The organism is Nitrospiraceae bacterium (genome assembly GCA_019637075.1).
Classification (GTDB): domain Bacteria; phylum Nitrospirota; class Nitrospiria; order Nitrospirales; family Nitrospiraceae; genus JAHBWI01.
This window is the reverse complement of record JAHBWI010000002.1, coordinates 173,015-230,685: the sequence shown is the minus strand read 5'-3', so window position 1 is coordinate 230,685 and position 57,671 is coordinate 173,015. Positions and strand designations below refer to the sequence as shown.

Annotated in this window: 52 protein-coding genes and 1 tRNA gene (2 of these 53 running past the window's edge); 23 read left to right on the top strand and 30 right to left on the bottom strand. The window is 59.7% G+C overall.

Annotation, left to right across the window (positions count from 1 at the left end; all coding sequences use genetic code 11):
* The 3 genes in view from KF814_05300 to KF814_05290 are tightly spaced (at most 58 nt apart) and all read left to right on the top strand, a layout consistent with a single transcriptional unit that may run on beyond the window.
* Positions 1–148, top strand: the 3' end of a protein-coding gene (locus KF814_05300; protein MBX3235547.1) for an ATP/GTP-binding protein. The gene continues 833 nt to the left of window position 1, outside the view; 148 of the gene's 981 nt are visible here — the last part of the coding sequence; the start codon falls outside the window, past its left edge; the stop codon is at positions 146–148.
* Positions 149–206: 58 nt separating this feature from the next.
* Positions 207–884, top strand: coding sequence for a response regulator (locus KF814_05295; protein ID MBX3235546.1), 678 nt, complete (start codon positions 207–209; stop codon positions 882–884).
* A gap of 35 nt (positions 885–919) precedes the next feature.
* Entirely contained in the window at positions 920–1,309 is a 390-nt protein-coding gene (locus tag KF814_05290; protein MBX3235545.1) for a roadblock/LC7 domain-containing protein, read from the top strand.
* 129 nt (positions 1,310–1,438) lie between these two features.
* On the opposite strand, the gene KF814_05285 is transcribed toward KF814_05290, so the two are convergent.
* From KF814_05285 to KF814_05275, 3 genes are read right to left on the bottom strand one after another with little or no spacing between them, the layout of a single operon-like run.
* Positions 1,439–3,628 (bottom strand): caspase family protein, encoded by a 2,190-nt coding sequence (locus tag KF814_05285; GenBank protein MBX3235544.1) that lies wholly within the window; start codon positions 3,626–3,628, stop codon positions 1,439–1,441.
* A gap of 49 nt (positions 3,629–3,677) precedes the next feature.
* Positions 3,678–4,355 carry a zf-HC2 domain-containing protein gene (locus KF814_05280; protein MBX3235543.1) on the bottom strand — a complete coding sequence of 226 codons (678 nt, stop codon included), beginning with the start codon at positions 4,353–4,355 and terminating at the stop codon, positions 3,678–3,680.
* Positions 4,352–4,894 carry a sigma-70 family RNA polymerase sigma factor gene (locus KF814_05275; protein ID MBX3235542.1) on the bottom strand — a complete coding sequence of 181 codons (543 nt, stop codon included), beginning with the start codon at positions 4,892–4,894 and terminating at the stop codon, positions 4,352–4,354. The genes KF814_05280 and KF814_05275 overlap by 4 nt, the downstream gene beginning before the upstream one ends.
* Positions 4,895–5,109: 215 nt before the next feature.
* Here KF814_05275 and KF814_05270 point away from each other — a divergent pair, with 215 nt between their 5' ends.
* Together KF814_05270 and KF814_05265 are read left to right on the top strand one after the other, a co-directional pair.
* Positions 5,110–6,738, top strand: coding sequence for a DUF4384 domain-containing protein (locus KF814_05270; protein ID MBX3235541.1), 1,629 nt, complete (start codon positions 5,110–5,112; stop codon positions 6,736–6,738).
* A 469-nt stretch (positions 6,739–7,207) separates the two neighbouring features.
* Entirely contained in the window at positions 7,208–7,948 is a 741-nt protein-coding gene (locus KF814_05265) for a hypothetical protein (GenBank protein ID MBX3235540.1), read from the top strand.
* A 146-nt stretch (positions 7,949–8,094) separates the two neighbouring features.
* Here KF814_05265 and KF814_05260 read toward each other — a convergent pair whose 3' ends face one another.
* From KF814_05260 to KF814_05220, 9 genes are all read right to left on the bottom strand, one after another.
* Positions 8,095–8,331 (bottom strand): hypothetical protein, encoded by a 237-nt coding sequence (locus tag KF814_05260; protein MBX3235539.1) that lies wholly within the window; start codon positions 8,329–8,331, stop codon positions 8,095–8,097.
* A gap of 89 nt (positions 8,332–8,420) precedes the next feature.
* A complete protein-coding gene (locus tag KF814_05255) occupies positions 8,421–9,653 on the bottom strand; it encodes a hypothetical protein (GenBank protein MBX3235538.1) in 1,233 nt (410 codons plus the stop codon).
* 332 nt (positions 9,654–9,985) lie between these two features.
* On the bottom strand, positions 9,986–10,486 hold the full coding sequence (locus KF814_05250) for a hypothetical protein (GenBank protein ID MBX3235537.1): 501 nt from the start codon (positions 10,484–10,486) through the stop codon (positions 9,986–9,988).
* Between the two features lie 94 nt (positions 10,487–10,580).
* Positions 10,581–11,090 (bottom strand): hypothetical protein, encoded by a 510-nt coding sequence (locus tag KF814_05245; GenBank protein MBX3235536.1) that lies wholly within the window; start codon positions 11,088–11,090, stop codon positions 10,581–10,583.
* A gap of 71 nt (positions 11,091–11,161) precedes the next feature.
* Positions 11,162–11,662: a hypothetical protein gene (locus tag KF814_05240; protein ID MBX3235535.1), complete on the bottom strand. Its 501-nt coding sequence runs from the start codon at positions 11,660–11,662 to the stop codon at positions 11,162–11,164.
* Between the two features lie 48 nt (positions 11,663–11,710).
* Positions 11,711–12,238, bottom strand: a complete 528-nt coding sequence (locus KF814_05235; protein ID MBX3235534.1) for a hypothetical protein — start codon at positions 12,236–12,238, stop codon at positions 11,711–11,713.
* 215 nt (positions 12,239–12,453) lie between these two features.
* Positions 12,454–13,557: a hypothetical protein gene (locus KF814_05230; GenBank protein MBX3235533.1), complete on the bottom strand. Its 1,104-nt coding sequence runs from the start codon at positions 13,555–13,557 to the stop codon at positions 12,454–12,456.
* 17 nt (positions 13,558–13,574) lie between these two features.
* On the bottom strand, positions 13,575–14,006 hold the full coding sequence (locus KF814_05225; protein MBX3235532.1) for a hypothetical protein: 432 nt from the start codon (positions 14,004–14,006) through the stop codon (positions 13,575–13,577).
* 46 nt (positions 14,007–14,052) lie between these two features.
* Positions 14,053–14,544, bottom strand: a complete 492-nt coding sequence (locus KF814_05220; protein MBX3235531.1) for a hypothetical protein — start codon at positions 14,542–14,544, stop codon at positions 14,053–14,055.
* A gap of 83 nt (positions 14,545–14,627) precedes the next feature.
* Between KF814_05220 and KF814_05215 the strand changes: the two genes are divergently transcribed.
* The gene (locus KF814_05215) at positions 14,628–14,870 is read left to right on the top strand and encodes a hypothetical protein (GenBank protein ID MBX3235530.1); all 243 of its coding nucleotides are present in this window, start codon (positions 14,628–14,630) and stop codon (positions 14,868–14,870) included.
* Between the two features lie 804 nt (positions 14,871–15,674).
* Here KF814_05215 and KF814_05210 read toward each other — a convergent pair.
* The 12 genes from KF814_05210 to KF814_05155 form a co-directional block, all read right to left on the bottom strand.
* On the bottom strand, positions 15,675–16,007 hold the full coding sequence (locus KF814_05210; protein MBX3235529.1) for a hypothetical protein: 333 nt from the start codon (positions 16,005–16,007) through the stop codon (positions 15,675–15,677).
* Positions 16,008–16,069: 62 nt separating this feature from the next.
* The gene (locus KF814_05205) at positions 16,070–16,462 is read right to left on the bottom strand and encodes a hypothetical protein (GenBank protein MBX3235528.1); all 393 of its coding nucleotides are present in this window, start codon (positions 16,460–16,462) and stop codon (positions 16,070–16,072) included.
* Between the two features lie 78 nt (positions 16,463–16,540).
* A complete protein-coding gene (locus tag KF814_05200) occupies positions 16,541–17,539 on the bottom strand; it encodes a hypothetical protein (GenBank protein ID MBX3235527.1) in 999 nt (332 codons plus the stop codon).
* 45 nt (positions 17,540–17,584) lie between these two features.
* A complete protein-coding gene (locus KF814_05195) occupies positions 17,585–18,340 on the bottom strand; it encodes a DsbA family protein (GenBank protein ID MBX3235526.1) in 756 nt (251 codons plus the stop codon).
* 577 nt (positions 18,341–18,917) lie between these two features.
* Positions 18,918–19,082, bottom strand: coding sequence for a hypothetical protein (locus tag KF814_05190; GenBank protein MBX3235525.1), 165 nt, complete (start codon positions 19,080–19,082; stop codon positions 18,918–18,920).
* A 24-nt stretch (positions 19,083–19,106) separates the two neighbouring features.
* Positions 19,107–19,808 (bottom strand): hypothetical protein, encoded by a 702-nt coding sequence (locus KF814_05185; protein MBX3235524.1) that lies wholly within the window; start codon positions 19,806–19,808, stop codon positions 19,107–19,109.
* A 122-nt stretch (positions 19,809–19,930) separates the two neighbouring features.
* Positions 19,931–21,121 carry a hypothetical protein gene (locus KF814_05180; GenBank protein ID MBX3235523.1) on the bottom strand — a complete coding sequence of 397 codons (1,191 nt, stop codon included), beginning with the start codon at positions 21,119–21,121 and terminating at the stop codon, positions 19,931–19,933.
* Positions 21,122–21,218: 97 nt separating this feature from the next.
* The gene (locus KF814_05175) at positions 21,219–22,211 is read right to left on the bottom strand and encodes a hypothetical protein (GenBank protein ID MBX3235522.1); all 993 of its coding nucleotides are present in this window, start codon (positions 22,209–22,211) and stop codon (positions 21,219–21,221) included.
* A 61-nt stretch (positions 22,212–22,272) separates the two neighbouring features.
* Positions 22,273–23,910 (bottom strand): apolipoprotein N-acyltransferase, encoded by a 1,638-nt coding sequence (gene lnt / locus KF814_05170; GenBank protein ID MBX3235521.1) that lies wholly within the window; start codon positions 23,908–23,910, stop codon positions 22,273–22,275.
* Between the two features lie 75 nt (positions 23,911–23,985).
* Complete coding sequence (locus KF814_05165; protein MBX3235520.1) at positions 23,986–24,627, bottom strand: FecR domain-containing protein; 642 nt, start codon at positions 24,625–24,627, stop codon at positions 23,986–23,988.
* Between the two features lie 91 nt (positions 24,628–24,718).
* Entirely contained in the window at positions 24,719–25,714 is a 996-nt protein-coding gene (locus KF814_05160) for a beta-propeller fold lactonase family protein (protein MBX3235519.1), read from the bottom strand.
* Positions 25,715–25,783: 69 nt separating this feature from the next.
* Positions 25,784–28,879 carry a caspase family protein gene (locus KF814_05155; GenBank protein MBX3235518.1) on the bottom strand — a complete coding sequence of 1,032 codons (3,096 nt, stop codon included), beginning with the start codon at positions 28,877–28,879 and terminating at the stop codon, positions 25,784–25,786.
* 243 nt (positions 28,880–29,122) lie between these two features.
* Here KF814_05155 and KF814_05150 point away from each other — a divergent pair, with 243 nt between their 5' ends.
* The 3 genes from KF814_05150 to KF814_05140 all read left to right on the top strand — a co-directional run bounded on the left by KF814_05150 (position 29,123) and on the right by KF814_05140 (position 32,027).
* Complete coding sequence (locus tag KF814_05150; GenBank protein MBX3235517.1) at positions 29,123–30,748, top strand: caspase family protein; 1,626 nt, start codon at positions 29,123–29,125, stop codon at positions 30,746–30,748.
* Between the two features lie 33 nt (positions 30,749–30,781).
* Positions 30,782–31,627 (top strand): hypothetical protein, encoded by an 846-nt coding sequence (locus KF814_05145; GenBank protein ID MBX3235516.1) that lies wholly within the window; start codon positions 30,782–30,784, stop codon positions 31,625–31,627.
* Between the two features lie 61 nt (positions 31,628–31,688).
* The gene (locus tag KF814_05140; protein ID MBX3235515.1) at positions 31,689–32,027 is read left to right on the top strand and encodes a hypothetical protein; all 339 of its coding nucleotides are present in this window, start codon (positions 31,689–31,691) and stop codon (positions 32,025–32,027) included.
* A 37-nt stretch (positions 32,028–32,064) separates the two neighbouring features.
* Here KF814_05140 and KF814_05135 read toward each other — a convergent pair whose 3' ends face one another.
* A complete protein-coding gene (locus KF814_05135; GenBank protein MBX3235514.1) occupies positions 32,065–34,395 on the bottom strand; it encodes a caspase family protein in 2,331 nt (776 codons plus the stop codon).
* Between the two features lie 207 nt (positions 34,396–34,602).
* On the opposite strand from KF814_05135, the gene KF814_05130 reads away from it, so the two are divergent.
* From KF814_05130 to KF814_05105, 6 genes are all read left to right on the top strand, one after another.
* Positions 34,603–36,201 (top strand): CHASE2 domain-containing protein, encoded by a 1,599-nt coding sequence (locus KF814_05130; GenBank protein ID MBX3235513.1) that lies wholly within the window; start codon positions 34,603–34,605, stop codon positions 36,199–36,201.
* A 103-nt stretch (positions 36,202–36,304) separates the two neighbouring features.
* Positions 36,305–37,126: a hypothetical protein gene (locus KF814_05125; protein MBX3235512.1), complete on the top strand. Its 822-nt coding sequence runs from the start codon at positions 36,305–36,307 to the stop codon at positions 37,124–37,126.
* Positions 37,127–37,239: 113 nt separating this feature from the next.
* Positions 37,240–38,424 (top strand): efflux RND transporter periplasmic adaptor subunit, encoded by a 1,185-nt coding sequence (locus KF814_05120; protein ID MBX3235511.1) that lies wholly within the window; start codon positions 37,240–37,242, stop codon positions 38,422–38,424.
* On the top strand, positions 38,424–41,579 hold the full coding sequence (locus tag KF814_05115) for a multidrug efflux RND transporter permease subunit (protein MBX3235510.1): 3,156 nt from the start codon (positions 38,424–38,426) through the stop codon (positions 41,577–41,579). Before KF814_05120 ends, KF814_05115 begins: the two co-directional genes overlap by 1 nt.
* 1 nt (position 41,580) lies before the next feature.
* Positions 41,581–43,014, top strand: coding sequence for an efflux transporter outer membrane subunit (locus KF814_05110; protein MBX3235509.1), 1,434 nt, complete (start codon positions 41,581–41,583; stop codon positions 43,012–43,014).
* Positions 43,015–43,113: 99 nt separating this feature from the next.
* Positions 43,114–44,889, top strand: a complete 1,776-nt coding sequence (locus KF814_05105; GenBank protein MBX3235508.1) for a TIGR03790 family protein — start codon at positions 43,114–43,116, stop codon at positions 44,887–44,889.
* Positions 44,890–44,946: 57 nt separating this feature from the next.
* Here KF814_05105 and KF814_05100 read toward each other — a convergent pair whose 3' ends face one another.
* The 5 genes from KF814_05100 to KF814_05080 form a co-directional block, all read right to left on the bottom strand.
* Positions 44,947–45,330 (bottom strand): hypothetical protein, encoded by a 384-nt coding sequence (locus KF814_05100; GenBank protein ID MBX3235507.1) that lies wholly within the window; start codon positions 45,328–45,330, stop codon positions 44,947–44,949.
* Between the two features lie 390 nt (positions 45,331–45,720).
* On the bottom strand, positions 45,721–45,900 hold the full coding sequence (locus KF814_05095) for a hypothetical protein (protein ID MBX3235506.1): 180 nt from the start codon (positions 45,898–45,900) through the stop codon (positions 45,721–45,723).
* A gap of 95 nt (positions 45,901–45,995) precedes the next feature.
* Positions 45,996–46,241 (bottom strand): hypothetical protein, encoded by a 246-nt coding sequence (locus KF814_05090; GenBank protein MBX3235505.1) that lies wholly within the window; start codon positions 46,239–46,241, stop codon positions 45,996–45,998.
* Positions 46,242–46,763: 522 nt separating this feature from the next.
* Entirely contained in the window at positions 46,764–47,132 is a 369-nt protein-coding gene (locus KF814_05085) for a PilZ domain-containing protein (protein MBX3235504.1), read from the bottom strand.
* 353 nt (positions 47,133–47,485) lie between these two features.
* Positions 47,486–47,563 (bottom strand) — tRNA-Glu (locus KF814_05080).
* 179 nt (positions 47,564–47,742) lie between these two features.
* Between KF814_05080 and glgB the strand changes: the two genes are divergently transcribed.
* The 8 genes from glgB to KF814_05040 all read left to right on the top strand — a co-directional run.
* Entirely contained in the window at positions 47,743–49,665 is a 1,923-nt protein-coding gene (gene glgB / locus KF814_05075; protein MBX3235503.1) for a 1,4-alpha-glucan branching protein GlgB, read from the top strand.
* A 97-nt stretch (positions 49,666–49,762) separates the two neighbouring features.
* The gene (locus tag KF814_05070; GenBank protein MBX3235502.1) at positions 49,763–50,248 is read left to right on the top strand and encodes a hypothetical protein; all 486 of its coding nucleotides are present in this window, start codon (positions 49,763–49,765) and stop codon (positions 50,246–50,248) included.
* A 97-nt stretch (positions 50,249–50,345) separates the two neighbouring features.
* Entirely contained in the window at positions 50,346–50,855 is a 510-nt protein-coding gene (locus tag KF814_05065; protein ID MBX3235501.1) for a hypothetical protein, read from the top strand.
* A gap of 386 nt (positions 50,856–51,241) precedes the next feature.
* The gene (locus tag KF814_05060) at positions 51,242–52,447 is read left to right on the top strand and encodes a DUF2235 domain-containing protein (protein MBX3235500.1); all 1,206 of its coding nucleotides are present in this window, start codon (positions 51,242–51,244) and stop codon (positions 52,445–52,447) included.
* 454 nt (positions 52,448–52,901) lie between these two features.
* On the top strand, positions 52,902–53,255 hold the full coding sequence (locus KF814_05055) for a hypothetical protein (GenBank protein MBX3235499.1): 354 nt from the start codon (positions 52,902–52,904) through the stop codon (positions 53,253–53,255).
* Positions 53,256–53,267: 12 nt separating this feature from the next.
* Positions 53,268–55,415, top strand: coding sequence for a type I secretion system permease/ATPase (locus KF814_05050; GenBank protein MBX3235498.1), 2,148 nt, complete (start codon positions 53,268–53,270; stop codon positions 55,413–55,415).
* Positions 55,416–55,582: 167 nt separating this feature from the next.
* A complete protein-coding gene (locus KF814_05045; GenBank protein ID MBX3235497.1) occupies positions 55,583–56,809 on the top strand; it encodes an HlyD family type I secretion periplasmic adaptor subunit in 1,227 nt (408 codons plus the stop codon).
* Positions 56,810–56,860: 51 nt separating this feature from the next.
* Positions 56,861–57,671, top strand: the 5' portion of a protein-coding gene (locus KF814_05040) for a hypothetical protein (protein MBX3235496.1). 158 nt of this gene lie beyond the right edge of the window; only the first 811 of its 969 coding nucleotides appear in the window; its start codon is at positions 56,861–56,863; its stop codon lies beyond the right edge, outside the window.

The following is a 57,671-nucleotide window of genomic DNA, read 5'->3' as shown; positions in this document are numbered from 1 at the left end:
GCAGAAGTATGAGGACTATTTCCGTGTTCGGCAGCAGCCATGGCCGGTGTTTCCCGTCGACCCACGAAAGCGGTCCGATGTGGTGACGCTGGTCAGCGCCTTGGTGTCGATGCTGGAGCAGACGCGAAAACCGATGGTCCGCCGCTGACGACGGCTCCGCGAAGCTACACGAGTCGGCGGTTTGCTTGAATGATGAGGAGCATGCCATGAGTATCTTGATTGTCGACGATGCGCCTGAACAACTGTTGATACTCGAGCGGGTCTTGCGCGCAGCCGGGTATGAGAAGACGCACGCCGTCAGTTCTGCCGCCGCGGCCTTTGATCTGCTGGGTATCGGCGTCGCGGGCGCGACCCCGATGCCCGTGGATCTGATTCTTATGGATTTGATGATGCCGGACGTCGACGGGCTGCAGGCCTGTCGCAAGATCAAGGCGGTACCCCAATTGTCCCATATCCCGATCATCGTCGTGACCGCCAAGACGGATGCTGAAAGTCTCCAACGGGCCTTCATCGCAGGGGCAACGGACTATATTCGCAAGCCGGTCATTCCCGTGGAACTCATCGGACGGACCTGCTCCGTGCTCAGCCAGAAATTAGAAATGGATCTGCGCAAAAAGCGGGAGCGTGAACTCGAGGAGGCCTTGAGGGAATTGAAGGTCCTGAGAGGGTATGCTCCGATTTGCTGCGGCTGCAAGAAGATTAGAAACGCGGACGGACAGTGGCAGCCTGTCGATGAGTTTCTGTCGCAGCATTCCGACCTCAAGGTCAACGACACGCTCTGCTCCTCCTGCGCGGAGCAGTGGCGACAGGGTGATGCGGGAGGGGACCTGCGGGCCGGCGTTCAGCGGGCAGCCGAGGGTTCCGACGAGCAGGCCGGGTTGTAACGTTCAGTGGAGGCCTGTAGCAAGGAGCGCACGACATGATCTCTGAGACACTCAAAGCCCATTTCGGCAATCATCTCGCGGCGCTCTGTGCAAGCTGTGACGCAGCCGACATGGTTATGGTGGCCACGCTCGACGGCCGGTTGGTCGCCGAACAGCAGCGTAAGAACCATCACGGCGAACGGGCTGCCGTCATGAGCAGCTCCCTGATGGCGTTGGGAGATGCCATCGCCAAGGAGCTTTCACTCGGTACCTGTCAGATTATCATCTCCGAAAACGACAAGGGGATCGTGTTGTTCAAGCACATCGCTCAGGACTTCGTGTTGGTCTGCCTGACAGAGTCGAGCGGAGGGCTCGGGGCGTTGCTCAGTTGGACCAAGCGGAGTGCGGAAGACATGGCGAGCAGCGTCCCTGCCGCCGCAGCCTAGCCGGGATCAACTCCTTCGATCCTCTCCGTTCGAATTCACGCCAGCTGCCTTTCCTCATGACCGGCTCGCTAAGACCACTCCGCCTCGGTCCAGAGTCAGGTCGATCTTCCCGTTCCATCAAAGCCCAGCTCAGGGCGCAACTTGGATTGTGAGTGACGTTGCGGTCCAATCGGCCGGAGGTCCGTTCGCGATCGGCTGCGCGGCAGGGGGATCGGCTTGAGGGACGGGATTCGTCATCGGGCTTGGCGTCGGGGCCGCTGGTGCAGGTATCGAAGGAGCTGCCGGCTGCCCGGTCAAGGCAGCGGGAGTCGGATCGTAGACCGAGGAGAGTCCACGCGTGGCGATTCGACTCAAGTCCTGGCGGAGATTCGTGACGCTCGATGCGACCACCGATCGCGTGGTCACCATTGTCGTAGCCTGAGACGCCGGCGCGGAAGTACTCCTCACTCTCCGGCGGATGGCTTGCGCGGTCTCCAGATCCGTCGATGCAAACACCCGCACCGTGTCGGTACCGGTCGGAGGCGCATAGTCCCAATGAAAACCCGCATGATTTCCCGACTGCAACGAATCCGGAATCGTCACCACGTCACCGGCCCGCACCCAACCTTCGGGATAGAAGGACGCTTGTTGATGTTCAGTCGGAAACAGAAGATTAAGGTGCCCTTCGGAATCCACATCCACAATGGTCAGGTAGCTATCCGCCGTTGCCTGGATTTCCAACTGCAGGCTGTTACCGGCTGTGCGGGGGTCGCCTTCGCGCCGGATGCGGTACTGTGCCGGTTCCGTGTCAGCGACCACGGCGATCCCGCGGCTTTGGCGGCGAGGCGCTCCGGCGATTCTCACGTCGACTTTGATCTGCGCCGAAGGATTATCCAGGGTCAGGAGTTCGGAGGCGTTGGCGGAACGGGACAACACCAGCGCCAGCCCGGCGCCCCACTGCGAGTCTTCCATCGCGAACGAGCTGACGAGCTGCAGCCCATCCGCGGAATACAGCTGTAGCTGATTCTCCTTCACATCCACCAGAAATTGAGCCGACTGCCCAGGCTCGACAATTTGCACCTCACGTCCCTGTTCGTGCAGGACCTGCTCGATCTTTGCGCGACGTTCCTTCGGGACATCCAACAGGCGAATGGGCACTCGTTCCGGCGAAGCCGCCGGCAGAAATGCCACGGCACGCGAGCCGGCTGCGACCGAAAGCTCCTTGCCCTGCGGTTTGGCGAGGGCATCTTTTGCTCGTGTCTGCGTAACCGTCAGCAGGCCGAGCGACTTGCCGGGTGCGAATCCCACTTCGTTCGGAGGATACACCGCCCACGTCGATCCCGGCGTGGCGCCGAGCAACTGGCCGTTGACGAGGAGAAAGTCTCCCCCGTTCTGCGCTTTGACCTCGACCCAAGGCAAACGGGCAGTCCCGGTCGCATTCGCTCCATTGCCCGGCTCGGAGGGCGCGGGCAGGAGCGGGGCGTCCATCAGCGCGGGAGGGGCTTCCAGTTGTGGCTCCGGCATCGAGATGCGGCCGAAGTGGGCCTGGATGCGTTTCATCTCCCTCTCGACTCCCGAAAAAATCTCCCGCGGCGAGGCGGAGGGGCTGGCCGAGCCCATGCTGCGAGACAGTGAGTAGGAAAAAAACCCGTGATAGCGTCCCCCGACCGGTCCGTCGAGGGCTTCTTGGTTGGCGGCGGCGCCGGTCATGAGGACGTAGCGTGTGCTGGTGACCGGGACGACCTGACGCGTTTGCACACCGGACGATCGGTACAGCTCAGTCCTCGTATCTTGCGGGACCGAACGGGTCCGGATGTCCAAAGAACGCGTTGCGGTTCCTGAATGGCAGGAGTCGAGGACGATCAAGACGCTGCGGGCCTTCAGCCTGGCGACGATGGCCTCCAATTCGTCGTCGGTGATGTCGGGAATGTTGGGAGTTCGTCCGTCATGCGGCACCAGCGTTTCGTCCAGGTGATCGTCGACTTCGTCACCGCTGACGTCCTCGACTTGGGAGCCGTGTCCCGAGTAATGCACGTAGACCATGTCCGATGGGCCGGTCTCTTGGACCAATCGTTCAAAAGCCGCAAAGATGCCGGCTCGGGTGGCAGCCTGGTCGGTGAGCATCGCGATGTGTTGCGGCTGAAACCCCCAGCGTGTGGTGAGTACTTGCCGCATGGTTTCGATATCGTTGAGAGACCCGTTGAGAGTGGGAAGTACTTGGTAACGATTGATGCCGATCAGCAAGGCCCGTTTTGTCCCGGCCTTGCCTGCTTCCGCAGCCTGAGCCGTGGGAAAAGCGATCAGGGTGCAGAGAAGCAGGGTCGCGATACGCTGCATCATGGGGATTCCTCGCCTCATGGTCGGTCTGTCGTGTCGCTCGGCAAAAGGTTCAAGGCGACAGCCGCTCCGCCCGCCGAATGATTTTGGACTGCTGTCGCAGGCTCTGGATTCTTGCATCGACCTGATCTGCCACTGCCGGTCCCACTTCCACGGTATAGCGTCCATCGGCACCAGGCCCATCCACGATACGGCCTTGCAAGCCCTGTACGATCCGTCGAATCTGTGCCTCGGTGACCGATTCCTGAAACAGGATCTGAACCTTGGTGGACACGGGGGCAACAGCCCTTGTGGAGATGGTGCTCGGAGGCAGCGGGCTCTGCTGCCCCGCCGACCACAGCAGCAAGAGCAGTTGGCCGACCAGGAGCGTGGCTGCCAGCGTCGGCATCCAGCGCGGTGCAAACAGGTTCCGGAACCACTGTTCAAGGGTTTCGCCCACTGGGAGTGCGGCCGGCTGGGAATTGGAAGCGGGACGATCTTCCCGGGCGCTCTGGATCTTGGCCATCACCGCGGTTTTGAGCCGTGGGGCGGGGGCCGGTGTTGCGGCAAAGGCATCCCGCATCGGGAGCCGCAAGGCTTTGAGTTCCTCCATCTCGCGCCGACAGGCATCGCAGTCGGCGAGGTGGTGTTCCACCGCCAGGCGTTCTTGGTCCTTCAGGGTGCCGCTCACATACCAGGGGAGGAGCAGGGCAGTGGGATGTGCGGCTTGGGTCTCGTGCGGTGCGCTCATAGCACGGACTCTCCTGCCGTCACGCGGTCCATGTGACGTTTCAGCTGCTGCTTTGCGTAGAAGACGCGCGTCTTGACGGTGCTTTCATGAATCTCGAGCAAGGTTGCGATCTCGTCGTAGGGCAGCTCCTCATAGAAGACCAGCCGAAGGATCTCCTGATGTTCGGGGGACAACTTGGCCACGGCTTGTCTGGTGATCCACCCCAATTGTTCGCGATGGATCTGCTCGACCGGTGAGTCCTCCCGATCGGGAATGTCCGGTGCGTCGTCGAGCGGAAGCGCCTGTTGCTGGTGGCGGCCATGGCGGCGAAGCGCGTCAAAGGCCTTATGTCGTGCGATCCCGAAAATCCATGTGGAGACCCGCGACTGATGGGCGAAACGACGCGCCCCCTGCCACACGGCCAGCATGACGTCGCCGACGACCTCTTCCGCCAGGTTGGGATCCCGCACCAATGTACAGATATAATGGTAGACGCGCTGTTCGTAGAGCCCGTACAGCTTCTCAAAGGCCTGGGGATCTTCCGTTGCCACCTCCGTCACGAGCCTAACCTCCGCTGCATTCTGGTCGTGAGTCGGATCCATGGGCCTACATGTTCAAGGATAATACGGGGAAGCGCTGCCCGGGCGCCTCAGCTCTAGCACAGATACCGCCGCGCCCTCAATAGCGGCCCGTTGACCCTTCGATAAACGAGAGACTACAATCGTGAACCTTTCCAGGGATGGCGCGACAGACGGGTACAAGGTGAGGTGATCTCATGAATGCACGCCGACAGTCGCTCCGGCGCCCTGCCAGCACCCACGCGGGGCTACTGGTTTTTGTGCCCTTTCTGCTTTTGGCGTCCTGTGCCGCCGCGCCGTTTTTGATTCCGGCCGGTATTGAATTCGCCCGCAATCTCCTCGTCACCAGCAACAAAAATTACGGCGGCAAGTATTCCGAAGACATGAATCGGCTGATGGTGCGTCTCAGCACGCCCTATGTGGCGATGGGGTTGCCCATGGGCACCTCGCCTGCGGCGTTGGTCCCGCCGACCATGCTGATGCAGCAGCAACAGGCGATGATGAACGCCCAAGCATCCGGCCAGCAAGGTGTGGGGATGGGCATGGGTATGGGATACCCAGATCCGTACAATCCCGCGGGCGGCATGGCGGGTGGCTATGGAATGCAGGGATACGGCGGGATGGGCGGATACGGCGGCATGAGCGGGTATGGTGGAATGGGTGGGTACGGAACGTCGCAATACGGTTATCAAGGGCAGGTCGGAGGGTATTATGATCCCAGTAATCCCTATGCCTCTGTGCCCGGCATGAATGTGCAGGCTCCTGCCTATGGCATGACACAGCCCTACGGCGGGCAGTATGGCCAGTACGGGACCCAACCCTATGGAGGGCAGATGGGTGGATACCCGCCCCAGCCCGGCTATCCAGCCCAACAGGGATTACCGCCGCAACCGGGCTATCCGTCCGCCGCGCCGGGCATGGCCGCGCAGGCTCCCGCTCCCGGCTATCCTCCACAAGGGATGCAGGGCTATGGTCAGCCGCCGATGCAACCGGGGACGTACCAACAGCAGATGGATCCCTATCAACAACAAGCCATGCAGGGCGGCTATCAGCAACAACCGATGCAACCAGGGGCGATGGGTGGTTACCAGCAGCAAGGGATGCAGGGATATCAGCAGCCGATGCAAGGCTACGCCCAGCAGCCGGTGCAGGGCTATGCCCAGCCTGGGATGCCGCAGCCTTATGGGCAGGCCCCTAACGTCGGCGTGTCGTACCCGGGCGGCGTCTATCCGCGAGGCATCCCAGGACCGGTTGAACCGGTGGCATTGGACGTGGCGCTCATCCGCCAGGTCAATGGACCGAACGGAAAGCAAGTGACGCTCGTGCAGGACGGTGAAACCTTGAAGGGCGGGCAGGACGGAGATCGCTTCAAGCTGGTGGTGCGAACCAACTGTGAATGTTTCGTGTACGTGATCTCCATCGATGGTTCGGGGTGGGCGCAGCCGGTCTTCCCTACGGCCAACGGCACGGTCGGCAATCCGCTCAAGCCGGAGGTGGAGCAGGCCTTCCCGGACGGGCCCTATTGGTTCACGCTCGATCAGTTCAAGGGGGTGGAGACCTTCTTTCTCGTCGCCTCTCCCGCGCGGCGGACCGATGTGGAGGAAAGTCTCGCGCAACTGGCCGGCCAACAACGACCGGCGGGGCAGGTTGCCGCGCAGGTCGAGGAACCGGCCGTGATTCCGAACGGATTCGGCAAGACTCAGGCTGGTCATGCCACTCAGGTGCGTGACGAAGCGCAACAGGCCGTCCAGGTCACCCCGCTCTCTTATGTGGCGGCGAAGGTGGGAGATGATGTGCGGGTCACGCGCTGGTTTCGCCACCAGTAGCAGGATGTTGAAATGATCGCCAACTGCGTTCTCGCATCGCTCAGCGGCTCAACGGCCGAGGCGAAGTACGCGTCGCCGCTTCGTTCGCTGCGGCCTTGCCGTCGATCAGTTTGGACATCCTGCGAATTCACTCTTCTGGTGACGAGTTTATTGTGAAGCGTAGCTCGTGAGTAATGGATCCCATGGCGACTCGTGAGCAACACAGGATGGAAGGCTCTCCTCGGAACGAATGATCACCTTGCTGTCCCTCGGGCTTCAAACGTCGTTGGTGCTACTCGGATTATTGACATCGCTGTACGGGCCTATTCCCCTGGCGGACGCGCAAGTCTTTCCCCCTCGTTCCAATACCCCATCCGTGCCGGTGCAGCCGGTTCCTCCTCCAATGGGGCAACAGATGCCAGGGCCCAATCAGATGCCGCCGATCCCGGGGCAACGGCAGCAAGGCATACCTGGAGCAGGGATGCAGCCGATGATGCAACCGCCACAGGCTCCGGCGCCTTTGGTCAAGACGATTCCACTGGCGCTCCTGCTCGGCGGGGATCTGTCGAAATCGTTCGTGCAGCTGACGAACCTGCGTGGGCAAGTCGACTCGAACTTTACGATCGGGCGGAGTCTGGCCGGACGCTTCACCGTCCCGCCGTATGTGCATGAGGCGTCAAACGGCAGCCGCGTGTTCGTGCATGCAAACGGTCTGTCCAACCCACCGGTGGTGAAGTCCGAAGGCAATGAGCTGCATCTGGAGTTTCATTTCCCGAGCCTGCAATTCAAGACCTACTACCGAGACTATTCCCCCGAAGGTGATCAGGCGGTGGGTGATACGGTGGGCGAGAATGCGATTGTCGATATCTTCATTCTACCCACGACGAACCAGCAGGGATTTCCCACGTACCAGGCGGTACGGGCGGGGTTTCGGGGAACACTCAAGCCGCAGGACAAATGCACGTACTGGTTCGACGTCATTTTCCCGATCAATATCTGCGAGGTGTCGAAGAAATACCTGGATACGCTCGGCAACGCGATTGAAACCGGCGTGCGTGAAGCCTTGAGCCATCCGCAGACCCGCACCCAGTTCGATCAGATCGTTTGGCAGACACTCCGTGCCGATCTACTCATGCAGGCCGGCATCAATCCGATGAGCCCGGCCCAGATCCAGGTCCTTGAAGCCTCGTTCCACGGCACCGACTACGTGGTCAAGTATCTCCCCAGGTAAGTCGCCCGATCGATCCCGCGCGGCGCCGGCGCGTCTTGTATCCTTTGCATACGCCTGTGTCGGCGCAGGCAGGTAATCGGTATCATCCTCCCTGCGCGACACAGGCTCTGCGTCGCGTTGCCGATGCGGAGACTCGCTCGAAAGCCTTATTTCGAAGTGGGCTTTTTCACCAAATCTTTTACGAGCTCCGGGGTGAGCGTTGAAGGAACCGGAGTATCCTCATCGGATGCCGTTGCCGTTCCCGCCGTGCCGCGTCGTTGAACCCCGGCCATCCCGGCGGCGCCGATATTGTTGCCCTGCAGGCCAGGCATGATGTGACTGCCGGCCGGCTTCCGGCAATTGATCACCTGATTGGTATTGTTGTCGACGGTGCAACAGAGCATGGTGTCGCCGCCGCAAAATAGGACGTGGGTGTTGGGCCGGCGCTGCTGTGTACTTGACTGGCAAGTCTTCAACTCACCTGTTACCGTGCCTACTGAATGATAGGCGGTGACGCCAGGCCGAACACGACTAGTTGGAATTTCTCGTTCGGTGTCGACGCGCCGTCCCGTCTTGTCGTGAACAAGGTCACGCCGGAGCCATCTTTAAAAATGCCGGCAAAGAATCCGCTCGTGGTTTGAATCGCGTACGTGCAGTTGCCCTGGTCGATGAGGCGGAATTTTTCCCAGGCCTGCACCTGCGTCGCGTCAATGTGGAAGATGGGGGAGGATCCCCCGACGCAGGGCCCGCCGAAGAGGCCTCCGCAATCAGGTGTCCAATATTTCCTGTCGTATTTCTCGACTTGCCCGCCGCCTCCCAGCGCAGTGACGTATCGTCCATTCACGGTTTGGAGTGCGAAAGTGCCATCGCCTTGTCGAATCACCTTGAGTCTCATCTCCGGCTCACTCGGGTGGCCGTTCAGGCCGAACCAGGTCTTGCCCTGATAGGTGGAGGAGGCGAGAAATTCGCCGTCGGCCGCCATGATGCCGTACTCATACCCGGAGCCAGGATCACCACATTTGACGATGCGGAACTGCTCCCAGGCTTGGACTTGTCTGGCATCGCTGTGGACGGCGTCCTGGTAGCGCCCTCCGGCCCCCACGGCCGTGAGGAAGTTACCTTTGCTTGTCCCGATCCCGTAATAGGGCGGGGGGTATCCGCCCATATAGACCAGCCGGAACCGTTCCCAATCCTTCGGCTGTGTCGCGTCGGTGTGCAACACATTCGCGGTCATGCCGCCGCCGTTGACCGCCGTCAGGTAGTTTCCTGTCGCGGTTTGAATGAGTTTGTCATAGGAGGAGGGCGGCGAGGCGATACCGAGCTTGAATTTTTCCCAGGGGCCCGCCGAAGTCGCGCTCGTGATGACGGTTGGGTCTCCGGTCCGGCCGCCGCCGTTGATGGCCGTGAGGTAATAGCCTGTCTGCGTTCTAAAGGCGAACTCCCCGGGATAGGCGCTGGTGAAATTGGTCGATAGGGCTCCCACGACCGCTGTCCCGGCGGTCGCACCCGGAAGCACCCGCGAAACCCCACGCTCCTGCACCTCTCCCGCCGTGTCCGGCGCCGCCGTTGCCTGCCCGGAAGGCGTCTCGTCGGGAATCACGGGAACTTCCATTGCCGGGGTGTCTTTCGCGACGCGGTCCTTACCAGGGTCCTTTGCCGCGCAGCCGGCAAGCCCCATGCATAATGCTGCTGTTGCTACGAATGTGAGGACTGCTCTATGTCGCATCTGGTGCCTCCTGGTCCGAAGGTGATGGTCCGCTATGGCGACTGTCCCTTGGTTGCCTGAGTATTCGGAAATGAGTCGAAAGGATTGTCCGGCAGGTTCACTCGAAGATCAACAATGAATCCCGCGGGATCAGAAGAAATGCACGTCCGATGTTGGGATTAGGCTGTTTCATGGCACAGCCGCCGTTGAACGGATGTCCCTGGTCGCGGCGCAACTGAATGCATTGAATATGTATTGGGCAGTACGTGTTCACACACGCACTACGCACCGCCATGGGATTCGGAGCGCGATCGGCGAAGTTCGCCCTGACGTTCAAGGCGAGTTCCTTCAGATCATTGCATCATCATGTTGCCACCTGATCGTTGGGCCCCGAGGATCATGAGGCAGCTGACCTTGCACCCATTCGTTGATGACGGGATGCAGAGGGCCAGCCCGCCGTCAACCGAAACGCTACAACCGCCGGTTTTGGGGCAACGACAGCTTGCTTCGACGCCGTTGCCGCCACTGTTAGGTCTGAGCATCACCTTTCCGCCTGGGAGCGGCTGCAAAGTATAGCCTGGATTGGCTCGGAGCCGATTGCCCTCGAGCACACCGCCCTCAAGGCGTGTGATTGGTGGGGTGACACCACCGGGTCCCATGCGAGGAACGGCGCGTTCTTGAATAGCCCCGGAAGCTGGTTCTTCCGGCGATCCTGCCTGCGCAATCACCAGCACCGCGTTCTCCTCGCAGGAGCTCTCTTCCGAGACCATGTCGTCCTTGTCGGCCGCGAGGATGTTTGAGCTTGTCAGAAAGAGAAGCCCGCATAGGACGGACAATATTTTGCATTGCGACATTGGAGAGCCTCCTTTGCGAATGAGTCTGCGGTCCCTCATGGATAGGGATGATCAGCGTCGCATATCGTGAGATCACACCATCCCGATCCGATGTCTATTGTATGGCCTTCATCCCGCCCATTGCGGGGTTATCAATCGTAATGCTGCAGGAGGTGCATTGACCTTTGGACAAGCAGGTAATCTTCTTGTTGCTGTCTCGGTACGCGTAGCAGGAACCGGTACCGGTGCTGCTGCAGACGCAGCGGCCGGTGGCGCCGAGCCCGCCACCTCCTACCGGCATAAGCATGATGACCCCGTCCTGGCGAACACCGACTTCATATCCGGGATTAGCTGTTAGCTTATTGCCTTCAATGGTGGCACCCTTGAACACAGGCAGGGCGGGGCGGCCTGGCTGCATTCTGGGGACGGCACGTTCTTCCACTGCGCCTTCATTCGGCTTGTCCTGTGTTGCCTCTGCCGCCGCGATCACGATAGTTGTATCTAGTTCACATTCCTTCATCCCTTCCTGAGCAGCGGCATGACCGGTGATAACCAACATCAGCATACCGAGTAGACCAATGCCCCAGCCGGTAGCTTGCATCTTGTGCCGTAACCGTATGCTCATGGGGTCCTCCCGATAGGTATAGTGAGTGCGTGTGTCTAATCCTCGAATTGGCCGGCTCGCCAATTCAGGAGCTACTGCATCCTCATTCCCGGCGATACGATGCCGGTCGTGACTCGCATCTGGCAGTCGCCTTTACAACCATCCGGACTGCACCAGGCGGAATGGGAATCAGCTTGCATGAAACAGCCTCCGGTTTTTGTGCATCGGCAGGACATGTTGAAGCCATTTCCCCCTCCTGAGGGTCTCAGGAGGGCCGTGCCATCCGGCTTCCGTTCGAGTGTGAAGCCGGGCTTTATTCGCAGACGATTGCCTTCCAACACACCGCCTTCGAATTGCGGCACGGGCATGCCGGGAGCACCCATCCGTGGAACCGCCCGTTCTTGCACATCATCGGGCGGATTGGTGCCTTCGCTCGGCCCCGCTGAGGCATCCGCGACGAGCACCAGTTCCGTGTTTTTACAAGAGGCTTCATCGCTGGTCGGTTGAGCGGCAATGGCGGCCTGCGAAAGCGGCAGAAGCATCGTGACAATGCACAGCTTCAAGAATCGACGAAATCCATATGAGTCTCTCATTGATGTGAGCCTCCTTCCCACCCCGCATGGTGGCGTGCTTGACCATGCTCATTGCATGATCATGCCGCCGTCTGAAAATTTAGAAATCTTCATGTCACAGGTGTTGCTGCAGGGATTGTCCGCGGTCTTGCTGCACCAGGCGCTACCGCCCTGCACAACCATCTTGCAGCCCCCTCTTCCCAACGCACAAAAGCAGGAAAAGCTGCTGCCTCCGCTTCCGCCCCCGGGTTTCCTGGCCATCACGGAGCCATCGGCTTGTGGCTGGAGCACGTATCCAGGCTGCACGAGCACCCGGCCTTTCTCCAGGATAGCGCCCTCTACTGCGCCCGGTTTCACTCCCCGCGCCATTCCGCCAGGGCCCATTCTCGGAACCGCTCGTTCCTGCACATCGCCTGATGGGGCGGTTTCGCCTGTGGACGACAGGGCGTCCTCCGCAGCAGCCAGCTGGATCAACGGCTCTTCAGCGCAACGTTGACCTTCAAGCTCGGCGGCGGAGGATGCAAGGGAGCACGCGAGGGACGCAAAAAGCCCGAAGGCTGCCAGCCATGCGCGTCTTATCTGCTGTGTCTGTGACATAGTGCCTCCTGTTAGTGTCATCGCATAACGTGCAGTGCGAGGAAGTCCCTCTTTCTTGTCGGGTCAGTCGGATGAAGCCGCTTCCTGGTTCACTTCTTCTTGGACTCCGATGGCAACTCCCGTGCCGGTAACCGGCAATGGCCGTCGACACATTGCAGGATCAGCTTGCAGCCGCGACGCTCCCTCTCCACGCGCGTAAGGGGCGATATTGCCTATCATCGATGGTCGCGCACGGTTGGACTATCGAGATAGGGATACCATCGGAGCGTCTTAGTCATGGAGTATTCATAATAGGCCTGACAATTGTCGTTCACCGCTTTCAGATTGCCTTTGACGATGGCGGTCGTGCCTGTAAGGAGGTGCTGCGAGGAAGGACCGGCGGCCACGGTAAATCCACATCCGGCCGGGAGGCAGTTCCATAACATTTCCGTCGCCGCGTTGTCCTCGTCATAAAACGTTTCGCTCGGACGCGAGACCTTGTGCGACCAGCTCACTTCCTGGCGGGCCCAGGCAAACGGGCTGATGGTGGTGCGAGCTCCGGCGCGGGTGCTGAATCTCACCTTGTGGTACTGCTGATCCGGCGCGTACCAGGTGAAAAGGATTTCGCTTTTGCCGACGGCATCGCATTTGCTGATCAGGTCGAAGGCGAATGGCCCGATACTGACGTCGTAGAGCGGATCGAGCGGGGCTTGCCAGTTCACGGCAAACGTTTCGAACCCTCCCGAAGCTTTGGGCTCACGCAGAGAAATCGATATCGTCACGGTGCGAGGCTTCCCGTCGCCTTCCTTGTCGTTATGCAGAAAGCGGTTGCCGGAGGCACGCACGTACGACTGGGTGATGCGCTCATTGCCGGCTGAGGAATAGTAGCCGATACTGATTTCCACCGGTTGAGTCACCGGAAGGTTTGGGGCGACAGTGACGAGGGTGCTCAAGCTTTTGTAGGCGAGTCGCAATGCGTTCGCCACCAAGGTCAAGTTGGCGGTGGGGGCTTGGTATTGGGCTTGAACAAACGTATTCGCCGTTGCTCCTTGGAACTTGTCCGCGATGCCTCGTTCTTGAATCTCGCCGGTCACGGGAGGCGGCGTCATCAGCGTGGACGGACTTTCTGGCTGCACCTGATGGTCGCGTATCACGGCCTGTTCCTGGATCTCGGCTGCCCCTTCAGGCGTGGCGTTCACAGTCGAGCTTGCCTGTTCTTCCTGCGCGGCGGTCGACGAGGCCAAGGATTGTTGAGCGGCCTGTGCCGGGAGTTCAATCAGGATGCCGCAAGCCATCCCGAGAATCAGACATGCAGCAGATGGGAAACGGACGACGGTCATGCGAGTACTCCTTGTTCTCACTTGCTCTCTGGTTGGGGCGTCGTGGATTCTGTCCCCGACGGAGCCGTCTCGCCTTCTACCCCTCGTCGGAGGATCGGCGCATTCTTGCCGGGATACATCGGCGGCCGCAGGGAACCGCCGGGATTCTGTCGTGCCGGTGTGCAGATGATATAGGCATCGGTGCAGCGATCCTTGCATCGCTGGATGTTGTTGTCGATGTCGATGAGTTGATCGCATCCCCGCAGGCAGGCGGTGCGTTCGTCCTTGCACTGCTTCTCGGTCTTCTGGGGCCCGCTTCCGGTATTGGGTGCAGCCTGGCTGACGGCCGGCATCCGCATGACGCCGATGCCCGAGCCGAGAGCAACGAGGAGTATCAAGTGGTTGAGGCCTTTCATAATCGATGTCCTCCCTAACGCCACGGCTCCGACTCGAGAGATGTTCCTATTCATGATGGTCTCCATCTCTATGCGAGTGTTGAGTACGTGAGGCAATGATTTATCTCGGTATGGTCGGCCCTGTTCCCCCCGGGCCGATCGGTGGGATTTGAGGATCGTTCGGGCCTTTCGGCGGAACCGGTGGCGCAGGGCGAGGAGTCGGCCGTTTCACGCTACGTTCTTTGACGTCGCCGCTGCTGTCTTTGCCCGCCTCTCCCTCGGTGGCCGTTGCGTCACCTTCGACGCCTCGCCGCATGATCTGCTGATTGCGCAGCATGCCCTGGTTGAGGTTCCCCTTCGGTCCGGTCGGCGCGATCCTCGCCGGCCGGCAGTTCTTGTTCTTATCCGGATTGTTGTTGGTGTCGCAGTAGTAGCCCTTTCCGTCGATCGTGCAATACCACTGGCCGACGCTGACCACTTCGCACGTTGCATCGGCACCGGTCCCTTGGCGAATGGGGGCGGCATTGCCTGTTGAGGCGATGCCCCAGTCCAGTGCCAGGACCGATATCGCGATAAGGCTGTATGGCACGCTATGGGATCGGCGCAAGCTCATGGATGTTCTCCTTCAGACGCAAGGCAATGGACTGTCCTTAGCGAACGGGTGCCGGAATGGTCTGGCCGCGGGGAGGAACGGCCATGCCGGGCTTGCCCGAGGGAGGCGGTATCTGCTGCAAGGCCCCCGGCATTTGCTCGGGCCTCATGGTTGGCAACTTGCCTCGCATCGCCGACCCAAGCGAGACGCAACTGGCGTCGTTGCAGCAGGAGATTTCTCCGGTCGCGCCATCGCACATGAAGGAGAAGGAGCCTCCGGTGGCCTGGGCGTTGTCCGCCATGTTCCGGCAGGCTTGGGCACCGGACGGATTCTTGGCGGCCAGCTGATTGAATTTGTCTCCAGAGATCGAACAAGCGGACGCGCTATTCGATGGTCTCCTGGGCGCAGCATGAGCCGTTTCTGTAACGATCGCCCCTATGAGAATGGCTAGGCTAAGCCAGACGGCGGACGGCTGGTACATCATGGATGCTTCTCCTTTCACTCACGGCGACGGTAAATCCTTACCCTTCTCTTCCGCATGCTTCCCGCAAGCTCGTTCAGTCACGGTTCCATCTCATCGCACCGCTATCGTCTCTGCATCGGCGTGCACTCGCAGCTCTGGCTTCCGGGAGGGCAGGAGCCGGGGCAAAACGGCGACAACAGCTGGCACTCGGCCTGGTTGTGGCAGGAGCAGTGTGTCACCTGGAATGGGACTTGGTACGCGCAAAGATTCGGCGGCAATGCCGGCATAGGGCCCCGGCTCATCGGCACGAATTCGCAGTGGGTGCTGCCGACCGGGCATGAGTTGGGAAACAACGTCGTCAACGGCTGACATTCCGCTCCGGTGAAGCACTTACATTGGGTCAGCATTTTGGTTTCTGTGCGGCAGAGCTGCGGAGGCGGACCTCCGGCCGGTGCAGGCGGTGTGGGTAATACCTTCCGTCCGCCCGGCGCCTTCTCAAGAAGGAGTGGCGCGAGGCCGCGCTCCTGCACGTCGCTGCCGAGGTCCGTGGTCGAGGACGCTGGAGGTGAGTCTGCCCCAGCACCTGCTCTCAGGACCGCAGGGGGTCCCCAACACATCAGCACGATGCAGGCGCAGGCTACGAGGAGGTGTACCAGTCTTTGAGTGGCTTGGGACATCAGGGTGCCTCTTACCGTCTTGGTATGTTGGCCGGTGGACCCGGTTGTGTCGGTGTCACGGTTCTGCCGAGGTCGCACGATTCGACGGTACCGCTGTTGGAGCAACAGAGCGGAGTGCCGGAGATGTCGCACCTGAAATAATATTTGCGGCCGCTCGGGTCAGTCATGTTGTTGTCGAGGCATTGGTGATACGCGTTGGGATTGGTCTGTTTCAGTTTGCTGATCTGCTCGCAGGTGCAGCCACCTCCGCACATCCGTGGACTTTTGGGTTTTGCCTCAGCTGACCAGCTTGCAATGATCACGATGCCGACCGCCATGAGAATGGACGATCTGAGAAATATCATTGCGAACCTCCTGGCTATGCCGCTCAACGTGACTGCGCCGGTGCTTCACGACTTCTGGCCTGTTACTTGGCTACGCTTTCGCCCGCAGGTGCCGACTCCGTAGGCTGTCCGCCGTCGACGCCACGGCGCTTGATCGGCGGTGGATTCAATGTGCCGGGCTGGGCGGTCACACGCGGAGCCGCAGTTCCGGCGAAGGTGCACATCGTGTTCCCGTTCTTGTCGTTCGAACAACAATTGACCTGATCCCCCACACAGACCATTTCTGTGTGCGCGCCGCCGCCCACGGCGATGTCCCGCGCGATCCGGTCTGCGCAGGCTTGAATGCCGGGCTGATTCGATTGAATCTGATGTGCCGTGCAGCCGTTGATGCGAGGTTTTGCCGATGTCTGCTCAGTGACGGTGCTCATGACGATGATCGACAGGCCCAAAAAGACGACGGCGTAGCGGTGCTTCATGGTCGATTCCTCTCTTCTGATTGGTTGGATGACACGGTTGATTCATGCATGACTGCACTTAGACTCCGCCGGCGCCGGCTACCGCCCAAACACGGGCCCTCGGCTTGGCCCCGTTTGTCCTCCGGGCACGACGATGACGAATCTGCGCCAGACGCTGGGATAGCCGGCCGCCGTCCTGGCCACTGGATCAGCGGGGCGTTGCACCCGGAGTCGCCAGGTGCCGGGCTTGTCGGCGATGCGTGGGGGAAGCCGATAGGTGCCCGCCAGAAGATCGGGCACGGCCACCTTCCCTTCGATGCCTTGCGAAAGCCAATTGCAGGCATTCTTCGCTTGGTCGAACACGCAGAGCTGAAATTCGATCTGCACCAGATTCCCCAAGGTGTCCTTTTCGGGAGCCCTGACCATCAGCAGCATTGGGCCGCCTCGCACAAACTGCGCCCCTTCGGCCGGGCTCAGGATCGTCGGCATGTAGGGGGCATTGATGGTCTGGTCGAGTGCGCCGGGAACCTGTTGGGGTAGTCCGGAGATCTTGGCTTGGCGTTCCTGCTGCAATTGCGTCAAATAGGTTTGGCGCTGGGCCTTGTAAGCTTGGATGCGCGGAGGATCGCGCCGCAAATAGGAGGCCGAGAACGGCGGCGGGATCGGCCCGCTTGGAGAAAACTGGTCCATCAATGGGGGAAAGGTCAGCCCTTTCCACGCGATTCGCAAAGAGTTGCGATCGCAGATTCCTCCATCGATCCATGGGTCGCCGAAGCAGTTCATGCTGAGCAACATCTCGCTGTTTCCCTGAGGAGAAGAGAAGGTATATTGCTCGGTTGCCTTTCCAGTTGGTGTTCCAGCTGTAAAGGTTCCTTTGCCGTAGAACGTCCAAACAGAAGAAGCGTTGCCACCACTGTCCACATACGCGCACATGCCTTGGAGATCGTAGGTGGCGGTTGTTTCCGTGAACTGCGCTTGAGCGTGGAACTGAGGCTTGCATTGGTACGGCATGGTAAAGTCTTCGCCGCCCCAAGCATGGGGGACGAGCGTGGTGCCGAGGATCGCTGCCAGAAGCATGAGTGAGCGAGTCGGTGGCATAGTTCCCCAGGCTGTGTGCGCCGTCGGCGGTGAGGGCCTCAGCCGTTATGGCTTGCTTCCCGCCCGCGCGATCAGTTCTTTCAATCCGTTCAAGTCCAAAGCACCAGGCACCAATTCCGTGCCGACGATGAATCCCGGTGTCCCGTTGATGCCGAGGCTGCGCGCCAGGGCGCGATTCCGTTCGATGACCTGTTGCCATTCAGGGTTGCGCATGTCGGCGTCGAGACGATTCGTGTCGAGCCCGACTTCCTTTGCGATCGCGAAGATCGATTCCTTCGTCATCTCGCCTTTCGAAGCCAGCAAGGCCTCGTGGAAGGCTTGATGCTTGCCTTGGGCTTTTGACGCGAGGGCTGCTTTGGCGGCCAGCTCGGAGGCTTCGCCGAGAATGGGGAAATCCTTATAGACGACGCGCACGCGGGAATCTTCCTTCTGCAATTGGGTGACGGCGCCTGCTGCCCGCTTGCAGTAGCCGCAGCGGTAGTCGAAGAACTCCACGAGCGTAATGTTCCCGGACGCATTGCCGCTGATGGGCGAGGATGGATCGCTGACGAGTTCCTGCTGATGCGTCGCAAGCGCGGCCTTTTGCTTGGCCCGTTCTTCCGCTTCGCGTCTGGCCTCCAGCGCTTGCAACGACTGTTCGATGACCTCCGGATGGGTGCGGATGTACTGCTCGATCGCTTGTTCCAAGGATTGCTTCGTCGCAGCATCGAGGTCCGGCTCAGCGGCCACAGCGGGCAGCGAGGTCAAACCCAACATCAGGGTGAAGAGAGTGGCAACACTGGCAGAACGGCGGAGATTCATCGGGCCTCCTTTGCATCGGGTCGTATGTTCACCGCTGGTTCGGTGACGGTCGTGTATCGTGATCGGTATTCTGGAAATGCAGGTGGCACTCGTTCCGTAGTCGACGCTTCCTCCGGGGATGTCAGGCAGAGTTTCGCCCCGTCCGAATCCGTTTGCCCCATCATTCGATTCCACATTCTTGTCAGGGGCGCGACGCGAATCGGCTGCCCATCACAATCCGGTTGAACCGGAACGGCTGACGCGGGAGTGACGGCCGCATTCGGTTGGCTGGCGGTCATTGCCGCGGCCGGCAATGCGAGCACAGCAGAGGCGGTCCATAAAAAGCCCGCTACGGCGATGGATGTGGAACGTGACTTCATGTTCGGTACGTCGCAGCGAGAGGAGGGAAGGTTCGAAGATTTTCTTCGAACAAAAGGATTGCGGGTCGAGACAGAAGATTTGGCAAGTCTGGGAATCACGCTGGGCCTCGCCATGCCACGCCGAACAAGCGCTTGCGGACCGGGCCGCCGGGACTGGAGCATACGCAGCCATACGGCTCTGGGTCAACTACGCTATGGGACAATACGGGTATTTCATATCAGAACCGGCGCAGTGCCTTTTGCGCGAGCGGTTTCAGCTTCTCTACATCGCCGATGGTTTCCTGCATCGACAATTTGATCGTCGTGCCGCCCTTCTTGACGTACAGATTCGTGTAATTGAGCCCGTGCATGCCAACGGGGATCGGAAGTATCGGCAGCGGCAAGCGCTGCGCCTCCGCGATGCGTGTTCATGGCTTCGTGCTGCTTTGAGCAGGAGTCTGATCGTTCGATGGTGATGAGGGTTGATCGTGGCCCTCGATCCCTCGTCCCAGAATCCCAGGATTCTTTTTGAATTGACGGATCGCTGGATTGGGTTTGCTCTGCGCCTGGTAGGCGCCGTATCGCCGATTCAGGCTATTGACCGCATCTTGATTCATGAACGATGTGAAGGGGCGACGCCTGGCCCGTATGGTGTCGACGATATTGGGTGCCAGGGGCTCGGGCCTGTAGCCTTGCGCGTTGGGTGCGGTGCGATCCAACGGCGCATCGACTGTCGGTACGATTTGGTCGCACTGGACGGTTGGATTCAGCCAGGGATCGACGCTGCAGTGCATGGTCGCTTTGAAACGACCATAGGGGCGGGAGGGTTCACTGATCTTCGGGGCGGGGACGATAATGTCCTCGGCGGCTTGGCCGGTCGCGGGGTCGAAGGTCCCGACTCCGGTCCAGGGCACCGATACTCTAATTGCCAGTCTGGTCTGCGCCAGGTCGCAGGAACCGGTAAAGACGTAGGTATAGCGTGTCGCGACGAAGGTGGCGTTCTTCGGTTCGCTGCCATAACAATTGGGATCGTTGAATGAGATAAGTTCACCCTTCGCCTGCGCTGCTGAAGGCAACAGCAGCGGGCTCCACAGAAAAAGCCCGATGCCGACTAACAACGACGAGATCATATTGTGCCTCCTGCGTCCGTACGGTTGAAACGGTTTCGGAGCTCGCTGCAGCTGGCTGTTGGGCCCTTACAATCAATCAAGGCCGTCTCCCTTTCATGCGAGCAGGCGGAGCGCGTTCGCGATCATCGTAGCGCGCCGGGTTCGTCTGGCCGAGCGACGGGCTCGTGTCGTTGAGCCGCGCCTTGTTCGTCGATCCCACGCGGACGGATCAGCGTCGTATCGCTCAGTCCTTGTTGGGGTGATTGCCGCAGTGGCTGCGGCGTCTGGAGCGACTGCGTCGGTTGGGTCAAGAAGAGTTCGAACGGGACCGGGATGCTCCAGGAGCCCTTGTTCGGATTACTGACCCGCGCGCGCACTTGCCAGCGGCCCGCCTGCCCGCGAGTGACTCCGCCCGGTACGATGATGCCTTTGGTGAGCTGGTCCATCGACAGCGGCCATGTGTTCACATATGGGTTGAGGGCAGACGCATCCAACCAGGTAAACTCCACCTCTGCGGCAAAGCCTCCGCCTACTGCCGGGGGCGTGGCCTTGACCATGAATTGGCCTTGCACCACGCGGGCGCCCGGTTTGGGCTCCGTGAGCGCCGGCCAGTCGGGAACGACTTTCGTGGCGGCGCCGATAGCCGCTTGGTTCGCAGGTGAAAGCGGCGATCCCATCGGCTTGTCCATGAGAGGGCCGACCGATCCCGGCTTCTGACGTGTTGCGAAACTCATTTGGTACTGCTTCTCGAGCGCCGCCCGCTGGGCAGGATTGAGCTTGAACGACAGGGGCAGATTCGGTGCGTCCTGCAGCAATTGTTGGTAGGCCATGGAGAGGTAGCCGGCTAACGATGGAGGCGCCGTCTGTCTTGTCATGGCGCGACAGCGGCCGGTGGGTGCGATGCGCCAAGGGTCGGACCCGCATTGCATCGTGGAGTGAATCGTCGCTATACCGGTGACCTTCCCCAGTTCAACGAGCGTGAGCGTCATCGTTTCAAAAGTCGCTTTCGTATTGGGTTGGTGGCTCCCGGTCGCGCTCCAATCGACGACATACGCGTTGTAGGGGCTGGTTTTGCCTCTTGAGGTTTCAAATAGGTTGCAGGCTCCAGTGACGGTGTAGTCGGAGCTTGCTGATTTATGCGAGCTGGTCACTTGGCCCACCGCGCAGGCCATGGAGAGTTGACTGACCACGGCCGGTTCATCGGCCGGTGCAGGGTAGGCGAGCAACAGGGTCGTTGCCGCGAGCAGGGCAAGTGAGGATGAATAGGCCCATATTCTCGGCCCTGAACGGCCAAAGGTTTCAGAGTGACCGAAGGCCTGTGCGTCGACGTTCATGCACTCGTCCTCAGTTCGTGCGCGACCTATTTGGCTTCACGTGACGAACACGTTCTCATTCAGGGATGATCTGCATGCTTTCTTCGCATTCTCTCGCTCATGGTCCGAACGCCTTCGGCGCCCGCTGAATCGCTTTGTTCGTCGCGGTCACGACAAATTCAGTGGGTACACTCCATCCGGTTGGACGGGGTAAAGACACCTGGGCACTGATGCGGTACGTGCCAGGCAGAGACACCATGCGAGAAGGGTCCCTGCCGTTTCCTGGCGTGCCCCATCCCAGGTAGCCCGTTGGCGAACCGGCTTCGGCTGCGGTGATGGGCAGATTTGTGACGAGCCCCCAATTTCCCAGGCCGTCTCTCCGTTCGAGCCTCACGATGAAACCGGTTGCCGTCATACCCTTGGGAGGAAGCAGTTTGATGGGAACGGCGTTGTTTTGCAGGTAGAGCGCTCCTGCCGCCGGTGACAACACGACGGGAGCGATCACTGCGGGACCCGGCTGAATACCCTGTTGCAGTCGCTGGTTCTGTTTTTGTCGCGCGGTCTCTGCCGCCTCGGCAAGGGCCAGTTGTTCCGCCTGGAGATCTCTTGGTCGTTGGGCCACCAGAGCCGCCCGATCATAAGAGAACCCGGTGGTGTTGGGTTTCAACGTCTGTTCGAAGCCGTTCCGCAGGTAGGAGACGATGTAATCGAGACTTTGCACATCTCCGGTGGAAGAGAAGACCGGCTGGGTGCAGGCGGCTTTGCCCGTCACCAGCCAGGGATCTTCCACGCAACCAAGCCTGGTTTCGATTTTTCCCCGAAGCGGCGGGTTCCCGTTTAGTTGGATCGCTTCTGCCACCTTGCCTTGCCCAGGGGCATAGCTTCCTTCTGAAGTCCAAGGAATGGGGATCACTTCCACATGGTCCTCATACTTGAGCTGCTGATCGCACCGTCCGGTCATGCGATAGGTGGACTTCGCCGCTGTGAACTTCGCTTGAATGGAATCCAGATGGCAGCTGACCGTCGTCATCGGATAGATCCTCACAACGACGCCAGCAGCGCCGGCATCCCCGGCAATGGCGGACAGCACGAACAACAACGCGCCCCACATGTATCTCTGGGTGAAGATCCTTCCTTCTCGTGATTGAGTGATGGAGCCTAGTCTCGTATGGTTACCCCTCCGGAGTCGTCCGTCCCAGGACGCGCCTGCTTCGTCCAAGCATGGAAGCGATCACAAGGGATGCGGGGGCGCCCCTGATCCAAGGGAACGAGTTCCGGTTCGCATATCGACTCGGGTGTACCCGCTTCAGGAGGACATACGTGCAGAATGCACCGGCGGGCATGAGCAGAACGAACCAATCCCCGGTCTTGGAGTAGACGGTGCCTCCTCCCCCGAGGGCCACGGCACCTGTGATGGCCGATTCCTGAAAGACGTTCGATGTGGCGGCGACCACCCGGCCATACCCATCGATGAGTTGTGAGGGGCCCGCGTTCGACGCGATCACGACCGGCACACGATTTTCTACGGCTCGCATGACGGACATGAGATTGTGTTGCCGGGGGGCAGCCGTGGGGCCGAACCAGACGTCGTTCGTCAGTTGCACCAGAAGCTGTGCCCCGCCGTTGACGGATTCCCGGGCGAGGTGTGAGAAGAGATTTTCCCAACAGATTAATGCGGCGACGGAAATCTGCGGCGCGATCGTAAACAGCCGACCACTGTCACCGGCAGTCAATTCGGTCACCCGCGGGGCGAGCCACTCGGGCCAAGGGATGACGTCGGCATGCGGCACATATTCGGCAAACGGCACCAGCATGCGCTTGCGATAGGGTGGCGAGGCGGAGCCGTCCGGCTGCAACAGATGGGCGCTGTTGAACGCGCGCCGTCCGATGCTGAGCAGGCTGTCTCCTGTGGCGAATTTTTCCACCTCGGCAGCTCCGAGAACCAGCGGCACGCCGGTTTCATGGCTCAATTGCCGGAGACGATCGAGCAGCGCCGGATCGGACAGGTCGCCTGGGATTGCGCTTTCCGGCCAGACGATGAGGTTCGGATGTGACGATGCCACCTCTCTGGTCAATCGTTCGAGTCGTGCCAGGTTGGCAGTGCGCCCGGCTTCGGTCGCACGTTCGCCGATGTGAATATTCGGTTGAATCGCCGCGACCGTGATGGATTGACCGGACGCGGGAGAGAACAGTTCGGCAGCGCCCCACACATGGACAGTGACGAGAACCAATGCAGCGACCATGGCTGGGCGTCGCTCCTGCTTCAGGCAAAAGGCCGCCAGTGCGGCATTGCCCAACGCGACCAGAAACGTGACGCCATGCTCGCCGATCACGCTCGCGATCTGAAGCAGGGGGAGGTTGCGATGTTGTGTTTGGGCCAAGGTGCCCCAGGGAAGTGCGAGGAATCCCGCGTGCCCGCGGAGGTAGTCGAATACCAGCCAAAGAACAGGCGCAGAGAGAAGCAGGGGGAAATTGCGCCGCAGTGCCCAGGCGGTGGCGAAGGCCCAGATCGCCGGATAGGCCCCGACGTAGAGGGCCAGCAGAACGGCATGACGCAGGTCGAAACTGGGGACTTCGAACAACCAGCCATAGATGCCGAAGCCGGCGACGATTCCGGTCAGCAGTCCGTGTACGGCCGCCTGGCCGGGCCTGAGTCCTTGCGTTGCCAGGAGAAGCGGGACGAGGGCGCACCAGCCCAGCCAGCCGATATCCGGGGAGGGGAGAGAGAGGGCCAGCAGCGCCGCAGAAAGCAGTGCCAGCAGGACGCGTGTGCCCCGGTCAGCCACGCGCTGACGTTGATGTGCCGTCATCCCGACTCCCTCCTCCCGTCGGCCTATTCACCCGCCTCAGGTGAGTCTGCCGACGGTCGGCGAAGGTTCATTGCGCTATTGCGGTGTCGCCGACGGCGGGATCAGCTGGTTCGTCCAGGCTTTGGTCGCATTGCCGTCGCTTTCCGCCGGTTTCGTGCACTTCTTGCCCCGCACGCCATAACTGATCGTGTTGGTTCGGATCGGGCAGGTTCCGAAGGCGGTGCCGAATTGAACGACGCCTTCGATGACCGTCAGGATGCTCTGGCCGTCGGGTTGGACTTTGAGATTGAACTCCGTTTCCTTCACCGCCGCCGTGGCCACCGGGGTCTCGACCTCGAAGGCCTTCGGCCCGTCACCCGCCGTCTTTGCCCATACCTCCCCTTGGCTCAGGCGGAGAATCCATGTCGTCGGCTTGTCCTTCTGCCAACGCGAGATGATCTTGAACGTGGTTTCTTCGTTCAGTGCCACGTTCACGCCTTGTTTGAGTTGAATATAGGCCTGGCTCGAGGCGTCGGTCTTGAGGACGTCGCCCTCGAAGAGCGGCATCGTTTTCCGGCCCTGCAACTGCTCTTGGACGCCGTCGGCGCGAATGATCGTCAAGGTGCCGATGGCGTTGACGGCCCATCCCACCGGAGCATTCGCAGCAAATGCCGGCAGGCTTGTCGCGCCGATGATGGCTGCTATGGTCAGTGTCCTCGTAATGAACGATTGCGTCATGTCATCCTCCGCACTCAGAATTCTGTGTTCTCGCGTTTGGTCAAGACTGTTTCGCGTCTTGGCGATATGCCAACGGCCCTGGGATCTTCGTCTACCTCGACACGACCACTCGAATCGGCTTGCGACCGACCGGCACGGTGGCGATGTTCTGGCCGGTGCCCGTGTCGATCACTCGCACCTCGTTGCCCTTGTCATGTCCGACAAAAATGCGCGTGCCCTCGGGGTTTGCCCAAATGCCGTTGGGGCCGTCACCCACGGAGATTTCTTCAAGCACCTTGAGGTTCTTGGGATCTGCCGGGACGACCGCGACCTTGTTCGTTCCGCCGACGGTCACGTAGACGTTCGGACCCTGCATGCCCTTGAAGCCGAAGGCGATCTGCTGCGGCTTTGCGCCGACCTCCAAGGTCCCGGCGATATCTTGCGTCGCGGGATCGATCACGTAGATGTCGGTGCCTCCGGTGTTCGTGCCCCAAATGTAGCCCTTCGGACCGACGACCAGGAAGTGGGGATTTGCCCCGACGGAAAGCGATTTGACGATCTGGTGCGTCGAGGTGTCGATGATGTCGACGGTTTTGTCTCCCTGTGTGCTGACGTAGGCGAACTTGCCGTCGTGCGAAAAAGTGAGGCCGGTCGGGCCCTTGCCGGTCGGAATCGTGCCGACGATACGGAACGTCTCCGTATCCACGATCGAGATGTTGTTGTCCCCGATGTTGGCAACCCAGGCCTGTTTATTGTCGTTGGTGAGGGCGACCACGTGGCAGCGTTGTCCTGTATAGATGGAAGCGATCGTCTCCATTGTGCCCGCGTCCATGACTGAGAGGCGGCCGCTGGCGAGGTTGGTGGCGTACACGCGGCGGCCATCACGTGAGATCGCGATGTCATGGGTGGATTGATTCTTCGACTCGATGCTGCCCACCGGCGTGTAGCTGGTCGCATCAATCACCGAGACATCGTTCGAGCTTTCGTTGGCGGTATAGATTCTTGACGGGACTTCGATCGGCGCCTTGACGGTTTCGACCTCGGTGCAGCCGGCCAGGCCGATGAAGCCGATGGCGACGACGCCGATACGGGACCATGATGATGACATACGCAGCCTCCTTACTGTCCAATGAGCATGACGGAATAAAGGGGGTCTCACTATGAATGACGAGGCCCGTTATCGCACCTGTCCGAGAATCAACTGTCCTTCCACTTCGCCCTTCTTGACCGGGTGCTGATTCTGACCGGTCACTTCCGGCACCTTCTTCGACACGTAGCCGTAAGCTTCGTCGACGGTGATCATGCCGTCGCGGTCCGTGTCCGCCTGACCGCGTAAGCCTTCGAGCAAATAGTAGGTGAAGACACCGTGCCCCAGGTCTTCCCGTTCCTCACTGACCTCGCTGGCCTTGCTGGCGCTGAGCACGATGCGACCTTTGCCTTTGGAAAGGCGGCTCAGGAACGATTCCGACACGACGGCGCGGCGCGAGGCCGTGGCGAAGGTGCGGCCGGCCGTGGCGCCGCTGTAGCAGGAGTCGCTGATGAAGATGACCCGTTCTGGCGCGAGCCGGTTGAAGATCGTTTCGACTTCCCGCATCGGTAGACCGGTTGAATACAGATCTTTCGGGTCCGCGTCGTAGGGGACGATGTACTTTTCGAGACCATCGTCATCCGAGGCGGAGGCATCCGCCTCCGGCGCTCCATGGCCTGCGTAGTAAATGATGACCGTGTCCTTCTCCGCGGCCTTCCGTTTCAAGTCCGTCCCGAGCGTCCGTTTGAGATTCATCAGGGTGGCCTGCTCGTTCAACAGCAGCGTGGCATTCTCCGGCGGGACGCCGACATTGCGCATGAGGTAGTCGTAGAAGGCCTGGGCATCCACGTCCGCGTAGCGCAGCGGATGGACCGTCTTATATTTCGAGATGCCGATGACCACGGCCCAGACTTTGGCGCGATCCACCTGACGCATCACGGTGATGACCTTTTGCGCCGACAAGTTATCCCGATCGATGGCAGAGACCACGATCTCGTTCTTGCCTTCCTTTAACGTGAGTCGTTCCGAAAACTCGAGGTTCGGCTGTGCCGTCGGAACGTCCGGTTTGACGGCGATCCCACGGGCTTCGCGCTGCGTGAGGAGCTGGCCGTTGACCCGAATCTCCACCCGCGCGATGCCACGCTCGCTGGCGGCGGCTCCGGCGAGCAGGATCCTGTCCACCGTCACATCCGCTCCATCGGATGGCGAAGCAAGAGCGATGACCGGGGGAGCATTCTGGAACAGCTTCACGACCGGCGCGCCGGCGATGGACGGGATCGGCATGTCACCTTTGGCCGACTCAGCCGGTTCACGCGCGTCGTGTTTGGCGATCCAGCCGGTTTCCTTCGGGGAAATCTGGACGCGCCACCAGTCGCCAAGCTCGCCCGTGACGGCCAGTCCCTGGTCCTTGGCAGCCGAGGCAATCACGGAGGTGTCGGGGCCCGCGCCGCTGTGGATCTTCGCCGAGGGTTCGCTCACGGCCACCAGTTTGTTGGTGGCGACGATCTGCGGGGACGGCCGGTGGTCGACCGCGAGCTTGAGTTGTTCGTCCAGCGTGACGTTCAGGCCGCGTTCGCGAATGTAAAGGCGGAGCGACAATTCTTCGGCCTTGATGTCACGTGCCACGATCAGATTCACGCGGGCCGTTTTGGTTTCATCCGGACTAAGCGGGCCGAGCTCCAGGGTTGTCTGGCTGAGACGTGCATCTCGCGAACCGGGCAGGCTCAGTTCGATCGTCGTCTGTTGGGCTACGACCGGACCGACGTTCTTGACCGTGAGCAAGAGGTCGATGGCTTCGCCTTTTTGAATGCGGCCGTCTCCGTTGCCGACCGACTGGCCGCTGCCATCGTCCAGCAACTGGTGGGTATAGGCGAAGCGGGGACGCGGTTGCCCCTTCAGGCTGAGGGCCGCTTGCAGCGGATTCGGGATGAAGCCGTTGTATTCATCGAATTCCAGCGCAACCGGAATGGAACCGTCGGGCCGGTCGGCCGGGAGCGGGAGAGTTACGGCGTCGTCCAGCGTTTGACCCGGATCAATTTTTCCGAAGTAAAACAGCAACCCGTTCAAGGCGGGGTCGTCGCTTTTCGTGCGGGCCTGGAATTGATAGAGGGGGCCCTTGCCTTTGTTGGTTACCGACAGTGTGAGGGTAACCGGCTGGCCTGCGACGAGTTCCATCGGCCTAATCGACAGCTCCGCTTCCGGCAGCGGCGGCGGCGAGGGAGCGGCGCCTATCTCGTTCCCGCGCTGTTTGATCTTGTCGGCCAAGTCGGCGGTGATGGTGGCCGGGACGCTCGGTTGCAGACGCGCGGTCTTGTCGCGGCCGCCGCTGGCGACCACAGTGCCGTTGGGAGAGATCGCGACGGCGCGGACCGGACCCTTGTGGCCGGCCAGGCGGTGCCGCTCACGTCCGGTCGTGGCGTCCCACAGGCGCACGGTGCCGTCCGCCCCGCCGGAGACGAGGGAACGCCCATCCGTCGAAAAGGCGATTCCGAAAATGTCACCCGCGTGGCCGGTCAGCATGACGCGTTCCTGGCCGGCGTCGATATCCCACAGGCGGATCGTGCCGTCCGCGGAGGCGCTCCCGAGGAGGTGACTGCCCGGTGCAAACGCCAGAGCATGAACGGCACCGGTGTGGCCGGTGAGGGCGCTGCGTTGCAGCCCCGTGGCCAGGTCCCAGAGATGGATCTGCATATCGCTGCTGCCGGTGGCCACCAACTTGCCGTTCGGCGAGAACACGATGCCGTAGACCACGCCGAATTGGCCGCGTATGGACTTGAGTTCCTTGCCGCTCGCGGCATCCCAAAAGCGCAGGCTGCCGTCGTTGCCTCCGCTGGCCAGCATCTTGCCGTCGCCGGAAAAGGCTAGGGCGCGCACGGCGCCGAAGGTGGAGGTTACCGCGCGGACTTCCTGTCCGGAGCCGAGATCCCAGATCCGTACAGAGGTGTCAGCGCTTCCCGAGGCTAGGAACTTGCCGTCCGGGGAGAAGGTGAGGGCGTAGACGGCTCCCATGTGCCCGCGGAGGACCTTGAGGTCCCGCCCGGTTTCCGGGTCCCAAAGTCGAATGGTTTGATCCGTTCCGGCGGTGGCAAGCAGGCGTCCGTTGGGGGAGAACGCAACGGCGAGAATCTCGCTCGCGTGGCCGTTGAGTACTCGAGGGGCTGTTTCGGTCTGGTCCGACCAAGCCGGGCCTGACGCCCACGCAAGTAGTACCCATGCCACACTGGCAAGAACCAGAGCTGTGCGCATAGGGCGAACCTTCATCCCGACTTCCCGGACGCCCAAGAGCGGGGCCCTGCCAATGACTTGATATCCCGTCCCACCTTCGAACTGTTCGTCGACGCCTCGAACTCGAAGGTTCAACTGAACACGTAAGACGGCGTAGTCTATTTTTCAGGTTGAAGAAATGTCAATCGGAGCAGGACAGAGTTCGAGGTCAATGCAAGCATTTGAGGGGCTCGGTCTTGCCGGAAGGAAGTCCGCTCGCATACAATGATAGATCGTTCTCAATCCCTCCCCGATCGCTTCCCCGACTGCCCCATCCAGAGCGGCGACGGTCAGCGAATCCGTACCTACGCGATTGAAAGCGGCGGGGGCCTGTTGTACACTCCCAAACCTCAGTCATTCCTCGTAGTAGGACGTACGACGATGGGGGAGTCGATTCCCAATTTGTTTGCGCGATTGGGTCTCTGGATCATGACGGCTCTTGTCGTCTGCCCGTTTGGGGCGTTCCTTCCCGATTTCGTCCAAGCCGCGTCCCGCGGTGCCAGCCCTGCCGTCAAAGCCATCCCCGGTGAGGTGACGCTCGAAGGCGAGTATTGGGCGCTCATCATCGGAATCGACGAATACCAGGCTGCCCCAAAACTGAAAACCGCCGTTTCGGATGCGAGCGCCATCCGCCGAGTGCTGATGGATCGGTACGGCTTCAAAGCGGACAGGGTCAGGTTCCTCATTAACGGAGACGCGACGCGAAGCCGTATCGAAGGGGCATTCGTCAAATTGGCAAAGGAAGCCGGCCCAAACGACAGCGTCCTCATCTATTACGCCGGGCATGGCCAGTACAGCGACGACAATCAATTGGCCTGGTGGGTGCCGGTGGAAGCGAGCCTGGAGGAACCGGGCACCTGGATCCTCGATGCGGCCATTCGCAACTATGTTGCGGCAATGCGAGCGCGTCATGTCTATGTGATTGCGGATTCATGCTTCAGCGGCAATCTGTTCGCGCAAACCCGCGCGATCATTCCTCCGATGGGAGACCGATACTACGCCAAACTCTATGCGAAGCGGTCCCGTTGGGGGCTCACGTCCGGGAGCACCGAGCCGGTGGCCGATCAGGGCAAGGATGGGCACAGTGTGTTTGCCTACCACCTGATTAAATTCCTCAATGAGAACGATGAGCCCTATCTGGTGCCCAGCCGCATCGCGGACCACGTCATTCCGTTGGTCGCGCGCAATGCCGAGCAGATGCCGCGCAGCCAGCCGCTGCAGGGAGCCAACGATGAAGGCGGGCAATTCGTGCTCCAGTTGTCCTCTCTCGCGCGTGGATTGGAGGAGCAGGGCAAACAGGCGGAAGAATCTCTGCGCCGCGCGCGCGAGCAGGTCCGCGACGATCTGAAGCAGGAGCTGGATCGGCTGGCGGAGGAGCGGCGTCGGCTGGAACTTGAGGCGAAGGACAAGTTGGAGAAGGAGCGCGCGCATCTACTGGAACTCGAACGGCAGCTCGAGAAGCAACGCCGGGATGAAGCGGATGTGAAGCGGCAACTGGAAGAGGAGCATCGCCAGCGAGTGGAGGCGGAGCGTCAAGCGGCCGAGGCGCGAAAGGGCGGAGAAGCGGCCGAGCAGGCCGCCAAGCAGCAGGCGGCGAGGGATCAGCGTGAAGTGGAGGTGGAAACGCAGCGCAAATTGGCCGAGGAGCGGCGGCAGCGGGTGTTGCTCGAGCGACAGTTGGCGGAGCAACGCCAACGTGAAACGGAGACCAAGAAGGCGTTGGAACAGGAACAATCCAAACGACAGGAAGCGGAGCGATTGGCGAATCAAGAGCGGGTGCGGGGTATCGAGCCCCAGCCCGAGAGTAAACCGGAGAAGAGCAAGAGAGCCCCCTTTGTCGGGGGATTCTAGCTAGCTCGCTCACACGCGTGAAGGAGGCAGTGCATGAAGAGCTGGAGACAGGTGGGTTGTGGGATGGTGGTCATCGGCGTCCTGGCGATGGGGGTGTTCGGCGGAAGTGCCTCAGCGGCGGAACCGGCCCCTGACGAGCCGAGCCATGGACTTTTCGGCGACCGGTTTTCCCTGGATGTGGGCTGGAAATTTTGGGTGGCGAAATGGCAGGCAGCCGGATCGGTCGGCGCCATCAACTCGACTAGGACCTCGGACACGACAACCTTGACCGGACCGAGCATCACCGGGTCCGTCCGGCTGCGTGACGATGAATTCCTCCATAGCCTCGGTGTGAACTTTACCTGGTTGCAGGCCGGAGGGTTCGATTTCTCCTCGTTCGGCCTGGGCCCGACGGATGTGACTTCGGCTATCCGGCGTGACTACTCGGTCGTGGGCACGCTTGCGATTTGGCGGGGGTTCGGGATCTTCGGCGGCTACTATCATATGCAGCAGCGGTTCAGCAGCCAGTTTCTCACCATCACCGGCCCGGCTCACAGCTCGGTCTGGATCAGCGGACCGGTCGTCGGTATGTATGGGTCCGGAACGGTCGGTGGACCGGTGAAGGCCTACGGTAACTTTTCCATGGGATTCTTCGATGAGAAGACCAACCAAGCGGGAACCGGAGTCGGCCCTGGTCGGGTGGTGGCCAACGGTGCCCAGGGCTATGCGGCGGAAGTTGGGTTGTCGGTCGATGGCCCGAGCCTGAAGACCAAGATGGGCACAATCGGTTCCGCAATTCAGGGCGGGTTCCGCGCTCAGATCATCAACATCAACAATTCCCCACTGGCGAACAACGACATTACGTGGGGACCGACATTCCAGATTGTTGCTCGTTTCTAATCCTGGGTTGGCGGTGTTGGTGTCTGGCGGCCAGGAAGTCTCACGAGAAAGGGATGCGCAGATGGCACGGATGACGGCTGGTGTCATGACGATCGTATTGGGGTGTCTGGTTGGGTTTGCTGCACAGCCGGTCGAGGCGGCAACACCTTGCCTGCCTGCGGAACGGTCGACGAAAACGGAAGACGTGGCCGTGGATCAACTGAATCAGGATCTTCGCGTGCTCCGTGAGTTGGACGACAAACGGCTTCGCGGCGACATCACGGAACGCGAATATCAGCTGTTGTGGGAGGCTCAGGTGGCTCGCGGCCAGGCGCCGGGCTGCCGGGACCAGACTTCGTTGCCCGCCCGCAGGGCGACGGCCGTGGTCAAACCGATTCCATTCGTGGGGCCGGCGTTCTAGGCGGCGGTTCAGATGAGGGCGCGCGATCGGCGCGCCCTCATCGCGAGGTAGCCGGGACGCTTTGCAGAAAGCGTCTGCTGATCGACCAATCGGTTTGTCCCCTCATCCGACGCGCGCTCGAATCGACGGCATCCGCTTCGACCAATTCTTTGACGCGCGGGATTTCCCGGTTCGAACTCAGCATCACATAGGTGTCGTTGCCGAAGGGCGCGTGCACTTGGATCACGGCGCTTTCCCCCATCGACACGCGGACCAAGTCCTTGGCCGGTGGCGCATTCGCGCCGAGTTGCGGCAGCAGGTGTTCCCGCTCCTTGCTTGCGTCGTTGGGGAACAGGAGCGTAGAGCGGCCGTCTTGGTCGATCACGAACACATAGACATACCGGGCCTGTACTCCCCAATTGGCCTGCAACGCCGCAATAGTGTCTTGGTCCGATTCGAGGACCAATTGATAGGTCCCTTCCGGCAATTGATCGTCCCGTGATCGTGGCGCGGGTGTAAGCGGGACAAATCCCAAGCGATAGGGGAAACGCCGATCATCCGCGGGGCTTTCCACGTTGAGCCAGTGATACAGCTTGGCCAAGTGCGGAAGGCAGGCTTTCAAGCCGCCATCCGTGCAGGGATTGCGGAGTGTCTGGGCATGCCCCCAGGCGGTCCGGACGGGGAGGGGAATCGTGGAGGTCTTCGTCGATTGAGAATTTGACGTGAACGTTCGCAGCATCCAGGCGTGCTCGCTTCGAGGGCCGGCTGCCCGCCCCACTAATAGATAGTCCGCGTCGTCCAGCTCCTGCGTCAGTTCAGCGCGTCCTTCACCGCCCCTCCCGACCGGGACCAAGATGTTGCGCAGATTGGCGGAAGGCGGCAAGTTCATGAAGAGTCGAACGGTGGATTTCTCGATAGGAAGATGTGCCAGTACGGATCCGCTTTCCGGTTGGGGCCCGAGCGCGATGCCTGGACCGGTGGGGCCAGTCAGCGTCCACTGTTTGCCTGTCCACGCCAGCAAGTGGGTGATCGCCTGCTCGGCGGGATCCTCGACCCACGTGGCGCCGGCAGCGGTCAGGTGCCGGCGCAGCTCGATCGACAAATTCAGGACTGAGGTCTCATCCGTTGTTGGAGGCGGAATATAGATCTTGAGGGTTCGTTCCGGCAGGCTGCCCCAATGCACCACTTCAAATTCGTCTCCGGATCGAATCGATTTCCAGTTGCCCTGGATGACCGCAGCCTGACTCCGCAGGAGGTCGCGCACCTGAGTAATGCGGAGCCGGAGCGGGGGGCCGCCGGCGCTATGAGTGGGGACCAGTTCCGTACCGGGCCGCAAGCCGAGGGCCAGGCCGCCTTGCAGTTCGATGTCGTCGGCTCCGTCCGTGTGGACCACGTTCAGGTGCAACTCACGAGGACCATCGACCGGAGCGTTGCCGAAAAGGGGCGCGTGGCGTCGAGCCGGTAGTCCTGCCAAGATGGGATCCTGACGCAATCCCATGGCCTTCAGTTTCGCCGTCACCCGATCGAAGAGCCGCTCGGCCGCGGTGTCGGTGGGAAAATGCTGCAAGGTATCCATCAACGCGAGCGTAAAGGCCCCGTGCCATTCTTTCTTCTCGCCGCTCCGAAGCGCAGCTTCGCTGGCGAATTGGTCTTCCTGTGCGGCAGAGATGACCAGGGCCCCCTCGCGCTTTTCCGGCTCTTGTCCGGGCTGGTGCGAGGGCGATTCCGGTCCGATCAACTGGGCGACGTCCCGCTCGTCTTCCTCCAGGAACCGGACTCCCGCCTGATGGGGCGCCACCCCACGCGAGATGGAGCCGCTATGACAACTGTCGAAAATGGCCGTGAGTCGGAGACCCTTATCGAGCGCGCGCGTGAACAGGCGGTCCCATTCCTTGTCTCGGATATCGACGATGGTGGATCTACCGTCGCCGCGGTTCGCATCCGCTGGTACGATGGTCTCGTCCTTTTTGTCGAGTTCCGGAGAGTTTGAATTGCGAACTCGTGAGCCGTGGCCTGCGTAAAAGAGAACGATATGATCACCTGGTTGTGATCGATCAATCAAGTGATGGTTGAACTCTGAAATGATGCGTGATCTCGTCGCGGCTTCGTCGGTCAGGAGGACGACGTTACGTTCGTCAAAGCTGAACTGTTTGATGAGAATTTCCCTGATGGCCGTGGCATCGTTGACCGACCCCTGAAGGTTCGGCCAGACCCGACGCCCGTGTTCTTTTGCCAAGGTAAGGTCTTCCGAGGATAACCCATGGTCATACCGATCGATGCCGATCAGGAGGGCTCGTCGAGTTTCGGCCGCCGCCTGCTCGGGAGCAGGGAAGGCCACTGTGATCAGAAGTAAAAGGAGCAGGATGGCGACGAGCCTGGCAAGTTTCATGGATGATCTGTGAGGCCTTCCTTCACGTGCCCGAGTCAGGCCTCGAAGGACTGGGCGGAAGGCGACCGACTTTGATACACTGGCGCCCGCAGTATCGCGCCCAACAGGCGCCGGGGCGCACTATTTCATGTTCGTGATCGCCTGGCAAGCGGGAGTGCAGTCGTCGGGGAGCGCCTCGGCAAGTACTGCGTCCCGGAGCAAGTGACGATGCGTGACCCCTCCAGCTGGCTCGACGAACTCAAAGTAGGCTTCCGTCTCAAGCTGCTCGCGCTGGAACCCCGACTCGGTCCCTTCGCCCGTTTGTGGCGCCGACTTCCTCCGTTTGCTCAACTATTACTTCAGAGTCTAACCATCGGATTGGGCGCGGCGATCTTCCTGCACCAAGCTCGGCCATGGTTACCGGCCATCACCAGCGCGGAGACCTCCGCAACCGACTGGGCCATCAAGTTTTGGAAAGATCGATCGTCCGATCCTGGGGTGGGGCCTGAGCGGTTCGTCTTTGTCGATGTCGACGAGTCGAGCTACCAGCAGTGGGGCGAACCGCTCTTCGTGCCGCGTGACAAATTGGGTCGATTGATTCGCTTTGCCGCCGAGGCTCCGGCGAAGCTCGTCATCGTCGACATTGAGCTGACGAAATATGTCGGGCCGTTGCGCAGGCCGCCGACTCACGCGCAAGGGGTCGAGATTCCGGCCGATCCCGACGAGGCCTTGCGTCTGTTCTTGGATGGATACTCGCGTGAAGCGCTCGACGCGAAGCAGAGGGCCGGCCGTCCGCCCATGATTTTCGTTCGCACCATCGGACAGCCGTTGCGTCCGGCCGCCGGGACCGAAGTCGGGGGCGAGTCAGGGGAGTCAGACGAGGGGCCGTTGGTGTTTCGTGAGGAGCGTCCTTCCGAGTTTCTCGAGCAGGTTGTGACACCGTCGCCGGTTCTGCATTGGGCTTCATCGCTGATTGAACGGGACGATGATGGGGTGCTCCGTGACTGGCGGCTCTTCGAGCCGACATGTTTGAAGCGAGAAGCGAATGCCGTGCCCTCGGCGGCCTTGCTGGGGTGGGCCCTACTCCGCGAACCGCGACTGGATGATGTGCCCTTTTCGGTCCATCGATTCCGCACGGAACTCAAACGACGGTTTTCACCTCCTGCCGGCTATTGCCGCCCCGAGCCGGGTGGTGCAGTGCTGTCATCCGAGCGGACGACCGGCCGGAGTTGGCGACTCGACGATCCGGTCCTGAAGAAAGCGCTTGTGCTGAGCGCCAAGCCGACGAACCTCGAGCATCGCATCTTCTATAAGTTCCATCCAGGCTCGGTCCAGGCCGACTGGTTCTCGCGCGTGCGCGCCTCGCTGATTACCGACCCCCAGCCGTCTCAGCCCCTGAGCTCGGAGTGGCTGGCCGGTAAGGTCGTGGTGATTGGGGCCAGCTTCGCCACGGCTAACGATGCCCATGCGACTCCGTTGGGGGAGATGCCGGGGGCGTTGGTGGTGGTGAATGAACTCAATGCGCTGCTTGAGTTCGGGCAGATCCAGGAAATGAGTGCCGGCACGAAATGGACGGTGTTGCTGGCCCTCATCGTGGCCTTCAGTTTGTCTTTTTCCTACTTTACCAAGACGTGGGGCACGAGGGTGGCGCGGTTCCTCGTCAACGCGATTCTGGTACCGGTGAGCCTCTGGTTCTTCCAGTACGGTTGGTGGTTAGATGTCGTGTTTCCGTTGCTGGTGTTGCAGGCCTATGGCCGGTTCGTGGACTTCAATCTCGAGTCGCCCAAGATCAAGCGTGAATATGATGCCGTATCCGGTAAAGCGTAGGGAGCTTTTTCAGCGAGGGCCGGCTGTATGGGCGATAGGCGCCTGCGTCAGTATGCTGCTTGTCTGCGGCGCACTCTCCCTCGCAGCGGAAAGTCGCGGGCCTATGCCCGCCGTCGGGTATGTCGAGCAACTGGTCGGCAGCTTGGAAAGCTTTACGATCGAACGAGGCGGATCGTCAGTCCCGCTGGCCCTGCTTTTACCGGTGCATGCGGGGGATCGGCTGGTGGTCAAGGGAGCCGAAGCCGTGGCCCATCTCCAATGCGGAAATCGTCGAGTGCGCGTGACCGAACGAGACTCTCCCTTCATCGTGCCGCCCAATGCCGCGCCCCCTACGTTTCTTGATCGGTTGGGGACCCTGTTGATCGAAGTGGGACGCCGATTGACGACGCAGCAGGCGCGCTCGGTGACGAAGGTCAGTACGAGCAGTCGGGGCGAGGAGGATCCGCTTGCCCTGCCGCTGCTTCAGGATCGTATGAACCGACTGCCGGCTCAGGCCAAGACGCTCTATCTCGGTTGGACCGGTGGAGTGCCGCCGTATGAGCTCCGGGTCGTCTCCCAGCAGCCGGAAGCGAGAGAGTTAGTGCATCGCATGGACCTCGCAAGCCAGCGAGTGGCAGTCGTCCTCGATCAGCCGCTTGAGTCTGGGTTCGTTCGCGTATCGGTGAGGGATCGTGAAGGAACTCAGGTGCAAGGCGTCTTTGAAGTGGCGGAGACGGCACCGCCGCCATCTCATGAAGAACTTGCGGATATAGATCTTCCCCCGCCGCTTCGCACGCTGTTGCTGGCCGATGAGTGGGCGAAACGAGATCCCGCCCAATGGAGTTTGTATGCCTACCAAACCGTCACTCCGCTTGCGGACTCGTTCGAGCCCGCGAGACTGCTGCGAGATTGCTTGGAAACGGTTCAGACCTGCCATGAGCGATGACATCAATCGCTCTCCTGTTGCCACTCCTCAGCGGTCGGCGGGTTGTGTCCGAGGAAGGGCTTGGTTATGATGGCACGATTGTTGATTCCAAACATTTGGACGAAGGACCATTGATGATCGTCACGATGTGTCGCCGGCGCGCTGGTTACTGGCTGATGGGCCTGGTCCTGCTCGTCTCGGGTGGATGCAAGCAAGAGGGGGGCGCAGCCCCTGCCATGCCCATTCCACAGGTAGAGATCCAAACCGTCACGCTGCAGAGCGTGCCGGATGAACCGGAGTTTATCGGCCAGGCCGAAGCCTCTCGCCCCGTCGAGATCCGGTCCCAAGTCACGGGCATCATTCAGAGCGTCCTGTTTCCGGAGGGGCGCGACGTCAAGAAGGGCGCCCAGCTCTATCGGATCGACCCGATTCCATTTCAGGCGGCGTTTCAGAGCGCCCGCGCCAAGGTCGCTCAAGCCGAAGCGCGGTTGATTCAGGCGAAACAGAACCTTGCCCGGGTCAAGCCCTTGCTTCAGGAGCAGGCGGTCAGCCAGAAGGACTTGGATGACGCCGTGGCGGAGGAGCTGGCTGCCAAGGCGGCGCTGGAGGGATCCAAGGCTGAGGTCGTGAAGGCCAACTTCGATATGAGCAACACGCTGATCACCGCGCCGATTGCCGGGCTGATCGAGCGCAGCCGGTTTTATGAAGGGCGGTTGGTGTCTGCCCAAACGGATCTGTTGACGGTCATCCACCGCGTCGATCCCATGTACGTGGTGGTCAATGTGCCGGAAACGTTCATTCTAAAGCGGCGCCGCGATATCGAGATGAAGCGCATTGAACATCCCGGCGTCTATCAGCTTCGTGGTGTCCTCACATTCATGGACGGCTCAGCCTATGAGCATGAAGGTGTGTTCGACCTGCTCGAGCCGGGCCTGCGGAGTGAGACTGGTTCGCGGCAGGCGCGCGTGAGCTTTCCCAACTCCGAGCGCAAGCTGCTGCCCGGACAATTCCTCAAGCTGCGCTTCAAGGGTGATACGAAAACCAATGCCGTGCTCGTCCCCCAGCGTGCAGTGCTGCAGGGGCCGAAGGGCCCGTTCGTCTATGTGGTCGGTGCCGAGGATAAGGTGGAAATGCGCGACGTGACCGCCACCGACTGGCAAGGCGGGCAGTGGTTGATCGAAGCAGGGCTGAAGGCCGGGGAGCGGGTGGTGGTCAACGGCTTGCTTCGAATCGCGCCGGGGATGCCGGTCAAGCCGGTCGAAGTATCGGCTGCTCCGGCGGACGCAGCAGCGCCTCCTGCGACGAGCCAGGATAAATAGTGACCTCGCATTTCTTCATTGATCGACCGATCTTCGCGTCCGTAGTCTCCATCGTGCTGGTCGTGCTTGGCCTCATGGCCATGCAGTTTCTTCCCATCGCGCAGTTCCCGGACATTTCTCCCCCGGTGGTCCAGATCGATGCCGACTATCCCGGCGCGAGCGCCGAGGTCGTGGCCGAATCGGTGGCTCGACCGATCGAGGTGCAGCTGCCCGGCATCGACCATCTGCTGTACTACGATTCGACCAGCACGAACGATGGGCACATGACGATCAAGCTGACCTTCGAGATCGGGACCAATCCCGATATCGCCCAGGTCCAGACTCAGAATCGGCAGAAGTTGGCCGAACCGCAGTTGCCGCCCGAGGTCGTTCGGCAGGGCATCCAGATCCAAAAAACCTCCCCGGACCTCCTCGCGGTGATCGCGCTCAGCTCGAATGATCCCCGCTACGACATCGTGTTCTTGTCCAACTACGCGATCCTGCGCGTCGTGGACAATCTGAAGCGGTTGCCCGGCGTCGGCAATGCCATGGTGTTCGGGACTCACAATTACGCCATGCGGTTGATTCTCGACCCGGTCCGGATGGCGCGGCTGGGGCTGACTCCGACGGACATTGCGACGATCGTGCGGGAGCAGAACCGGGATTTCCCGGCCGGCACGCTCGGCCGGGAGCCGGCTTTGAAGGGAACGGAGCTCACGATTCCCGTCATCACCAAGGGGCGCTTGAGTGAGGCGAGGGATTTCGAAGAACTCATCGTCCGTGCGCTGCCGGACGGTTCGATGGTGCGGCTCAAGGATGTGGCGCGGGTCGAGCTAGGCGCCCAGTCCTATAATCTTGAAGGCCGCTGGAACGGGCATCCGAACACCTTCCTTCTGACCTTCCTTGCGCCTGGTGCCAACGCGCTGGAGACGGTCAAACTGATCCGGCACGAGATGGAACAGGTCGCAAAGACCTTCCCGCAAGGTGTGTCGTACGACATCCCCTACGACACGACGTTCTTCATCGAGGTCTCGATTCGTGAAGTCGTGAAGACCTTGGGGGAGGCCCTCATACTCGTGATCCTGGTCGTCTATGTGTTCCTGCAAAGCTGGCGCGCCACGATCATCCCCGCGGTGGCGGTGCCGGTGTCGCTCATCGGCACGATGATCGGACTCGCCTCGCTGGGATTTTCCATTAACACGGTTACGCTGTTCGCGATGGTGTTGGCGATCGGCATCGTGGTGGACGACGCGATCGTCGTGGTCGAAAACGTGGAGCGGCATATGTCGCACGAGGGGTTGCCTCCGCGCGAGGCGGCCAAGCGGGCCATGAGCGAAGTGACGGCTCCGGTCATCGCGATTGTGCTGGTGTTGGTCTCAGTCTTCGTGCCGGTGGCGTTCTTGGGCGGTATCACCGGCGCGCTCTACAAACAGTTTGCTGCGACTATTGCGATGTCGGTGACGCTCTCCGGCTTCGTTGCCTTGACCCTGAGCCCGGCGCTGTGCGCCGTGGTCCTGAAGCCCGGAGAAGGTCCCAGAGGGCGGTTTTGGAACCTGTTCAATCGTTCATTCGACTGGACCCAGACGCGCTACGCCGGGACAGTGGGACGCATCGTGGCGCGGCCGTTCCTTCCGATTGTCGGATTTCTCGCCATTCTCGGGCTCTGCTTGGGCCTGTTTCGGAGTCTGCCGCACAGCTTCCTGCCCGAGGAGGACCAAGGCTACTTCATTTCGGTGGTGCAGTTGCCCGATGGTGCCTCGAAGCAGCGGACGGATGCGGTGCTGACCCGGTTGGAAAAATTCTTTCTCTCGATTCCGGCGATCCATTCGACCGATGCGTTGTCCGGACAGAACTTCGTGTTCGGCACCAGAGGCCCCAACGCCGCGACGATGTTCCTACCCTTGCGGTTGTGGGACGAGCGGCCCGGTCCCCAGAACCACGTGAAGTCGCTGATCGGCGCAGCCTATGGAGAGTTTGCCAAGATCCCCGAAGCGTTGATTCTGGCGTTCAATGCGCCGCCGATCCGTGGGATCGGGGCCACGGGAGGGTTCTCGGTTCAGATCCAGGATCCCAGCGGAGGGGACTTCAAGCATTTCGCCGAGGTGGCGCAGCAATTTGTCGCCCGAGCGCAGAAGGATCCCTCCATCGGTTTCATCAGTTCGACGTTCCGCGTCACCGCGCCGCGTCTGTATGCCCATGTGAACCGAGAGCGGGCGAAGGCGCTGGGCGTGCCGATCTCGGATATTTTCGATACGCTGCAGGCCTACTTCGGGAACTTCTACATCAACGATTTCGTGAAATTCGGGCGCGTCTACCATGTGCAGACGGAAGCAGATGCAGAGTTTCGCTCCACGCCGCAGGACCTCTCGAAGATCTATGTGCGGGCGCAGACGCCGCAAGGGGTCAACATGATCCCGATCGATACGGTCGTCACGCCGGAGTATACAAGCGGTCCGGATCCCGTAAACCATTTCAATGGCTACAACACGGCGCTGGTGCTGGGAGCCGCGGCGCCGGGGTTCAGTTCTGGGCAGGCGCTGGATGCGCTGGACCAAGCGGCTAAGGACGTTCTGGCTCCGCAGGGGTATGGATTGGATTACAGCGCGATCTCGTTCCAAGAGAAGAAGGTCGGTGGCCAGTCAGGCATGGCCTTCGCGTTTGGACTGCTGATGGTGTTCCTGGTCTTGGCGGCCCAATACGAGAGCTGGGTTGTGCCGTTTGCGGTGATCCTGGCTGTGCCCTTCGGGATCTTCGGGGCGTTGTCGGCCGTGTGGATGAGGGGGTTGACCAACGATATCTATTTCCAGATCGGCATGGTCACGTTGATCGGGTTGTCCGCTAAGAACGCGATTCTGATCGTGGAGTTTGCCAATACGCGGGTCGAGGCAGGTCGCCCATTGCTCGAAGCGGCGGTTGAGGCGGCGCGTTTGAGATTCCGTCCCATCATTATGACGTCCATGGCGTTTATCTTCGGCATGTTGCCGTTGGTCGTTGCCACGGGGGCGGGCGCCGCGAGTCGTCATTCCATCGGGACGGGCGTATTCGGAGGCATGATCGCCGCGACGTTCCTCGCCATTTTCTTCGTGCCCCTGTTTTTCGTTTTGGTGCGGAAGGTCACACGTCGTGGCAGGGGAGTACGGCAGGTTGAGCATGAGGCGGTGGAGGGAGGACATTAGGATGCGTCTCGGTGTTGCGGCGGTGCTCTCCTGCATGCTCATGTCCTGTGCTATGGGGCCGGACTACAAACGACCGGATGTCGGGACGTCGGATTCATTCCGGCTGGCGTCGGGCTCGGATGCGACCTCCTTGGCTAATCTCGCCTGGTGGGAGCTGCTCAAGGATGCGGAGTTGCAGAAGCTCGTGCGGGTGGCCCTGGACGAGAACCGGGACCTGCGGCGCGCTGTGGCAACGGTCGACGAATTTCGGGCCCGCGCGCTCGTGGCACGATCCGACTACCTGCCGGGGCTGACCGCCACGGCCAATGCTCCCGTGCTTGGCCGGAAGAGTATCTTCTTGTTTCCCGGGTTCGCGAATCCATTCAACTATTATCTTCAGGGGAGCCTGAATTGGGAACTCGACGTGTGGGGGCGGATCCGCCGATCAAACGAGGCGGCCTTGAAGGACCTCCTGGCACGCGAGGACAATCAACGGGCTGTTGTCCTGCAATTGGTCTCGGGTGTCGCCGAGGCCTACTTTGACCTTCTTCAGTTCGATATGCAGTATGACATCGCGAAGCGCACTCTGCAGTCTTGGGAAGAGTCGGTTCGCATCGCCCAAGCCCGCTTGCGTCAGGGCATGACGTCGAAGCTGGATTCGGATCAATTCGAGGCGGAGCGCGCCAACGCGGCGGCACGGACGGCCGAGCTCGAGCGGCAACGGGTGCAGAAGGAAAACCAGCTGAGCGTCTTGTTGGGGCGTAGGCCGTACCCGGTTGCTCGGGGCCGTTCATTGACCGAACAGGTGATGCCGCCGGAAGTGCCGGCAGGACTTCCGTCCGACCTGTTGCAGCGGCGGCCGGATCTCATGCAGGCGGAAGAACAATTGGCCGCGGCGACCGCGCGTATCGGGGCCGCCAAGGCGGAGCGATTTCCAAAGATCAGCCTGACGGGGATCTTGGGCGTGGCCAGTCCCCAGCTGTCGAAACTCTTCACCGACCCTGCCTCCTATGGGGTGGCGGGGCCTTCTCTTGCGAGTCCATTGTTGAATGCCCAGATCTTGGGATTCCAGCAAGAAGCTGTCGAGGCGCAGGCCCGCCAGGCTCAAGCGCAATACGAGCAGACCGTGCTGACCGCCTTTAAGGAAGTCGAGGATGCTCTGATTGCCGTCAAGACGTCGCGCGATCAACGGGAGGCACAACAGATACAGGTCAACGCGCTGCAGTCCGCGCTACACCTCGCAGAACTTCGCTACAAGGGTGGACTGGCCAACTACCTGGATGTGTTGGTAGCTCGGCGAAGCCTCTTTGATGCTGAACTTGCCTTGAGCGGCACCCATCGATTGCATCTGGTTTCCATTGTGCAACTCTACAAGGCGTTAGGCGGTGGCTGGATGGCAGAGGGGGCACCGCTCCCGCAGGCTGTGCCGGCCTCATCCAATGCGAACCGGGGCTAGGTGCGGTTCAGCCGAAGCGTTTCCCGCCGCTGACCGGTCGTTTGCCATTCATTCATGCCATGCGGCGCTTTCGCTGCAGCTCATCTCGTGGATCTAAAGATGCGGATATGTTCCCGCTACCTACTGCTGTGGCTATTGCTCTGTTCGTTCATGCCTGAGGCCACCTCCTCGGCCAGTCTTCAACCCGATCAGGTCGTCGTGCTAGCTAACCGGAACAGTACGGACAGCGTCGCTGTCGCGCGTCACTATGCCGCCCAACGAGGCCTGACAGAACGGCAGATCATTGTGTTGGATGTGCCTCTGGGCGAGACGATTTCTCGATCCGACTATGAGGTGCGGCTCGTGCTGCCCTTGCGAGCGGCATTGGAGCGCAACGGGTGGCAGGCGAAGGCGCGAGCGTTGGTCGTAACCTATGATCTGCCCTTACGGGTGGCTGCTCCGGTGCTGACACCTGAGCAGGCGCAGGCACTGGCAGATGCAAGGACCCATGTCCGGGCTGTCCGAGGATTGCTGACCAAGCTGGAGACGTCCTTGTCCGACATCGCCGTGACCGAGGCGCATCCTGCGCCTGGTGGTCCTCGTGAGTCCGGGGACTCAATGCTAGAGGCGCAACGGGCCGCTCGTGATTTCTCGCGAATCGGGCAGGCCATTCAGTCGGCGATCAAACGGGTTCAAGCGCAAGCAGGGCATGCGGACTATGCACGATGGGAGGAAGAACTCACGCGGCTGATCGTCCAATTTGCCGGCCGCGGGGCATTCATACCTGCCACCCGCAATCCACAGGAACCGCTGGAGGTCCAAGTGTTACGCCAACAGATCGAGGAGGGCGAGCGCATTCTCCGCATGCTCATGCAGCAGCCTCAACTTACGCGCCGGCATGAGTTGTACGTATGGGTACAACAATTGTTCGGGCTTCAGGGAGTGTTGGGGCTGGCCGCGGCGGAGATGGATGCGTTGAACGGCGATCATGCAGACGCCAGTGTGGATAGCGAATTGAGCTTCCTCTGGTGGGATCGGTCTGACTATGTGGTGGCATGGCGTGTGCCCAATCCGCTGTTTTTCGATGTGGCGAAGCAGACGACGGGTGATGGGGGGCAGCTGCCGGTATTGATGGCAAGCCGACTGGATGCACCGTCCCCCCAGTTGTCGATGCAGATGGTCGATCGTGCATTGGAGGCCGAGCGTGAAGGCCTATCGGGCACAGTGTACCTTGATGCCAGGGGGCTCGCTCAGTCTGACACGTATGGGCGCTACGATGACAGTTTGAGATTGGCGGCAAGGATGTTCCAAGGCAAGGGGGCACTCAAGGTTCGCCTCGAAAACACTGAGCGGCGTTTTAGTGAGCCGGGGGAGGCGCCGGACGTGGCTTTATATGTCGGATGGTACAAGCTTCGAGGGTATGAGGATGCGTTTGCTTTCCGCCCCGGATCGATTGGGTACCACTTGGCCTCCGCCGAAGCGGTGAGCATTCGCGCCGGTGGTGAGAAAGGATGGTGTCGGAACGCGCTGCTGCGTGGGATTACCGTTACGCTCGGTCCCATTGCCGAGCCCTACCTTGATTCGTTTCCTGAGCCGGCCCACTGGATTGCGTTCCTCACCAGTGGGCGGTACAGCTTGGTGGAAACCTACTATCTCTCCAGCCGCTATGTGAGTTGGCGCATGGCGTTGTTCGGCGACCCTCTCTATAACCCCTGGCGTGGGCGGAGCATCACGCTTGGGGCTTCAGGCCACGACGGTCCCATTCCTCCTGCCGATCGGCCAATCGAGGATCCTGTCGTGACGCGAGCATCCGTCAGGCAAAAGCAGGATGTCCTTCGCGCCAGGCTGCTTCAAATCCTTGAGGACGTCGCGCGACACATCCAACCGGGCTTCTAAAGTGGCCGTTTAGGCCTGTTATAAGCTTGCATCAAGCACGCGTCATATAGAGGAACGCTAGAACAGACGGCGAACCCGACGGTAGCTTGTGCGTATGGGGGGAAGTACGGCGCCCGCAAACGTTCCGCCCAGGAGCGCCATCAGAAGGATGGTGAAGCTGCTTGCGATCCAGGCGATCGTGGGTTGCAAGCCGAAGACGACATTGGTGGCGCTCATGATCCATAGGGTGACCGCGACCAGACCGAGGTGGAGGGGACGGCCGTTTGGAAGGCGCATTGCTGCGATGGCAAATCCCATGGCACCGGAGAGTACATTCAGGATAAACGCCGCATCAGGATGTTCACCCAGGTGCCAGCCTGCGATTGCAGCCCCAAATCCAAACAGAAATGTTAGGCCGTACACGATTGTGGCATCACGCAGCACGATGGAGGGGCGATTCATGACCCCTCCTGCTCTAACGAGCCGTTGCTCTCACGTCGGATCGACTCCAGTCGTTGGAGGATCAAAAGAAGTAAGGTTGGGGGAAGTCCATTGCGACGGGAAGATCCGGAGGGTTGCGTCTTGATGCTCTCGATCAGAGGGTGCTGCATCCATCGCTCCTTTTAAGCTAACGACCAGGTCCGTTGTTTCTCCAACGCCAAGATATTCGGAGTTCCAGGAATCTCACTGCGAGATTGCCGTTCTGGCCTGTCGGGCGAGTGTAGAGCCTGGCAAGGGTGAAAATAATTCCTCGTTGGCAACGGCTATTCCCTCGTCTGTGGGATTGGAGGATGGAATGGAGCAGCGGAGGGAGGTTGGGTTCGGATGTGCGGTAGGGCTGAGAATTTTGTACTAAAGATCGTGGAGGTTTCTCATGCGGGGCCTGGGTATACGTTTCGGCTCCGGCGGCTGGGGACGAAATCGACCGACAAGCCATCGGTATGAAGCTTCGAGTACGTTGTCGAGCGCGAGCACGAGCGCTCCGATGACGAACAGTCCTACTACCAGGGCGAATTCAACGTTGATCGTCATGTCCGATTCTGCACCTCTGTTGCGGGCACAGTGCCTAAGAGGGTATGGGCCGGGCGCTGTGCGTGGATCAGCGCCCGGCCCGGGGGCTGGTCTGATCAGGCCGCAATTCTTGTGATGGCCTCTGTCCCCAGCGGGATTCCTTCGGTCTGAGCTACGGGAGGAATTGCAGCAGCTTGTTGCAGGCTGGCAGTCTGCGCATTGCGATTCTTCTCGAGAATACTGTCGTGCATGTGCCCGCAATTCATGCATCGCCATGCACGAGTCCACATCGGCCCGAACGACTCCTCCATATCCAACATGAAGTCTTCGATCATGCAGCCTTTACAGCGGGAACAGCTCATGGGGTCCTCCTTTGTTCATTTCACTAGCCATAAGCCTAGACGGAGATGCGGGGGGCCGGTAGACCAGAAGGCAGTACCTCTTAGGGGGGAGCGGGGCCATAGGGCTGAGGCTCCGGTTCTACTAGGGATTTTCAAACGGATCCTTATCCGGCGCAGGCTCAGCCGGGGCTTCAAGTGCACCGTCCAGAAAGCTTTTGATGGCCGAGAGGCTTAATTCAGGGATAGTTGCCATACTCAACTCAAACTCTCGGCCTTTGGCCCCTTGAACCGTTGCCGAGTCAATTTGGATGGGATTCGGGGCTGACGGAAGGAAGATCCTCAGCGAAAGCGCGGTGCCTCCGGTCACCGGACGGTCCCCCTCCACCCGCCATCCCCCGACCGAGGCGTCTCGAACGCTCGCTGTTCCACCCACTCAGGTCCAAGATCGTAGAGAATGCAACAGGCCTTGGTGCGTCTGTACGATCTGAGTGTAGAGTGCTCAGCCATGTTGCCGCTTTTCGGCAATCTTGATCAATTGGACTATTACGATGATTGAGTCGCACTGATGGTGAGTTCCGTCCGAGTATCTGCGAATTCCATCTGAAGCGGAAAATGGGTGTCCAGGAAACATCCCAATCGCTGACGAACTTCGTTATCCATGACCAGTAGCTCCACGCCAAATCGGTTTTCACGTACCCAGGTCACGGTCGCCAGCTTTATAGAAAGCGGTTGGGGCTCGTCGGGAAGCGCAAGCCGGAGGGTAAGGTAATCACCCTCGATCAATGTATCCGGGGTGCGGCATCTTGTTCCGTGTGAACTCACTTCAAAGAGGGCGCCTTCACAGGCGCGGGCCAACTCGTCACGGGAGAGTGAGCAATGGACCAAGAATGGAGGATTCGAGGTGCATTTCATATTGGCCTCAGAGCAATGTGTTGTAACTCTGCTGAGGCAAAGCCTAGCTTGACGGTGGGAACGGCGATAGTCCGCGAAGAAGGTACTTCAAAGGGAGGGCGCCGACTGGAGGCAGTGCAGTGGGGGCGTCAGTTCCATGACGCTCCACATCTTGGTTGTTGATTACTTTCGTTGAGGCCAGGGCGGAACCATCTGCTTGATTTGTTGGGAAACGGCCGGAGGCACGCCAGCTCCTACGCAGGCTTCTCGACCAGACACTACAGTTTGAGGTCTTTAGAAGAAGAGGGACGGAAAGGCTACCTGGGAAGACAGCTATCTATCTTTGTTTCCCGCTTTGCTTGTGTCACCGATTGTGGTGTCCCCAACGGGATTCGAACCCGTGTTGCCGGCTTGAAAGGCCGGCGTCCTAGGCCAGGCTAGACGATGGGGACGCGAGGCAGATTCGGCGTAGGGTGAGATTCATACCATAATCCCGGCAGAAGTGTCACTAGGCCTTCTGACCACAATTCCGGGACCCGTCGGTCCGTTGACGGCTTCCAGGCTCGCACAGTACTCTTGCCGCATGGATCCTTTGTTGCATGACCAGTCCGCTAGCCCACTTGGTATGGGTATGCCTGCGCAGCGATTCCCCAGCGATCGGTTCAGCCTTCTCACGTTGGATGATCTCTATCTCTTCAATGAGGGTTCCCATTTTCACCTCTACGACAAGCTTGGCGCGCACCTTATTACGGTGAACGGCGTTGAGGGGACCTATTTCGCCGTCTGGGCACCTGAAGCGGAGAGTGTATCCGTATTCGGTACGTTCAACCACTGGGACCCCAATAGGCATCCGCTCCGTCCGTGTGGGGATTCCGGGATTTGGGAAGGATTTGTTCCAAGTGTGGGGAAAGGGACGCTGTACAAATTTCATATCCGTTCCCGGCATGGGGGAGTTCAGACAATCAAGGCGGACCCCTTTTCACGGTTCAACGAGACTCCTCCAAAGACGGCATCAATCGTGTGGGACCTTCAGTACGCATGGGGCGACCAGGCGTGGATGCAATCACGCGCCCGTCGTAACGCCCTGGATTCACCCATAAGCATCTATGAGCTGCACCTCGGATCATGGATGCGCGTGCCGGGGGAAGGGCATCGCTCACTCAGCTATAGGGAAGTCGCGCCTAAGCTGATTGAATATGTGATGCGCCTCGGGTTCACCCACGTGGAGTTTCTGCCGCTCATGGACCACCCGTTCTTTGGCAGTTGGGGATATCAGACGACCGGGTATTTCGCCCCGTCCGGCTGTTACGGCACTCCGCAAGACTTAATGTATTTGATCGACCAGCTCCATCAGCACGACATCGGTGTGATCTTTGACTGGGTGCCGTCGCATTTCCCGACTGACGAACACGGGTTAAGCCGGTTCGATGGAAGCTACTTGTTCGAGCACGCCGATCCACGACAGGGCTTCCATCCTGATTGGAACACGGCGATCTTCAATTACAGCCGCAATGAAGTCCGAAGTTTTTTGATCAGCAGCGCGCTGTTTTGGATTGAGGAGTACCATATCGACGGCCTTCGAGTGGACGCTGTGGCGTCAATGCTCTACTTGGATTACTCGCGAAAAGAGGGCGAGTGGATTCCCAACCAGTACGGCGGCCGGGAAAATCTTGAAGCGATCGGGTTTATCCGTCGCCTCAACGAAGAGGTTTACCGTCGCCATCCGGACGTGCAGACCATTGCGGAGGAATCCACATCCTGGCCTTCCGTGTCTCGACCGACTTATACAGGCGGGTTGGGGTTCGGCATGAAATGGGACATGGGCTGGATGCACGATACGCTGGAGTATATGGCGCTCGACCCCGTGTACCGCAAGCACCATCACAACAATCTCACCTTCCGCATGTTGTATGCGTTCCATGAAAACTTCGTGCTACCGCTGTCGCATGACGAAGTCGTCCACGGCAAGGGCTCCTTGTTGGGAAAGATGCCCGGCGATGACTGGCAGAAGTTTGCGAACTTGCGAGCGTTGTTCGGCTACATGTTTGCCCAAGCGGCAAAGAAGCTGATTTTTATGGGCGGCGAGATCGGCCAATGGCGGGAGTGGGCTCACGACGACAGCGTCGATTGGAATCTTTTGAATTACCCCCCCCACAGCGGGCTGCAACGCTGGGTTTCGGATCTGAATCGGCTCTATCGGCAAGAACCGGCGCTTCATGTACACGATTTCAATGCGCGCGGGTTCGAGTGGGTGGATTGCCATGATGCCGATGCCGGGGTGATCAGCCTATTGCGGCATGGGCATTCCTCAGACCCCAGCATCCTTGTGGTGTGCAACTTTACGCCGGTCGGACGATTCGATTATCGTATCGGTGTCCCAAACTCAGGATTCTGGACAGAGGTACTCAACAGCGACGCTGTGATTTACGGCGGCACCGGTTTGGGAAACCTTGGGGGAAAGCACTCGCAGGCTCAGCCTGCCCATGGTCGAACTCACTCGCTGTCCCTTACGATTCCGCCGCTTGGTGTGCTCTTTTTCAAGCCGACATCGTAACCTGCAAGCCTCGCCATTTCAGGCACAGCTGCGGTAGGATGTCGTCGACGACAGATCCCCTCATCTCCATGCTCGCACCGACCGGAAGGAGGTCTTCATGGTGATCAGTTCTCGTGCAAGGTCCAATTGGCGTACGGTGTTGGTTTTTGTCGCCGCACTCTTGTTCGTGCAATGCGCGCATGACATTCACGAGCAACGTGCGGCAAGTATCAAGGACCACGTCGAAGCTTTCTATGACCATCTCAAACACGATCGCGTTGCCGCGGCGGTACGGGAGAATGAAGCCATCGAGCATCTCTCCTCCCAACTCGGCGACATCGTGCGGCGGCGGGTGAATCAACCGGGTACGAATCAGATTGATCGGGAGTGGACGGACCTGAGGACGGCCAACGAAACAGCCGCGCAAAATTGGCTGGCGCTGGGCCAATATCTTTCGATCAAGAAACAGTACGCCCAAGCCCGCGCCACTTATCAGCGCGTCGTCGACACGTATAACAATCCGACTGAACGGACCTATCGCGACCAGGCCGAGCGTGCCATCCGAGATTTGGAGATTCTTGATCCAGCCGCCAAGCCCCGCTGACCCTCGATCGAAGACCATGTCTGTTCCAAGAAGAATGCGCAGCTTTCACAGCGCCGCTTTCCTTACGACGACCTTCCTCTTGTTGACGTGCGGATGCGTGCATAAGATCCATGTGCCGTCGGCTCCCGCCGAATCAGCCGGTACGTCGATTCCAGGGACAGTCCAGGTTCGGGTGCCATTTCTGGCGCTGGAAGGTGCCGACCACATGCCCGGTATCGTCTTGTTGAAATGGCCGGCGGCGGACCTGCAGCAAGCGCTGGTGGGCTTCTTCCGAGACAGACGCACCTTCACGGAGACGGGAACAGTTCCGGGGGACTGGCTACTTTCGGTCAAAGGGTGGCTGACCCTGCGAGCGCCCGATCACTATGTGTACCGAATCCATCTGGAAGCCGATCTTTCGCGGCCCGGCCGTTCAGTTCTGAAGACCTATGCAGCAGACGGAGAAGCCGTGGGCGGAACAGTTCGTTGGGTGACTTCTTCTGACGAGGAGCCGATCGTCGCGGCTACGAATCAAGCCATGCGCGAACTCGCCGCCCAGCTCGAAGCAGACAAGGGGAGACTGGTCAATGAGACCGGCCTACGCCAGATTCCGGACAGTAAGCCCTAGTACCTTCCCCTCCAGACCGCTACTTGGCCCGATTCAAAGATCTAACTAGGACAACTCTCAGCAGTTCTACCTGACGGAAAATTCTGACAATCAGCCCACCGCTACGTATTCAATCAGATACGCACAGTATCCCTTCAGATACAATTCGCATGACGGAAGAATTCCGGTTGTGCAGCCAGTTAAGGCTTGTCCTGGGCAATCTGCTCATTTACGGGGATTTCTCATCGCTCTATTCCGCAGCACATCCTCCCGTGTGTTGGCATCCTCTTTGCTGAGCGGATACCGGTTGAGTCGGGCGGTCAACCGCCTTGTACCTCCGGAGTCACCCCGGAATATGATATTGACGGTCATCCCGTCGGCCACAGCAGGTCGGCATGGAGCATGGTGTGCCAAAACGGCTGATTCTGTGCCTCGACGGCTCCTGGGACATGCCTTCCGAGCATTCGACGATTCCTTCTCGATCCGCACTGCTGTCCCTTGACCCAGCCAACGCCACATGTACCAGAGAGAATGTTTCGACCAATGTACGGCGGTTGTACGATTCGATCCTCCCACGTTCACACAATGGCTGGGCACAGACGAAATGGTATGACGATGGAGCCGAACTACCCTGGCTCGGGCGATTTCGGGACGGGACGTTTGGCTATGCCTTGGATCTGCAAGTGCTGCAAAGCTATGCCTATCTCGTCGCGTTGTATGAACCTGGAGACGAAATCTATCTCTACGGCTTTAGTCGTGGGGCCTATGTGGCGAGGACCCTCGTCGGATTGGTGCAGACCTGTGGTCTGATCTCGCCTTCGTTGGTCGAGGCTCAGCGAGTGAATCGTATCAAGGACCTTGCGCTCTCCGGAGCGTCGAACGCTGCAACATCTTATGACCTGACCCGCAGCCTCAGGGACCTGGTGCTCTGTCCGGATGACCACCTGCTCACGGAGGCCTATCGGCTGTATCGTAATCTGGGGCACGATGCCCAGGGGCGGGCGTCTTCCTCGTTTCGTTCGCAAGCCGGCCAACGTGCGGCCATCGCATTTCTCGGCGTGTGGGATACAGTCGGGCCCATGGGGATCCCGACAAAAGCGCTAAAGTACTTGAACGACCATCGCTATAATTTTCACGATACGGACCTGAGTCCGGTGGTCAAGCGTGCCTACCATGCCCTGGCTATCGACGAACATCGCTCCGACTACGACGCCACGCTCTGGACTTCTCGGACCCATGATGGTCAGACCATCGAGCAACGATGGTTTTCGGGCTCGCACGGCGACGTCGGTGGAACCTATCGGGAAAAGGAGCTGTCCGACCTCTCCTTGTCCTGGATTCAACGGCGATCGGTTGAGGCAGGGATCTCCATCGAGGGAACCAATCCAAAATACGAACCAAACCCTCTCGGCCAGCTTCATGATTCGTTTTCGGAAGGTTTCAAAGGGCTGCGGCGATGGATTCATTCCCGTTTTTATCGACCGGTCCTTCAAACTGGAACTGGGACCGAGGTCTTGGATGAATCCGTGCGGATTCGATTGCTGAGAGACTCCAGCTACCGTCCCAATAACGAAGGGCTCAGAGCTGCTATGACGTTCGCCGATCGGCGATGAACGGTCGGAGATAAATTAGGCATCTCCGATTCTCAACAGCCAGACTGATGCGAGGATCAGATGGGCCATGTGTATTGATGTGTGTCCTAGAATGAAGACGCAACTTTCCCCTCAGTAGGGTCCCCAGGGTTTCGCCACGCCAGTCAGTGTATTGCACCTATCCCGGATTCCAGTCTTTCTATCAACTCAGTTGTGCTATCCACGGAGCAGCGGTAGATCGCGGCATGAGCGTTGTCGTGGTTCGTGAGAGTGATTACCCCTAAGGAGAAGCATGCCCACCGTAGATCAGGATACGCCCGTCCACTGAGGAATGGCGTTTCATCACTGCTCGTCCTACCATCGCTTTGCTCTTGAGGGCTAGCCCAATAGGCAATTTTGTAAATGCCTTGCTTAGGCGGCATGTCAGGCTAGGGCGCTCTTCATCAAAAACATACACACCGAAGAGGAGAAGGCGATGGCGGAGGTTTCTGAGTCACATCAAGCGGAGCATCGAGCACCGGTGGTTTCTGTTCAATTGAAATCTTCCAGCAATCATGCCAGCCCGGTGTTGGCCAACCTTACGAGTGTCAGCATTGCGCAGGGGCTAGCGCATGTGGAATTCGCGTTTGTCGAGCCGTCGGTGCTCGCCACCATTGCACAAGGACGGGACAAGGGTGTTCGACCTCCGAAGGAAGTTCCCGGTGTGCTTGCTACACGACTGGTCTTGCCGATTGAAGCAGCCCTCCACCTTCAGCAGCAACTGACTCAACTGCTCAGGCAATTGAGCGCTAAGAGCCAGCCAGATTGTAATCAACTCCATACCCGGTAACGAGTGATGACGATGGATAATACTTCCAACCAGGCAGGCCTGTCTGAACATGATTCTGGGCTTGTATGTCTTCTCTTACTTGCCCATTTCCACAGTCTGCCTGCTGAAGGTGGACAACTGCGACATCAATTCGGTAAGGCGGGACAGCTGTTCGATGCCAACGCTCTGCTTCGGGCAGCCAAGCACCTCGGGTTGAAGGCGGGGTCCCGGAGCGTTGCATTGGCTGATCTGGACAAGGCTCCTCTGCCGGCGATCGCCTGCATGCATAAAGGCCGATTTGTCGTGTTGGCCAAGGTCGAAGGGGACAAGCTCCTGATTCACGATCCACTCCACTCTTATCCACTAGTTCAATCACGCGAGGACTTCATTCAGAATTGGGCAGGTGACCTCATACTCGTAACCAAGCGCGCAGGTCTTCGGCCGGAGGAGATTCCCTTCAACCTTGCTTGGTTCATTCCTGCCTTGTTCAAGTATCGTCGCTTACTTGGGGAGGTTCTGATTGCGTCCCTCTTTATCCAAATGTTCGCTCTTCTCACGCCACTGTTTACCCAAGTGGTCATTGACAAGGTATTGGTCCACAAGGGCTTTACCACCCTTCATGTCCTTGCGGTCGGCATGCTGGCTCTTGCGATCTTTGAGGCGGTCCTGAGCGGACTCCGAACCTACCTCTTTGCCCACACCACGAACCGCATCGATGTTGGACTGGGAGCACAACTCTTTCGACACTTGCTGGCTCTACCGCTCGCCTATTTTGAAGCCCGACGTGTCGGCGATACGGTTGCTCGTGTTCGCGAGTTGGAACATATTCGCCAGTTCCTGACTAGCAACAGTGTGACTGTGGTGCTTGATCTCTTGTTCACTGTCGTGTTCCTCGCGGTCATGTGGGTCTATAGTCCCACGCTCACGCTCGTTGTCATCGCGTCGCTTCCGTTGTACGCGATCCTGTCTTTTTTCATTACACCGATCATCAGGATCCGTCTCAATGACAAGTTCAATCGCGGCGCCGAGAACCAAGCGTTTCTTGTGGAAGCCGTCTCTGGCATTCAAACCGTCAAGGCTATGGCGCTGGAACCACCTCTGCAGCGGCGATGGGAAGAGCAGCTTGCCGGTTATGTGACGGCCAGTTTCAAAGCCACAAGCCTAATCACCATCGCGAGCCAGATCGCATCGCTCGTACAAAAGATTACCACCCTCGCGTTACTCTGGTTCGGTGCCTATCTGGTCATCGGAGGGGATCTCAGCATCGGCCAATTGATCGCCTTCAACATGTTGGCAGGGCAGGTGACCGGGCCGCTTCTCCGATTGGTCAATCTTTGGCAGGAATTCCAACAGGTGGGGATCTCGATCCAGCGACTGGGGGATGTGCTTAACACAAGGCCAGAGCCAGCCTACAACCCGAGCCGAACGACTCTACCGCAAATCGCCGGGCAGATTACCTTCGATGACGTCACGTTTCGCTACCGACCTGATGGAAGGGAGGTCCTTCGCCGGGTGTCATTGGTCATTCAGCCTGGCCAGGTCATTGGAATCGTCGGTCGATCTGGTTCCGGGAAAAGTACGATGACCAAGCTCATTCAGCGGCTGTATGTGCCGGAAGCGGGACGTGTGGTAGTCGATGGGGTTGACCTTGCGCAGGTAGATCCGGCTTGGCTACGGCGGCAGATCGGTGTCGTGCTTCAGGAGAACTTTCTGTTCAATCGTTCCGTTCGGGACAATATTGCGTTGACGGATCCAGGTCTGTCTATGGATCGGGTCATCGCAGCTGCGAAGTTGGCTGGTGCACATGAATTCATCCTTGAGCTTCCGGACGGTTATGACACCATTGTTGGAGAATATGGTTGTTCTCTCTCGGGCGGTCAGCGGCAACGCATTGCTATCGCCCGTGCTCTGGTCGCCAATCCACGAATCTTGATTTTTGATGAGGCTTCCAGCGCGCTGGACTATGAATCCGAAGCCATTATCCAACGAAACATGGCCCAGATCTGCAAGGGACGGACGGTGATTATTATCGCCCATCGGTTAAGTACTGTCAGGCCTGCACACCGCCTGTATGTCATCGACCAAGGTCAACTGGTGGAGCAAGGGACGCATGATGAGCTGTTGAAGAGAAATGGCATGTATGTGCGACTGCATCAGCATCAGGAGGGCCGAGCGGCGTGACCCTACAGACCTTTAAACAACATCTGAGGTTGTGGCGAACTGCGGCGCAGACCGATGGTCGGCAACCTCTAAGCATCGGTCCTTCTTATGCAACGGTAGAGTTTCTTCCGGCGGTTCTGGAGGTGCAGGAGGCGCCACCTTCCCCTGTCGGTCGGAGCATTCTCTGGATGATCATTCTGGTGTTCGTCTCGGCAGTCCTATGGTCTTCGTTCAGTTCTATCGACATCGTGGCGATTGCACCGGGAAAGATCATCCCAAATGGGCATTCCAAGACGATTCAGCCCTATGAGACCGGTGTCGTAGCAGCCATTCATGTGCAGGATGGGCAAGTTGTCAGGCAGGGCGAGGTGTTGATTGAGTTAGACGCTACCCAGAACGGAGCTGATCGTGACCGTGCCACCATTGAATATCGTGCGGCACTGGTCGAGGCCGCACGGTTGCGTGCTCTTATTGCCGGTGAGGGAAGGTTCATAGCCCCGCCTGAGAGTGATCCCCAGTTGGTGCTCCTACAGCAGCAGTTGTTGCGTGACCAATTGGCGGAGTTTGGTGCGCGAGTGGATGCGGCGCGACATTTGATCGATCAGCGGAAGGCGGCCGTCGAGGCAACCAATGACAACATTCGACGTTTGGAAGTGACGGTCCCGATGGAAATAGAACGAGCGACGGCATACAGGAAGTTGCTCGATCAGCAGTTCGTGTCTAAGATGGACTATCTCCAAATCGAACAACAGCGCATCGATAGGGCTCAGGAACTGGCAGGGCAACGGAGCAAGTTGCGGCAGGACCAAGCTGCGCTTGCCGAATCGGAGAAGACCTATCACGCCCTCATCTCAGAATTTCAGCAAATCAAACAGGCGGAACTGTCCTCGACGGAAACCAAGGCTGCGTCGTTGTTGCAGGATGTTCGCAAGGCCGAGCAGAAGACTGCATTGCAGCGGCTGGTCGCACCGGTAGATGGGGTGGTCCAGCAACTCGCCATTCATACCGTCGGTGGAGTCGTAGCACCGGCGCAGCCGCTCCTCGTTCTCGTGCCTCAGGACCACCCGGTTGAAGTCGAGGCCCAGCTTGAAAACAAAGACATTGGCTTCGTCAGAGAAGGTCAGCCGGTGGAGATCAAGGTCGAAACCTTTCCATTTACCTTGTATGGCACCATCCCAGGGAAAGTCTTGACCGTATCCGACGATGCCGTGCCACTCGATAAGGACAAGGGCGGATTGGTTTACGCGAGTCGGGTCAGCATGGACCGTTCGACTGTGATGGCTGAAGGAAAGCAGATACATCTCTCCCCCGGCATGGCAGTGACGGTGGAAATCAAAACCGGCCAACGGCGAGTGATCGAGTATCTGCTCAGCCCCCTCCTGAAGTCAGCGCAAGAAAGCATGAGGGAGCGGTAACAAAGAAGACATGGAGATGATGCAACAAGTTTTCACGGAAGAGGATTGGCCATGAAGCGGTACTTGGGACGTATTCTGATTGCGATCATTTGTGCTGGTGTTTTGATGGAAAGCCTTGTGAGCGACAGCAATGCGAGATTGTTCGCCAAGGAAGAGACGCCAGGGGAACGATTCCGGAAAGCGCTCGAAAAGATCAAGGCCAATTGTGAAGGCAGAAAGTTAGCCAGAGGTGAGGTCTGCGGAGAGGTTGCCAAGCTGAAGCCGGCGGATCCCTTGGCAACGGAAGAAGGTCGATTTGCACATTCGATTAAGATCCCCAACCCGGTTCCGGAAGACAGCGGCTACAAGCCGGGCATGACACCCGAGCAGTACTTTGAACATCTCTGCAAGACCGAAGCGGGGGAATTCATCTACAAGACGGTGGAGAACGTAGAAGGGCTCCTCATGATGCGGCCACGAAAGGAAGCCACAGATTGGGAGCTTGAGCATTTGTATGCGCTTGAGGATCCATACGGGCAGGTTATGGGAGAGGACCATCTTGCCCAAGATGCCTATGTGCAGCCGGCCATTGGAAAGTATCGCTACCTGGAATTGCCGATTTTGGAGGGAGACAAAATCGGGAACAAGTATACGCGCTTTTATCGCAGTGACAGTGCTCACTCAATCCAGAAATTTCAGACTGTCATCAACGGAAAATTCGTTATGGTTCCTTATTTGGTGACTGAAGCACATGTTCCCATACGCAAGAGTCGCTACGGCTATACGTGGCGGGGAGTCAGGCGCCCTCATGACCGTGAGCTTGGGATTGTCGGTGGCGAACTGATCATTCTCGACTTAGAGACAAATGAGGTTATTGCGGTTC

Coding starts and splice junctions, on each gene's coding strand:
- KF814_05295 (MBX3235546.1), top strand. CDS start 207: ATGAGTATCTTGATTGTCGACGATGCGCCTGAACAACTGTTGATACTC.
- KF814_05290 (MBX3235545.1), top strand. CDS start 920: ATGATCTCTGAGACACTCAAAGCCCATTTCGGCAATCATCTCGCGGCG.
- KF814_05285 (MBX3235544.1), bottom strand. CDS start 3,628: ATGATGCAGCGTATCGCGACCCTGCTTCTCTGCACCCTGATCGCTTTT.
- KF814_05280 (MBX3235543.1), bottom strand. CDS start 4,355: ATGAGCGCACCGCACGAGACCCAAGCCGCACATCCCACTGCCCTGCTC.
- KF814_05270 (MBX3235541.1), top strand. CDS start 5,110: ATGAATGCACGCCGACAGTCGCTCCGGCGCCCTGCCAGCACCCACGCG.
- KF814_05265 (MBX3235540.1), top strand. CDS start 7,208: ATGATGCAACCGCCACAGGCTCCGGCGCCTTTGGTCAAGACGATTCCA.
- KF814_05260 (MBX3235539.1), bottom strand. CDS start 8,331: ATGCTCTGTTGCACCGTCGACAACAATACCAATCAGGTGATCAATTGC.
- KF814_05255 (MBX3235538.1), bottom strand. CDS start 9,653: ATGCGACATAGAGCAGTCCTCACATTCGTAGCAACAGCAGCATTATGC.
- KF814_05250 (MBX3235537.1), bottom strand. CDS start 10,486: ATGTCGCAATGCAAAATATTGTCCGTCCTATGCGGGCTTCTCTTTCTG.
- KF814_05245 (MBX3235536.1), bottom strand. CDS start 11,090: ATGAGCATACGGTTACGGCACAAGATGCAAGCTACCGGCTGGGGCATT.
- KF814_05240 (MBX3235535.1), bottom strand. CDS start 11,662: ATGAGAGACTCATATGGATTTCGTCGATTCTTGAAGCTGTGCATTGTC.
- KF814_05235 (MBX3235534.1), bottom strand. CDS start 12,238: ATGTCACAGACACAGCAGATAAGACGCGCATGGCTGGCAGCCTTCGGG.
- KF814_05230 (MBX3235533.1), bottom strand. CDS start 13,557: ATGACCGTCGTCCGTTTCCCATCTGCTGCATGTCTGATTCTCGGGATG.
- KF814_05225 (MBX3235532.1), bottom strand. CDS start 14,006: ATGAATAGGAACATCTCTCGAGTCGGAGCCGTGGCGTTAGGGAGGACA.
- KF814_05220 (MBX3235531.1), bottom strand. CDS start 14,544: ATGAGCTTGCGCCGATCCCATAGCGTGCCATACAGCCTTATCGCGATA.
- KF814_05215 (MBX3235530.1), top strand. CDS start 14,628: ATGCCGGGCTTGCCCGAGGGAGGCGGTATCTGCTGCAAGGCCCCCGGC.
- KF814_05210 (MBX3235529.1), bottom strand. CDS start 16,007: ATGATATTTCTCAGATCGTCCATTCTCATGGCGGTCGGCATCGTGATC.
- KF814_05205 (MBX3235528.1), bottom strand. CDS start 16,462: ATGAAGCACCGCTACGCCGTCGTCTTTTTGGGCCTGTCGATCATCGTC.
- KF814_05200 (MBX3235527.1), bottom strand. CDS start 17,539: ATGCCACCGACTCGCTCACTCATGCTTCTGGCAGCGATCCTCGGCACC.
- KF814_05195 (MBX3235526.1), bottom strand. CDS start 18,340: ATGAATCTCCGCCGTTCTGCCAGTGTTGCCACTCTCTTCACCCTGATG.
- KF814_05185 (MBX3235524.1), bottom strand. CDS start 19,808: ATGATCTCGTCGTTGTTAGTCGGCATCGGGCTTTTTCTGTGGAGCCCG.
- KF814_05180 (MBX3235523.1), bottom strand. CDS start 21,121: ATGAACGTCGACGCACAGGCCTTCGGTCACTCTGAAACCTTTGGCCGT.
- KF814_05175 (MBX3235522.1), bottom strand. CDS start 22,211: ATGTGGGGCGCGTTGTTGTTCGTGCTGTCCGCCATTGCCGGGGATGCC.
- lnt (MBX3235521.1), bottom strand. CDS start 23,910: ATGACGGCACATCAACGTCAGCGCGTGGCTGACCGGGGCACACGCGTC.
- KF814_05165 (MBX3235520.1), bottom strand. CDS start 24,627: ATGACGCAATCGTTCATTACGAGGACACTGACCATAGCAGCCATCATC.
- KF814_05160 (MBX3235519.1), bottom strand. CDS start 25,714: ATGTCATCATCATGGTCCCGTATCGGCGTCGTCGCCATCGGCTTCATC.
- KF814_05155 (MBX3235518.1), bottom strand. CDS start 28,879: ATGCGCACAGCTCTGGTTCTTGCCAGTGTGGCATGGGTACTACTTGCG.
- KF814_05150 (MBX3235517.1), top strand. CDS start 29,123: ATGATAGATCGTTCTCAATCCCTCCCCGATCGCTTCCCCGACTGCCCC.
- KF814_05145 (MBX3235516.1), top strand. CDS start 30,782: ATGAAGAGCTGGAGACAGGTGGGTTGTGGGATGGTGGTCATCGGCGTC.
- KF814_05140 (MBX3235515.1), top strand. CDS start 31,689: ATGGCACGGATGACGGCTGGTGTCATGACGATCGTATTGGGGTGTCTG.
- KF814_05135 (MBX3235514.1), bottom strand. CDS start 34,395: ATGAAACTTGCCAGGCTCGTCGCCATCCTGCTCCTTTTACTTCTGATC.
- KF814_05130 (MBX3235513.1), top strand. CDS start 34,603: ATGCGTGACCCCTCCAGCTGGCTCGACGAACTCAAAGTAGGCTTCCGT.
- KF814_05125 (MBX3235512.1), top strand. CDS start 36,305: ATGCCCGCCGTCGGGTATGTCGAGCAACTGGTCGGCAGCTTGGAAAGC.
- KF814_05120 (MBX3235511.1), top strand. CDS start 37,240: ATGATCGTCACGATGTGTCGCCGGCGCGCTGGTTACTGGCTGATGGGC.
- KF814_05110 (MBX3235509.1), top strand. CDS start 41,581: ATGCGTCTCGGTGTTGCGGCGGTGCTCTCCTGCATGCTCATGTCCTGT.
- KF814_05105 (MBX3235508.1), top strand. CDS start 43,114: ATGCGGATATGTTCCCGCTACCTACTGCTGTGGCTATTGCTCTGTTCG.
- KF814_05100 (MBX3235507.1), bottom strand. CDS start 45,330: ATGAATCGCCCCTCCATCGTGCTGCGTGATGCCACAATCGTGTACGGC.
- KF814_05095 (MBX3235506.1), bottom strand. CDS start 45,900: ATGACGATCAACGTTGAATTCGCCCTGGTAGTAGGACTGTTCGTCATC.
- KF814_05090 (MBX3235505.1), bottom strand. CDS start 46,241: ATGAGCTGTTCCCGCTGTAAAGGCTGCATGATCGAAGACTTCATGTTG.
- KF814_05085 (MBX3235504.1), bottom strand. CDS start 47,132: ATGAAATGCACCTCGAATCCTCCATTCTTGGTCCATTGCTCACTCTCC.
- glgB (MBX3235503.1), top strand. CDS start 47,743: ATGCCTGCGCAGCGATTCCCCAGCGATCGGTTCAGCCTTCTCACGTTG.
- KF814_05070 (MBX3235502.1), top strand. CDS start 49,763: ATGGTGATCAGTTCTCGTGCAAGGTCCAATTGGCGTACGGTGTTGGTT.
- KF814_05055 (MBX3235499.1), top strand. CDS start 52,902: ATGGCGGAGGTTTCTGAGTCACATCAAGCGGAGCATCGAGCACCGGTG.
- KF814_05050 (MBX3235498.1), top strand. CDS start 53,268: ATGGATAATACTTCCAACCAGGCAGGCCTGTCTGAACATGATTCTGGG.
- KF814_05045 (MBX3235497.1), top strand. CDS start 55,583: ATGATCATTCTGGTGTTCGTCTCGGCAGTCCTATGGTCTTCGTTCAGT.